We start from the raw sequence: 56,102 nt of genomic DNA, 5'->3' as shown, positions 1-56,102 counted from the left end.
GCAACGGCACCGCGATGCGCTTTTCGTGCTTGTACAGGCCCGGTGCGATGAAGCCCCAGATCTGGTGCAGAATCACCGGGATCGCCAGGAACAGCGAGACCATCATGGTCAGCTTCAGCGGCGTGAGGAACGGCGACGACACATCGGTGGCGATCATCGTCGCGCCCGCTGGCAGGTACTGGCGCAGCGGCGTCGAGACGAAGGTGTAGATCTGCTGGGTAAAGGCGAACAACCCGGCAAAGATGATGAAGATCGCCGCTACGCAACGCAGCAGGCGGGTACGCAACTCGGTAAGGTGCGAGACCAGCGGCATATGCTGGTCGTTTTCCGGTTTATCAGCGCTCATGGGGCTCGCGGCGGCAATGTAGGGTCATGGGGCGCGGGCGACGCAACGGGCGTCGGCGCAGGCTCGGTCGGTGCGGGTGCGGCGGGCTTCGCGTCGGCGATGGGCGCAGGGGCGATGCTCTGCTCGGCCACGGGCTCGACCGGTTTGGCGGGCTCCTGCACGGGCGATAGAATCTTCCGTGCTTCCTGCTCCAACGACAAAATGTGCTCGTTGTGCAGTTGCCGACGAATCTCGTCGGCGCCGATTTCCCGTTCAACTTCCTGTTTGATCGCATTGAAACTGCGTTTCAGGCGCCCGATCCACAGGCCGGCCGTGCGCGCGGCACCGGGCAGGCGTTCCGGCCCCAATACCAGCAAAGCCACGAGGCCGACGAGCAGCAGTTCAGAGAAGCTGATACCAAACATTAGTCAGTGCTCACGAGTCTTTGCGGGTCGGCTCTTCGACTTTCTCAGCCTGCACGTCGAAGGTACGACGCTCGGTGATCGGCTGGGCGGCCTGCGGGTGCACCGGCTGTGCGGGCGGCACTGGGTTGGCGGCCGGGTCGGCGGGCTTTTCGTCGTCATTCATGGCTTTGCGAAAGCCCTTGATCGACTCGCCGACATCGGTGCCCAGGTTCTTGAGTTTCTTGGTGCCGAACACCAGTACCACCACCACCAGAATGACGATCCAGTGTTTCCAGTCAAAAATACCCATGCTGCAAATCCTCGAGTCTTAGTTATTCAAGCGGACGGGCGTGATGCCTTCTCGGCATGCCCGGACAAGCCGAAGCGACGGTCCAGTTCATCGAGCACGGCCTGCGGATGCTGCCCCAGTTGAGCGAGCATGACCAGGCTGTGGAACCACAGGTCGGCGGTTTCGTAGATCACATCGCTGCAGTCGCCGCTGATTTGCGCGTCCTTGGCGGCGATGATGGTCTCGACGGATTCTTCGCCGAGTTTTTCCAGGATCTTGTTCAAGCCCTTGTGGTACAGGCTGGCGACGTAGGAGCTGTCGGCGTCCGCGCCTTTGCGGTCTTCCAGCACCTGGGCCACGCGGTTCAGGGTATCGCTCATGTCAGTGTCCTGCCGAATAGATGGCGTGCGGGTCTTTGAGCACCGGCTCCACGATCTTCCACTCGCCGTTCTCGAACACGCGATAGAAGCAGCTGTTACGGCCGGTGTGGCAAGCGATGCCGCCGATCTGTTCGACCATCAGGATCACCACGTCGGCGTCGCAGTCCAGGCGCATTTCGTGCAGGGTCTGCACATGCCCGGACTCTTCGCCCTTGCGCCACAGTTTGCCACGCGAACGTGACCAGTAAATGGCGCGCTGCTCAGTGGCGGTGAGGCTCAGGGCCTCGCGGTTCATCCAGGCCATCATCAGTACGCGCCCGGTCTTGTAGTCCTGGGCAATGGCCGGCACCAGGCCGTCACTGTCCCACTTGATCTCGTCCAGCCAGTCTTTCATGTTCGGCTCCGGCAATTTGCGACAGTGTATAACCGGATTGGCTATCGACGCACGATCAGATAAACACCCACGGCAACCATGGCGCCCGCCGGCCAGTGGCCCAGTTGGTTCAACGGGCCGCCGATGGCCAGCATCACCCCGCCCACCAGGTGCGCGGCGCCCAGCAGGCGCAGGAACCAGTCGTCCTTGCGTTTGCGCCACGGTGGCTCCGGGTCCTTGGCATGGGGCTGGGACATGCGCTCCAGCAAGTCGCGGGTCATGTTGGCCAGGTGCGGCAGCTGTTCCATCTGGCTGTGCAGGTTGCCCAGCATGGTTTTCGGGCTCATCCGTTCACGCATCCAACGTTCCAGGAACGGTTGGGCGGTGCTCCACAGGTCGAGGTCCGGGTACAACTGGCGACCCAGGCCCTCGATGTTCAGCAGGGTTTTTTGCAACAGCACCAACTGCGGCTGCACTTCCATGTTGAAACGCCGTGCGGTCTGGAACAGGCGCATCAGCACCTGGCCGAAGGAAATATCCTTTAACGGTTTTTCAAAGATCGGCTCGCACACCGTGCGGATCGCCGCTTCGAATTCGTTGAGCTTGGTTTCCGCCGGCACCCAGCCCGAATCGATGTGCAACTGCGCCACGCGGCGATAGTCACGCTTGAAGAAGGCGAACAGGTTGCGTGCCAGGTAGTCCTGGTCTTCCGGGGTCAGGCTGCCGACGATGCCGCAGTCGATCGCAATGTACTGCGGGCTCCACGGGTTGACGGTGCTGACGAAGATGTTGCCCGGGTGCATGTCGGCATGGAAGAAACTGTCACGGAACACTTGGGTGAAGAAGATCTCCACGCCACGCTCGGCCAGCATCTTCATGTTGGTGCGCTGGTCGGCGAGGGTCGCAAGGTCAGTGACCTGCACCCCATAGATGCGCTCCATCACCAGCACTTTGGGGCGGCACCAATCCCAATACACTTGCGGCACGTACAGCAGTTGCGAGCCTTCGAAGTTACGTTTGAGCTGGCTGGCATTGGCGGCCTCGCGCAGCAGGTCGAGTTCGTCGTAGATGGTTTTTTCGTAGTCGGCGACCACGTCCACCGGGTGCAGCAGGCGCGCATCGGCCGAGAAGCGCTCGGCGGCGCGGGCCAGGATGAACAACCACGCCAGGTCCTGGCCGATGATCGGCTTGAGGCCTGGGCGAATCACCTTCACCACCACTTCTTCGCCGGTCTTGAGCTGCGCCGCGTGCACCTGTGCGACTGAGGCCGAGGCCAGCGGCTCGACGTCGAAACGGCTGAATACGTCGCTGATCTTCTTGCCCAACTGCGCCTCGATGAGGTTCATCGATTGCTGGGAATCGAAAGGCGGCACGCGATCCTGCAGCAGCATCAGCTCATCGGCGATGTCTTCGGGCAACAGGTCGCGGCGGGTCGAGAGGATCTGCCCGAACTTGATGAAGATCGGCCCCAGATCCTGCAAGGCCAGGCGCAGGCGCGCACCACGGCTCAGCTCGAGCTTTTTGCGCGGCAGCCAGCGCCACGGCAGCACATAACGCACCGCCAGCAGGAACCACGGCAGGGGCAGGGCGAACAGCAAGTCATCGAGGCGGTAGCGGATTACGACGCGCTGGATACGAAACAAACGGCGGACGGCGAGCAGCTTCATGCGTTATCGCTTGGATCAAGGGAACGGCTCAGGCGCTCGAAGCGGGCCTCGAGGCGTTCCAGGTCGATTTTGGCCTTGTCGAGTTCACGAAAGCGCGCTTGCGCTTCCCGTTCTCCGACCAGGGTGCGCGATTCTTCGCTCAGGTATTCGGCGAGGTTCTGGCTGAGGCTGGCGAACCCTTGCTGGTACCAGCGCGATTGACTACGCAGATGCCCGCTGAGCAACTGGGTAGCCACCGGGCCGATCCAGCGCGACAGCTCGTATTCCCAGTCCAGTTCCAGGTCTTGCAGCACCGCGGCCAGGTCCATCAGCACCGCGCTGTCGCCCTCCAGCTCCACTTCGGCGCTGTGCAGGATGGCGGTTTTGTTGCGGCTCATGGCCAGGTGCACCAGGCTCGAGGCCGGCGCACGCAGGGTGCAGTCGGCGTCGGCGGCCCATTGGGTCGCCAGCGTCAGGCCTTCATCGCCGGGCAGGATAAACAGCTGCAACGCGGGGCTGCGACAGTCGACGGCAATGATTTTGCCGTTCAGGTGCGCCAGCCGCGCCAGGGCGGTGCTGTCCAGGCGCAGCACACGGTTGAGGCCGTGTTCCGCGCTTGCGAGAAGACCTTGAAGCAACATCAGGGCTTGATGCCGCGGTGCAGGGCGACGATACCCGAGGTCATGTTGTGGTAGGTCACGCGGTCGAAACCGGCCTCTACCATCATCGACTTGAGGGTTTCCTGGTCGGGGTGCATGCGGATCGATTCGGCCAGGTAGCGATAGCTTTCGGCATCATTGGTGATCAGCTTGCCCATCAGCGGCATGAAGGCGAACGAGTAGGTGTCGTAGACCTTGGACATCAGCGCGTTGGTCGGCTTGGAGAACTCCAGCACCAACAGGCGGCCGCCCGGCTTGAGCACACGCAGCATCGAGCGGATCGCGTCTTCCTTGTGGGTGACGTTGCGCAGGCCGAAGGCGATGGTCACGCAGTCGAAATGGTTGTCGGGGAACGGCAGTTTTTCCGCATCGGCCTGCACGAATTCAATATTGCCGGCCACGCCTTTATCCAGCAGGCGGTCGCGGCCGACCTTGAGCATCGAACCGTTGATGTCTGCCAGTACCACCTGGCCGGTCGGGCCCACGAGTTTGGAGAATTTGGCCGCCAGGTCGCCGGTGCCGCCGGCGATGTCCAGCACGCGGTTACCGGTGCGCACGCCGGACAGCTCGATAGTGAAGCGCTTCCACAGGCGGTGCATGCCGCCCGACAGCACGTCGTTCATCAGGTCGTACTTGGCGGCTACGGAGTGGAACACCTCAGCGACTTTTTCCGCTTTTTGGCTTTCCGGTACGTTCTTGAAGCCGAAGTGAGTGGTGGGTTCGGCATCGCTGCCTTTGCGCTGATCAGTCATATCGCTGTCACCAGAAGAGAATGCGGCACATGATAATCCCCAAGGCCTGCTTTGTCTTGGCAAGGCTGCAGGTAAGATAGGTCATCTCAGAGACCTTTTGCCGCACGGAAGGTTTTACCACTGGCTATAAAGAGGAGTCATGGCAATGGCCCGTATTACCGTTGAGCGCGCACATAACCTGGGTAAAGAAGCCGCACGGGCAAAGGCCGAACAGTTGGCAAGCAAACTTCAGGAGCGTTATGGCCTGGAGTCGTCGTGGTCCGGTGATACCTTGAGCCTCAGGCGTTCGGGGGTTAAGGGCACTGTGTTAGTCGCCGATGATTCGTTGCGCATCGATGTGGAACTGGGCCTGTTGATGTCGGCCGTGAGTGGCACGCTCAAATCCGAAATCGAGAAAGCCCTGGACAAGGCGTTGGCTTGATCAATTTGTTGTTAGGGTGCCGATTCTAATTATTCCTCCTACTTTGTGCCCAAGCCCGCAACTCCTGTGGGCCGTTCCTCCCCCCTATCCTGTGTGAGGCGAACCATGGCCAACGTTATCCTGAAGAAAAAAATCGACGCCCGGACCACTGCCCCAGGCGACGTCAAGTCCTACGCCCGCAGGATCTGGCTGGCGGGACTGGGTGCCTACGCCAAGGTTGGAAGTGAGGGCGCAGAGTACTTCAAGGAACTGGTTGAAACCGGTCAACATATTGAAAATAAAGGCAAAAAAGTTGCAGTTGAACAACTTGAGGCTGCCAACAGTCAGATGGACCAAGTAAAGAGTAATGTCTCAACCCTCAAAGGTCTGGTAGAAGTTCAGCTGGATAAAGTTGAAAAAGCTTTTGATACTCGTGTTGCAAGTGCCTTGAATCGAATCGGCATTGCGTCTAGACATGACGTTGAGACACTCTCTGCTAAGCTCGAAGAGCTGACGACATTGCTAGAACGTGTCGCGCGTAAACACTAAGGAGACATCCGGATGGCTGTTAAAAAGACTACTCAGAAAGAAGGCAGCTCGTGGGTCGGGGAAGTTGAAAAATATTCCCGTAAGATCTGGCTTGCTGGTTTAGGCGTGTACTCGAAGGTTAGCAGTGACGGTGGCAAATACTTCGAGACCTTGGTCAAGGACGGCGAAAAGGCCGAGAAGTTGACCAAAACCACGGTGGGTAAAAAAGTTGATGCGGCCAAGACAACTGCCGGTTCCGCCAAGTCGAGCATTTCCGACACGTGGAGCAAGTTGGAAGAAACCTTCGATAAGCGCCTCAACAGTGCTATTTCGCGACTGGGCGTGCCGAGCAAGGCAGAGCTGAAGACGCTGCACAGCAAGGTCGATACCCTGACCAAGCAAATCGAAAAACTGACCGGCGCGAAAGTAGCTCCCGTAAAAGCGGCCGCTGCCAAACCTGCAGCCAAGCCGGTGGCTAAAACCGCAGCGGCCAAACCCGCGGCGAAAGCTGCAACCAAGCCTGTGGTCAAAGCGGTTGCGAAACCCGCTGCCAAAGCTGCGGCCAAGGCGGCTGCGAAACCTGCCACGAAAACTGTAGCTGCCAAGCCGGCCGCCAAGCCGGCTGCAAAACCAGTTGCCGCTAAAGCGGCTGCCAAGCCTGCAGCCAAGGCCGTCGCTAAACCAGCCGCTAAAACCGCAGCTGCAAAGCCCGCAGCCAAGCCGACCGCCGCGAAACCTGCCGCAGCCAAGCCAGCGGCAAAACCAGCCGCCGCGAAGAAGCCAGCGGCAGCGAAAAAACCGGCAGCCGCCAAGCCTGCTCTTGCCGCGTCTACTGCGTCCGCAGCCAACTCAGTGTCCGCACCGACCCCCGCCGTTACCCCGACTGCAACGCCGGCAACTCCGACGCCATCCAGTCAGTCCTGATTTTCCCCAGGGCGCAAATAATGCCCGGCCTGCAAAGGTCGGGCATTTTTTATGTGTGAGAGCGGGCCACATTTTTAGTCCGTGACATCCAGGTACTTCAGTGCCAGGCGCTCGGTCGCCAATCTCGCCGGCGGCAAGAGGTGCGGCGCGACCAGCATCATTACCTGATAGACCACCACCTGCACCTCGCCCTTGCGGTCGAGGATGCGCTGGTAGTCCAGGGAAAACAGCAGCGTCATGGTGATCTGTTCCACCAGTTGGCCAAGCGCCTGTGTATCGCTGACCAACTGTCCCGTCGCCTTCAAACGCGCTAGCAAAGCCGCCAGGGTGCGCTTGAGCGCCGTCAGCAGGTTGCGAATGCCCTTGGCCAGCTTCGGCAGGCGTCCAGCGAGGTTCGACAGGTCCTGGAACAGGAAGCGGTAGTGGGCCATGCGCTCGACGATCAGGTGCAGGAACAGCCAGTAATCCTCAGGCTTTAGTTGCGCATCGGCCGGTGGGTCGAGCATCGGTGCCAGTTCAGCTTGAAAACGCTCGAACAGACCGAGTACCAACGGTTCCTTGCCATGAAAATGATAATAGAGATTGCCGGGGCTGATCCCCATTTCATTGGCCACCTCCATGGTCGAGACATTGGGTTCGCCCTTTTGGTTGAACAATTGCAAGGCACATTCAAGGATACGGTCGCGGGTCTTCATCCAGCCTTCTTAACGGTGTCGGTTGAACTCAACGCACGCGCACATAGGTGCCTGGCGCCGCTTCCATCGGTGGGTAATTCTGGTTGCCCAGGGCGGTGAGGGTTTCTCGTTGTACGCCCGAGCGTTGCTGGATCCATGTCAGCCACTGCGGCCACCAGCTGCCTTCGACGTGGCTGGCGTCGTAGTACCAGGCGCGCGGGTCGCTGCTCAGCTTTGGGTTCTCGACGTAGTTGGCCTTGGGGTTGCCCGGCGGGTTCAGGATGCTTTGGATATGCCCGCTGTTGGACAGCACGAAGCGCCGCTCGCCGCCCAGCAACTGGGTCGAGCGGTACACCGCGTCCCACGGCGTGATGTGGTCGTTGATGCCGGCTACGCTGAAGCTGTCCACGGTGACCTTCTGCAAATCGATCGGCGTGCCGCACACTTCCAGCCCACCGGGATGGCTGAGGGGGTTGTGCTTGAAAAAGTCCAGCAGGTCGCCGTGCAGCGCGGCGGGCAGACGCGTGTTGTCGTTGTTCCAGTACAGGATGTCGAAGGCCGGCGGCTCCTTGCCCAGCAGGTAATTGTTGATCCAGTAGTTCCAGATCAGGTCATTGGGGCGCATCCAGGCGAACACTTTGGCCATGTCGCGGCCGTCCAGCACGCCTTGCTGATAGGAACGGCGCTTGGCGGCCTCCAGGGTCTGCTCGTCGGCGAACAGTGTGGCGGGGCTGTCGATCTGGCTGTCCAGCAGGCTCACCAGGTAGCTCGCGCTGGAGATGCGGCGCAACTGGCGTTTGGCTTGCAGGTGGCCTTGCAGCGCGGCGATGGTCAAGCCACCGGCGCAGGCGCCCATCAGGTTGACCTCGCGGGCTTTGGTGATCGCCCTGCATGCGTTGAGCGCCTCCTCCAGCGCGGCGACGTAGGTGGAAAGCCCCCATTCGCGATGGCGCACATCCGGGTTGCGCCAGCTGACTATGAACGTCTGCAGGCCATTTTTTAACGCGTACTGCACAAAGCTGTTGGCCGGGCTCAGGTCGAAAATGTAGTACTTGTTGATTTGCGGCGGCACGATCAGCAGCGGCTTGGCGTACTGTTTTTCGCTCATGGGCTTGTACTGGATCAGCTCCAGCAGCTCATTGCGAAAGACCACCGAACCGGGTGTGGTGGCGACCGTCTTGCCCACCTCGAACGCATGCTTGCTCACCTGGCGCGGCAGGCCGTTGTTGTGCAGCAGGTCTTCGAACAGGTGGCTCGCGCCGCGCACCACGCTGTGACCGCCGGAGTTGAGCAGTTCCTTGATCGCCAGCGGGTTGAGCAGGGTGTTGGAAGGCGAGACCGCATCATTGAGCAGCGAGAAGGCGAAGTGCGCACGGGCTCGGTCATCGGCGCCCAGGGCGCTGTCATCGATCCAGTGGCGCGTCTGCTTCTGCCAGCTCAGGTAGGCCTGCAAGCTGCGCCGGTACAGAGGGTTGAGTGTCCAGGTGGGGTCGATGAAGCGGCTGTCATTGGGGTTGGGTTCGTGCACGGTTTCACCGAGCAGCACGCGGCCCAGTTGACCGCTCAACGCCAGGGCATGACGAGCCGTATGCAGCGGGTTGCGCAAGCCATGGGCAGCAACACTGCGCAGGGTCGACATCAGGTCGCGACCGCGCAGCCCGGTAATCGCACTTTGCGCATTGATGAACGCAGCGGGGGTGGGAGCCGGGTCCGTCATGGGTCTTTCTCGCATGAGCCAACACTCCTTCGTCAAGCCATCAAACAGGCACGCCAATCCAGAACCATAGTCGGTTCCTGGCAAGTTGCGCGGCGGTGTGGTCCTTACACTGCCGGTCGCGGATGAATCACTGCACGCATGCGCTCCTCTTGCAGGAATTTCATGATGATCGGCGCCACGGCCTCGGCCCGAGTGATCAGGAACAGGTGGCCATCATCGATGATGTGCAGTTGGGCATTGGGGATGCGCCAGGCCAGCATGCGCATGTTTATAAGCGGGATCAACGGGTCGTCGTCGCCCGCCAGCACCAGGGTGGGCTGGCGGATCTTGTGCAGCCAGTGGATGCTGGTCCAGCCCAGCCCGGCGAACAATTGCCAGTAATAGCCCAACTTGCCGGCCGAGCGCACTTTGCTTGCGTGTTCGGCGGCCAGTTTTGCATCGCGGCGGAACGAGCCGCCGTAGATCATCGGCGCGATGCGCACCACGTGAGACGGCTGGATATAACGGCGTGGGCTGGCCATCAGCCATAACACTTTGGGTTTGCCCGGTACCATCACCGCACCCGCTGCCGTGGCTGCCAGGATCAATTTTTTGCAACGCTCTGGGTAGTCATAGGCAAATTGCTGCGCCAGCGCCCCGCCCCAGGACACGCCCACCGCGTTCACCTGTCCGTAGTCGAGGTAATCGAGCATGCGCGCGGTGAGCTTGGCCAGGCCGGGAAAACGGTAGGGCCGGTTGGGCGTCGAAGAACCGCCCACGCCGGGGACATCGAAGGCGATCACTTCCAGGTCCGGGTCCAGCGCCTGGACGAACGGAAACACCAGCTCAAGGTTGGCGCCGATGCCGTTGAAGATCAGCAGCGGCGTCAAGTGAGGCTTGCCCGGGCGCACCGCCGTGCGGATGGCCTGGCCATCCAGGTCGATGGTGCGAAAGATGAACGGTTGCGGCATGCTCAAGCCCTGTGAAGTGTGACAGCCGGAATGCGATCTGAATGTGGGAGCGGGCTTGCTCGCGAATGCGGTGTGTCAGTACCAGATGTGTTGCCTGACACACCGCATTCGCGAGCAAGCCCGCTCCCACATTTGGATCTCATTTCAATCACAAAATGTGTGTGGATTAGCGTTCATGCACATAAGTACCCGGCGCAGCCTCGGCAGCGGCGTAGGTTTTATTACCCAAACTCGCCGGCGCTTTCTTCAACATACCCGCCCGCTCCGCCTGCCACGCTTGCCAATGCAGCCACCACGAATCCGTATGCTTGGTGGCATTTTCCTGCCATTCCAACGGTTTCGCCGCCAGGCTGTCGCTGGTCTGATACCGTGCCTTGGGGTTGCCTGGCGGGTTGAGAATGCTCTGAATATGCCCGCTGCTGGACAGCACGAACTCGACCTTGCCGCCAAACAGTTGCGCCGACTTGTAGCAGGACTGCCACGGTGTGATGTGATCGTTGGTGCCGGCCAGTGAATAGATATCGGCCGTGACTTGCTTGAGATCGATGGGCGTGCCGCACACTTCCAGCGCGTTGGCGCGTACCAGCGGGTTGTTCTTGAACAGTTCGATCAGGTCGCCGTGGAACGCCGCCGGCAGGCGCGTGGTGTCGTTGTTCCAGAACAGAATGTCGAACACCGGTGGCTCATTGCCCAGCAGGTAGTTGTTGACCCAGTAGTTCCAGATCAGGTCATTGGGGCGCATCCAGGCGAACACCTTGGCCATGTCGCGGCCTTCCAGCACGCCGGCCTGGTAGGAATGGCGTTTGGCGGCTTCCAGCGTCTGCTCGTCGACGAACAGCGCCACCTGGGTGTCCAGCGTTGTGTCCAGCACACTCACCAGCAAGGTCAGGGCGTTGACCTTCTTCTCCCCCAGCGCCGCATAGTGACCGAGCAGCGCGGTGCAGGTGATGCCACCGGAGCAGGCGCCGAGCATATTAATGTCCTCGCTGCCGGTAATCGCCGTGACCACATCGACCGCTTCCTTGAGCGCCTCGATATAGGTCGACAGCCCCCACTCGCGCTGGGCCTTGGTCGGGTTGCGCCAACTGACGATGAAGGTTTGCTGGTTATTACGCAGGCAGAAGCGCGCCAGGCTCTTTTCCGGGCTCAGGTCGAAGACATAGAATTTGTTGATCTGCGGCGGCACCACCAACAGCGGTCGCTCGTGCACCTGTTCTGTTATCGGCTTGTACTGGATCAGCTCCAGCACGTCGTTGCGAAACACCACCGCGCCTTCGGTGGTGCCCAGGCTCTTGCCCACTTCAAAGGCGCCCATGTTGACCTGGCTCGGCATGCCGCCGTTGTGCACCATGTCCTTGGCCAAGTGGGACAGGCCATCGAGCAGGCTTTTGCCGCCGGTTTCAAAGAAGCGCTTGACCGCCGCCGGGTTGGCCGTGCTGTTGGTGGGGGCCATGGCTTCGGTCATCAGGTTGATCACGAAATGGCCGCGGCTGATGTCCTGTTCGGACAGGTTGCTGTCGCCGATCCAGTCGTGCAGCTCCTTGCGCCACGCCAGGTAGGTCTGCAGATAACGTTTGTAGAGCGGGTTCTGGCTCCAGGCAGGGTCATGGAAACGACGGTCGTCGCTTTCGGGCACCAGCTGCGACTTGCCGAACATCACATTCTTGAGTTCCACGCCAAAATGCGCGACGTGCTTGACGCTGTGCAACGGTTGCTTGATGGCTTGGGTCAGCACCATCTTCGCCGAGGCGAGCAAGTCCTTTTTGCGTAACGCGATGATCGGGTTGAGCCCCAGGGTGTTTTCCGAGGCCTGGCGTTTCAAGTCATCGTTATTCTTGTTACTCATCTACGACGCTCCATTGTCCGAAAGACGAGTACCGGCGATGGCGATGCATCCAGATTGCGATCCACAACACACGCCAGGTACTGCGACTCGGGTGACCGTTGATACCGCATCGTCAAATGCAGGGAACTTGCCAGCTCCATTGGTTACCCGAGTTTAATTTTTTTCGCAAGCGGACCCATCATTGGTCCCGCGACAGGGCATTCAAGCAGATGAAATTAGAAAATGCCCTCTAAAGAGCAAGACGCCTGGGCTAGAGCATCAGCCGCACGACCGATTCACTCGGGTCGCGGGTTTTGCCGGCCGCTTTGAGTTCAGCGAGGTAGTCGGCCCACAGCGCGTCCTGACGCACGGCTAGCTGGTAGAGGTAGTCCCAGGTGAACAATCCGCTGTCATGCCCGTCGTCGAAGGTCAGCTTCAGTGCGTACTGGCCGGCCGGTTCGACCTTGGTCAACCGGACGTTGAGCTTGCCGAATTGCAGGATGGGTTTGCCGTGGCCCTGGACCTCGGCGGAAGGCGAGTGCACCCGCAGGAATTCGGCGGGCAACTGGTAGGTTTCGTCGGGGCCGTAGGTGAGGCCGAGGGTGTTTGAGGTTTTGTGCAGGTTTACAGCAGTGGGGAATTTGGCCATTGGTAATAATCCTGAAGAAACCGGCTCAAAAATGTGGGAGCGGGCTTGCTCGCGAAAGCGGAGTGTCAGTCAGTACATCTAGTACTGATACACCGATTTCGCGAGCAAGCCCGCTCCCACAGTAAAGCAAAGCGGTCCTGAGTGAGGCTTACAGGATATAACGAGACAAGTCTTCGTTCTGCGCCAATTCGCCCAGGTGGCTGTTGACGTACTCGGCATCGATCTTGATCGCTTCGCCATTCTGCGCACCGGCCATGTCGCCGGCGCTGAAGGACACTTCCTCAAGCAAACGCTCAAGCAAAGTGTGCAGGCGACGCGCACCGATGTTCTCGGTCTTCTCGTTGACCTGCCAGGCGATTTCCGCCAGGCGCTTGATGCCATCGGCCTGGAACTCGATCCCCAGGCCTTCGGTTTTCAGCAGCTCGCGGTACTGCTCGGTGAGCGACGCGTGCGGTTCGCTGAGAATGCGTTCGAAGTCGCCCGGGGTCAGTGCCTTGAGTTCCACGCGGATCGGCAGGCGGCCTTGCAGCTCGGGTACCAGGTCGCTTGGCTTGCTCAGGTGGAAGGCGCCGGAGGCAATAAACAGGATGTGGTCGGTCTTGACCATGCCCAGCTTGGTGTTCACGGTGCAGCCTTCGATCAGCGGCAGCAGGTCGCGCTGCACACCTTCGCGCGATACATCGACGCCGCCGGAATTGCCGCGCTTGGCCACTTTGTCGATTTCGTCGATAAACACGATCCCGTGTTGCTCGACCGCTTCGAGGGCCTTGGCCTTGAGCTCTTCCTCGTTGACCAGGCGTCCGGCTTCTTCATCGCGCACCAGTTTGAGCGCATCCTTGACCTTGAGCTTGCGGCTTTTCTTCTTGCCCTTGCCCATGTTGGCGAACAGGTTCTGCAACTGGTTGGTCATTTCTTCCATGCCAGGCGGCGCGGAGATGTCGACACCGGAGACTTCGGCGACTTCGATCTCGATTTCCTTGTCGTCCAGCTGGCCTTCACGCAGACGCTTGCGGAACAGCTGACGGGTATTGGAATCCGAAGACGGTGCGGCGTCTTCATTGAAGCCCATGCGTGCCGGTGGCAGCAAGGCATCGAGGATGCGCTCTTCGGCGGCATCTTCGGCGCGGTGGCTGACCTTGGTCACTTCCTGTTCGCGCAGCATTTTCAGGGCGGCGTCGGCCAGGTCGCGGATGATCGACTCGACGTCGCGGCCCACATAGCCCACTTCGGTGAACTTGGTGGCTTCAACCTTGATGAAAGGCGCATTGGCCAGTTTGGCCAGGCGACGGGCGATCTCGGTTTTACCCACGCCTGTCGGGCCAATCATCAGAATGTTCTTGGGCGTTACTTCAACGCGCAGTTCTTCGGGTAGCTGCATCCGGCGCCAGCGGTTACGCAGCGCGATGGCGACGGCGCGCTTGGCATCGTCCTGGCCGATGATATGGCGGTTGAGTTCATGGACGATTTCACGGGGAGTCATGGACATAGTGTTTGGCGGCCTCAAGCGGAATAAGCCTACGGCTTACTCGGCGAGGTCCTGCTCCTCAATGGTCTGGTTGTGGTTGGTGAACACGCAGATATCACCGGCGATGCCCAGGGCGGTCTCGACGATTTCGCGGGCCGACAGATCGGTTTTCTTCAGCAGTGCGCTGGCTGCCGCTTGGGCGTAGCCACCGCCGGAACCCATGGCAATCAGGCCATGTTCAGGCTCAACCACATCGCCGTTACCGGTGATGATCAGGGACGCATCTTTATTGGCGACGGCCAACATGGCTTCCAGGCGGCTGAGGGAGCGGTCGGTGCGCCATTCTTTGGCGAGTTCGACGGCGGCGCGCACCAAATGGCCCTGATGTTTCTCAAGCTGGCCTTCAAAACGCTCGAACAGGGTGAAGGCGTCGGCGGTAGCGCCGGCAAAGCCCGCGAGAACCTGGCCGTGGTACAGGCGACGCACTTTTTTGGCGTTGCCTTTCATCACGGTGTTGCCCAGGGAAACCTGGCCGTCGCCGCCCATGACAACTTTGCCGTGGCGACGTACTGAAACGATGGTGGTCAAGGGGAGAGTCTCCACGCAGCGGGGCGAAAATGCCCTGATGGAAACTGATATGGGGGTGGTGGGGGGGATTTCAACCGTAGGGCGTTGGGGCGGACGAGTGGTGTTTATATGTCGGACTCGATCTTCAGATCGATGAAAATCAAATGTGGGAGCGGGCTTGCTCGCGAAAGCGGTGTGTCAGTCGCCGGAAATAGTGACTGATCTACCGCATTCGCGAGCAAGCCCGCTCCCACATTTTGGACCGCTGCGTTTTCAGAATCAGCGGCTCTGGCGCTGTTGTAACAACAGGTTGCTAAAGCCCGCGCCAGCCAGTTGTTTCTGCGCCACGGTCAACTGTTCACGGTTGCTGAACGGCCCCACCAGCACACGGTACCAGGTCGCGTCCTTCACCGTGCCGGACTCCACCGTCACCGCCTGGCCCAGCAGTATGATCTGCGCGCGCACGCGATCGGCATCCGCCTGTTTCGGGAACGAGCCCGCTTGCAGGAAGAACTTGGTGACCGGCGCGGCCTTTGTCTCGGCAACCGGCGGTGCCGGCGGCGGCGTGATCCCGGCCAGCGCGGCCTGGGCGCGCGCCGTGTCGATTTTCGCCGCTTCCGCCGGGGTGACCGGGGTGGTCGGCACTTGCGGCGTCGGCAGGGTTTTCTCCGGCACGGCGTCGGGCGGCACGATCACTTCCGATTCCGGCAGCAGCGTGTAGAAGTCGTACTTGGGCTTCACGGGTGCGGTCGGGCTCGGCGCAGTCTTGTTGGCTTCGGCTATTTTCGTGGCCTTCTGCTGCTCCTGTTTGACGCGTTTGACGTCGTCGCCCTGGCCTGGGTCCAGCTTCATCAGGAACACGATAAACGCGCCGACGGTGAGGCCGATCGCCATCCACAGCCAGCCGGGGATCGGCTTCTTCGCCGGGGCCTGGTAGCGGCTGGCGCCGCGCTTGGGTGCAGGTTTTTTCTTGGCGGCCAACTTACATACGCTCCAGGGTTTCCAGGCCCAACAGTTCCAGGCCTTGCTTGAGGGTGCGTCCAGCCAGCGCGGCGAGGCGCAGGCGGCTTTGCTTCTGGGCTTCGTCGTCGGCGGTCAGGATCGGGCAGTTCTCGTAGAAACTGGAGAACAGCCCCGCGACTTCGTACAGGTAAGTGCACAGAATGTGCGGCGTGCCTTTGTCGCCGACGCTGTTCAGCACTTCGCCGAATTGCGCCAGTTTGGCGGCCAATTCCTGTTCGTGCGCCGCCTCCAGCACGATCCGGCCTTCGACTTCGCTGAAATCCTTGCCCAGCTTGCGGAACACACCGGCCACACGGGTGTAGGCGTACAGCAAGTACGGCGCGGTGTTGCCTTCGAAATTGAGCATCAGCTCGAAGTTGAAGCTGTAGTCGCTGGTGCGGTGCTTGGACAGGTCGGCGTATTTCACCGCGCCAATGCCCACCACGCGGGCGATGTTGCGCAGGTCGGCCTCGGCCAGCTCCGGGTTCTTTTCCTTCACCAGGGTGTAGGCACGTTCCTGGGCTTCGGTCAGCAGGTCGATCAGCTTCACGGTGCCGCCGTCGCGGGTCTTGAACGGACGGCCGTCGGCGCCGTTCATGGTGCCGAACCCCATGTGTTCCATGTGCATCGGGTGGGTGACGAAGCCCGCCTTGCGCGCCACCGCGAACACTTGCTGGAAGTGCAGGGCCTGGCGCTGGTCGACGAAGTACAGGGCGCGGTCGGCCTTGAGCGTGCCACTGCGATAACGGATGGCGGCCAGGTCGGTGGTGGCGTAGAGGTAGCCGCCATCGGCCTTGACGATAATCACCGGCAGCGGCTCGCCTTCGGCATTCTTGAATTCGTCGAGGAACACGCACTGCGCGCCGTTGCTCTCGACCAGCATGCCCGCGGCCTTCAGGTCGTTGACCACGTTGACCAGGTCATCGTTGTAGGCGCTTTCGCCCATCACGTCGGCCATGGTCAATTTGACGTTGAGCAGCTCGTAGATCTTCTGGCAGTGCGACAGCGAGATGTCCTTGAACTTGGTCCACAGCGCCAGGCATTCGGCATCACCGGCTTGCAGCTTGACCACCAGGCCACGGGCGCGGTCGGCGAATTCCGTGGATTCGTCAAAACGCTTCTTGGCCGCGCGGTAGAAATTTTCCAGGTCTGACAGTTCGTCGCTGGTGATCGGGTTTTCCTGCAGGTAGGCCATCAGCATGCCGAACTGGGTGCCCCAGTCGCCGACATGGTTCTGACGGATGACTTCATCACCCAGGAACTCCAGGACCCGCGCCACGCCGTCGCCGATGATGGTCGAGCGCAGGTGGCCGACGTGCATCTCCTTGGCCAGGTTAGGAGCCGACAGGTCGACCACGGTGCGCTGGGCCGGGCCGGCTTTGCGCGCGCCCACGTGAGCGTCGGCCAAGGCCGCGTCGAGCCGATTGGCCAGGGCCTGGGTGTTCTGGAAAAAGTTGATGAAGCCAGGGCCGGCGATTTCGGCCTTGGTGACACTCTCGTCGGCAGGTAGCGCGGCAATGATCTTCTCGGCCAGGTCGCGCGGCTTCATGCCGGCGGGCTTGGACAGCATCATCGCGATATTGCTGGCGAAGTCGCCGTGGGTCTTATCGCGGGTGTTCTCCACCTGGATCGCCGGCGACAGGCCTTCAGGCAACACACCTTCGTTGACGAGTTGGGTGATGGCTTGTTGGATCAGCTGGCGAATGGTGTCTTTCATGGTGTTCTCTTTCGACCGCAAGCGGCGGCGCGCGATGCGCAGGTGGAAAAACTGGGCATTATCCGTGGCGAGGGCGGGCTTGCCAACCGTTCAGAGTGAGTGGCGGACCTGCGGGCTCCAATCGCGGGCAAGCCCGCTCCCACATTTAACGGTATTCACATTTCAAAAATGGAAGCGCTGGCGATCCGTCGCTTAATACAAATCCACCGGGTCCACATCCAGCGACCATCGCACCTGCCGGCCGCCGGGCATTTGCTCCAGGGCAAGTAACCAGCTGCTTAATAGCCGATGCAGCGGCGCGCGGGAGGTGGCTTGCAAGAGCAGCTGGGCACGATAACGTCCGGCGCGGCGTTCCATGGGCGCGGGCACCGGGCCGAGCAGTTCGATGCCGGTCAGACCCAGTTCGCCGAGCAAACGTTCGGCGGCGCTGCACGCTTCATCCAGGAAACCTTCGGCCTGGCCCGGTTTGTGGGCTTCGGCGCGCAGCAGCGCCAAATGGGAAAACGGCGGCAGGCCGGCGGCGCGGCGTTCGCTCAGGGCCTGCTCGGCGAAGGCAAAGTAGCCTTGCTCTGTAAGCTGGATCAGCAGCGGGTGGTCGGCCAGGTGCGTCTGGATAATCACTCTGCCTGGCTCCTCGGCACGACCCGCGCGGCCGGCAACCTGCACGATCAACTGCGCCATGCGTTCGCTTGCGCGAAAGTCCCCGGAGAACAGCCCGCCGTCGGCATCCAGGATCGACACCAGGGTTACCCGTGGGAAGTGATGCCCTTTGGCGAGCATCTGCGTGCCGATCAAGATGCACGGCTGGCCTTTCTGGATGGTGGCGAACAACTGGTTCATCGCGTCCTTGCGCGAGGTGCTATCGCGGTCGACCCGTAGCACCGGGAAGTCCGGGAACAGAATGCCCAGGCGCTCTTCGGCCCGCTCGGTCCCTGCGCCGACCGGGCGCAGGTCGACCTTGCCGCACTGCGGGCAGTGCCGTGGTACGCGTTCCACATGGCCGCAGTGGTGGCAGCGCAGCTCGCCGTGGCGCTGATGCACGGTCATGCGCGCATCGCAGCGCTCGCACTCGGACATCCAGCCGCAGTCGTGGCACAGCAGGGTCGGCGCAAAGCCCCGGCGGTTGAGGAACACCAATACTTGCTGGCCGGCGGCCAGGGTTTGGCCGATGGCTTGCTGCATCGGGCCGGAAATACCGCTGTCCAGCGGCCGGCTTTTGACGTCCAGGCGCAGGAAGCGTGGCTGCTTGGCGCCGCCGGCGCGCTCGTTGAGGCGCAGCAGGCCGTAGCGGCCGGTGTAGGCGTTGTGCAAGCTCTCAAGGGACGGCGTGGCCGAGCCCAGCACTATCGGAATGTCTTCCTGGCGTGCGCGCACCAGCGCCAGGTCGCGGGCGTGGTAGCGCAGGCCTTCTTGCTGTTTATAGGACCCGTCGTGCTCCTCGTCGATGATGATCAGCCCGGGGTTTTTCATTGGCGTGAACAGCGCCGAGCGGGTGCCGATAATAATGTCGGCTTCGCCATCGCGCGCCGCCAGCCAGGATTCCAGGCGTTCACGGTCGTTGACCGCCGAGTGCACCAGCGCGATGCGCGCGTTGAAGCGTTGTTCGAAACGTGCCAGGGTTTGCGGGCCCAGGTTGATCTCGGGGATCAGCACCAGGGCCTGTTTGCCGGCCTGCAGGGTTTCGCGGATCAACTGCAAATAGACTTCGGTCTTGCCACTGCCGGTGACGCCGGCCAGCAGGAAGGCGTGGAAACTGTCGAAACCGGCGCGAATCGCTTCATACGCGGCGCGTTGTTCGGGGTTCAGCGGCAATTCCGGCTGGGCCAGCCAATGTTCGTGGCGCGGGTCGGGGGCGTGCTTGCGGATTTCCACCTGCACCAGGCCTTTGGCCAGCAGCAGGTCAAGGCTGTCTTTGCTCAGCATCAGCTTGCTCAAGAGCTGATGCGCCACGCCGTGCGGGTGTTGGGCCAGGGTTGCCAGGGCTTCACGCTGGCGCGGCGCACGGGCGATGCGTGGGTCATCGAGGCGCGCGCCGGGCACCGTCGACCAGAAGCGTTCCTGGCGCGCCTCGGCCAGCTCGCCCTGGCGCAACAGCACCGGCAGCGCCCAGCTCAAGGTGTCGCCCAGGCTGTGCTGATAATACTGCGCGGTCCACAGGCACAGCTTGAACAGTGCGGGCGGCAGCGGCGCGGTGGCATCGAGCATGGCCAGGGCGGGCTTGAGTTTGTCCGCGGGCACTTCGCTATGGTCGGCGACTTCCACCAGGATGCCGATCATTTCCCGGCGACCGAACGGCACGCGCACGCGCATGCCTGGCTGCAACTGCGCGCGCAGCACGCCAGCCGGGGCCCGGTAATCGAACAGGCGGCGCAGGGGCGAGGGCAGGGCTAGGCGCAAAATGGCGTCGGGCACACGAAGTCTCATCTATAAAGGCAGGCGGTGTTGCAGGGGCGCGAGCCTAGCAGACCGGCGGTGGGGGTGTCCTGTGTCTGGCATTGGAATCGGATTTTCAGATCACTGCAGTCCCCTTGTGGGAGCGGGCTTGCTCGCGAATGCGGTGGATCAGCTGCTACTTCCGGCGACTGACACACTGCATTCGCGAGCAAGCCCGCTCCCACAAGGGGGGTGTGGTAGTCGGGATTTTCTGATGAAAGGATGTCTTGGGCCATCCCCGCCGCTTGCGCGTTTAAAAAGGTCTGGTAGAATCCGCGGCCTAATTACGTGCGGTATTCGACAATAGTGTCGAGTGGCGGCACGCTAGCCCGAGGAAGTGCCATGAAAGCCGATATCCATCCAGCGTACGAAACCATCGAAGTCACCTGCAGCTGCGGTAACAAGTTCGAAACCCGTTCGAACCTGTGCAAGCCACTGGGTACTGACGTATGCAACGAGTGCCACCCGTTCTACACCGGTAAGCAGAAAACTCTGGACACCGGCGGCCGTGTACAGCGCTTCGCAGATCGCTTTGGTGCTTTCGGCAAGAAGCCTGCTACTCCAGCAGAGTAAGGCTCAAAAGCCTCATGGGCTTTTGCCAGCTGTTGAAAAAGGCGTCCCTTGCGGGCGCCTTTTTTGTGCCTGGGATTTGGCTGACGACCGCCTACGCCGAGGTATTTTGCCCGGCGCCGGCGTCTGTGGCCCGCGTCGAGGTTCAGCGCGTGGTGGATGGCGACACGCTGCGCCTCAAGGATGGCCGCAGCGTGCGGATGATCGGCCTCAACGCCCCGGAAACCGGCAAGCGAGGCCGTCCTGACGAGCCCTACGCCATCGCTGCCCGCCAGCGTTTGCAAGCGTTGGTGGAGGCCAATGACGGTCGCGTCGGCCTGGTGCAGGGGCGCGAGAGCAAGGACCGCTACGGCCGCACGCTGGCCCACCTCTACGCTGCCAACGGTGAGAACCTTGAAGCGCAACTGCTGGCCGAAGGCCTGGGCTATCAAGTGGGCGTTGCACCCAATGTCGACCTCGTCGTCTGCCAGCGGGCCGCTGAAAACAGCGCCCGGCAGGCGCGGTTGGGCCTCTGGCGGCAATCTGCGGTGCAGGACGTGGGGCAACTCAAGCAGTCCGGCTTCGCCCTGGTCAGCGGCCGCGTGAGCAAGATCGAACGCAACCGAGGTGGGGTCTGGATCCAATTGCAGGGCTCACTGGTATTGCGCATTGCGCCCGACCTTATCCGCCAATTCGACCCCGCACTGCTCAATGGTCTGCCCGGCAAGACGATCGAGGCGCGCGGCTGGGTGCAGGACCGTGCCCAGCGTGGCAGCCGGAAAAATGATCAGGCGCGCTGGTTGCTCCCATTGACCGACCCCAGCATGCTCAATTCGACTTTTTGATAAGAAATTGTAGACATTTTTTTAGTTGATTGTGAACAGTTGAGCCCTTGTATCCCGTGGCCTTAGACCAAAGTACGGCGCTTTGGGGCCTTGACACCCGTGACTGCCCAGTCTTGTGGGGACTTTACGACACGCGTATCCTCGGCGGTCCGTCGACCAACAGTAAAAGCGGAATGCCGATATGTCTGATTTGAAAACTGCCGCTCTCGAATATCATGCCCATCCTCGTCCAGGAAAGCTGAGTGTAGAGCTCACCAAGGCCACTGCCACCGCCCGCGACCTGTCGCTGGCCTACAGCCCTGGTGTTGCCGAGCCCGTCCGTGAAATCGCCCGCGACCCCGAACTGGCGTACAAGTACACCGGCAAAGGCAACCTGGTTGCAGTGATTTCCGATGGCACCGCGATTCTGGGCCTGGGTAACCTCGGCCCATTGGCTTCCAAGCCGGTCATGGAAGGTAAAGGCGTGCTGTTCAAGCGCTTCGCCGGCATCGACGTTTTTGACATCGAAGTCGACTCCGAAAGCCCGCAGGCCTTCATCGACACGGTCAAACGCATTTCCATCACCTTCGGTGGCATCAACCTGGAAGACATCAAGGCACCTGAGTGCTTCGAGATCGAAAAGGCCCTGATCGAACAGTGCGACATTCCGGTATTCCACGATGACCAGCATGGCACCGCGATCGTTACCGCGGCCGGCATGATCAACGCCCTGGAAATCGCCGGCAAGACCCTGGCTGACGCCAAGATCGTCTGCCTGGGCGCCGGTGCTGCGGCTATCTCCTGCATGAAGCTGATCGTGAGCATGGGCGCCAAGCTGGAAAACATCTACATGGTCGACAGCAAGGGCGTCATCCAGTCCGAGCGTACCGACCTGAACCAGTACAAGGCGATGTTTGCCCACCCGTCGTCCAAGCGCACCCTGGCTGATGCATTGGACGGTGCAGACGTATTCGTCGGCCTGTCCGGCCCGAATCTGCTGAGTGCCGAAGGCCTCAAGTCCATGGCTGCCAACCCGATCGTCTTCGCCTGCTCCAACCCGGACCCGGAGATCTCGCCGGAACTGGCGCACGCCACGCGCAACGACGTGATCATGGCCACTGGCCGTTCGGACTACCCGAACCAGGTCAACAACGTATTGGGCTTCCCGTTCATCTTCCGTGGCGCTCTGGACGTTCGCGCCAAGCGCATCAACGAAGAGATGAAAGTCGCTGCCGCCAACGCCTTGCGTGAACTGGCCAAGCTGCCGGTGCCACAGGACGTGTGCGACGCTTACGGTGGCGCCAAGCTGGAATTTGGTCGTGAGTACATCATTCCCAAGCCAATGGATAAGCGCCTCATCACTTTGATCTCTGATGCGGTGGCCAAAGCCGCCATCGAGACGGGCGTGGCGACCCTGCCGTATCCGAAGAACTACCCACTGCAAAGCGTGGATGATGTGTTCAACGGCTAAGCCTGCGTAGCGCACCAACAAAAAGCCCCGGCTCTCGCGAGTCGGGGCTTTTTGTTGTGTGGTGTTCGCCGATGGCCCTTGTAGTGAGCGGGCTTGTCGAATCGTCGCACCGCGACGATTCGACAAGCCCGCTCACTACAGGGTCAGAACAGATCGATCGGCGCCGCCTCATCCGCCGGCAGCGGACTGCCCGGCGCAACCCCATTGCCCAACTCGTTGACCGACGGCGGCGTGTCTTCGCTCTTGAACAGCTCGAAGTACGCATTCGGCGTGCTGGGCGATGCCGCGCGGCCACTGATTGGGTCGATGCGCAGGCTGAGGATACCTTCCGGCTCCGGTTGAGTGTGCAACGGCTTGTCCTTCAAGGCAGCGCCCATGTAGCTCATCCAGATCGGCAGTGCGACGGTGCCGCCGAACTCGCGGCGGCCCAGGCTTTCCGGCTGGTCGTAGCCGGTCCATACGGTTGTCACATAGTCGGCGTTGTAGCCGGAGAACCAGGCATCCTTGGATTCGTTGGTGGTACCGGTCTTGCCGGCGATATCCGCACGGCCAAGGGCCAGGGCGCGGCGTCCGGTGCCCTTCTTGATCACGTCTTCCAGGATGCTGTTGAGAATGTAGGTGGTACGGCCATCCACGATGCGCTCGGCCACGGCGGGTGCCTGTGGTTCGGTAGCGGCGGCGTTGGCGGCCGGCGCAGCGCCCGGGGTTGGCTCGATGGTGATACCGCCATTGCTCGGTGCCGCCAGGCCATCGGTTGCCGCCACGCCGTTGACCACGTCGCCCGGCACGCGTGGCGGGTTGGCGGTAAACAGGGTGTCGCCGTTGCGGCTTTCAATCTTGTCGATCAGGTACGGCGCGATCTTGTAGCCGCCGTTGGCAAAGGTGCTCCAGCCGGTGGCGATTTCCATCGGCGTGAGGGTCGCGGTGCCCAGCGCCAGGGACAGGTTTGGCGGCAGGTCCGATTTGGCAAAGCCAAAGCGCGTCATGTAATCGATGGTCTTGCCCACGCCCATCGCCTGCAGCAGGCGGATCGACACCAGGTTGCGCGACTTATAGAGCGCCTCGCGGATGCGGATCGGGCCGAGGAAGGTGTTGGTGTCGTTCTTCGGACGCCAGACCTTGTCCAGGTACTCGTCGACAAACACGATCGGTGCATCGTTGACCAGGCTGGCGGCGGTGTAGCCGTTATCCAGCGCGGCACTGTAGATGAACGGCTTGAAGCTCGAGCCGGGCTGGCGCTTGGCCTGGATGGCACGGTTGTAGTTGCTTTGCTCAAACGCGAAACCGCCGACCAGCGCGCGGATTGCACCGTTCTGCGGGTCCAGGGACACCAGCGCGCCCTGGGCCAGCGGTACCTGGCTGAACTTGAGGCTGTCATCCTTCTGGCGTTGCACGCGGATCAAGTCACCCACCTGCGCCACGTCCGCCGGCTGCTTGGGCATCGGGCCCATGCTGTTGGTGTTCAGGAAGGGGCGTGCCCATTTCATGCTGTCCCACGCCACATGGGCTTCGCCGGTGCGGGTCAGCACCTGCAGGCCATCTTTCTTCACCTGGGTAACGATGGCCGGCTCCAGGCCGCTGATCGTGCGTTGTTTTCCCAGCTCGGTGGTCCAGGCGCTCAGGGTCTTGCCCGGCAGGCGCGATTCAGGGCCGCGGTAGCCGTGGCGCTGGTCATAGGTGATCAGGCCGGAATGCACCGCTTCGTTGGCGATTTCCTGCAGGTCGCTGGGCACGGTGGTGGTGACACGAAAGCCCTCGGTGTAGGCCTCGCTGCCGTAGCGGCCGACCATCTCGGCGCGCGCCATTTCAGCAATGTAGGGGGCGTTCACTTCCGGCGTCGGCACGTGGTAGCTGGCGTTCAGCGGTTCGGCAACGGCGCTTTCGTAAGCGGCCTGGTCGATCTTGCCCAGCTTGTACATCCGCCCCAGGATCCAGTCGCGGCGTTCTTTACTGCGTGCCGGGTTGGCCAGCGGGTTGAAGCGTGAAGGGGCCTTGGGCAGGCCGGCAATCATGGCCATTTGCGCCAGGCTGGCGTCACGGATGGACTTGCCGTAGTAGACCTGTGACGCCGCTTCGATCCCGTAGGCGCGGTTGCCCAGGTAGATTTTGTTGACGTACAGCTCGAGGATTTCGTCTTTGGTCAGTTGGCGCTCGATCTGCAGTGCCAGGAGGATTTCGGTGGCCTTGCGTGAAAAACTGCGCTCGCTGGTGAGGAAGAAGTTCTTCGCCACTTGCATGGTGATGGTGCTGCCGCCGGACTGAATGTGTCCGCTTTTTACCAACTGCGTGGCCGCCCGCACCAGGCTGCTGGGGTCGACGCCATAGTGGTTGGCAAAATTATCGTCTTCCGCCGAAAGCAACGCACTGATGAAATTGGGTGGAATGTCGGCAAAACGGATCGGTGTGCGGCGCATTTCGCCGAACTCTGCGATCAGTTTTTCATCGCTGCTGTAGACCCGCAAAGGAATCTGCAACTGGATACTTCTAAGGGCCTCTACGGAGGGCAAACCCGGACTAAGGTAGAGGTAGGCCCCGCTGAACACGAGCAGCAGCCCGCAAACGATGGCGACAATGGAGTACCCGAAAAACTTCAGCAGACGAATCAAGGCTTTTGGATTTCCAGAGAAAAGAATGGGTTAGGCGTCGGGGCGTGCATGACAAACGATGGATCGACCCGAGCTGCAGATGAAAAGCGGGAAAAAACGCTGGGCATTAAAGCATTTTTCGACTTCGGGCGTCATGGGCGCCTGCTCAACAAGTCGACCGAATGCATGGCGCACAGCGGCAATCAGGCGGTATGACAGGCAAAGTTTTAGGGAGTTTTATGGGAAAGGGATTTTTCACCCGAAAAGTCGACAGCCTGCTGGGCGTCGACATCAATGACACCACAATCCGGATGGTCGAGCTCGGCTGTTCAGGCGGCGACTACACCATTGAGGGTTTCGTCACCCAGGCGCTGCCCAGCCACGCGGTGGTCGACGGCACGTTCTTCGATCTCGAAGGCGTAGGGCATGCGTTGCGCAGTGCCTTGGCGCGTTTTTCGACATCGGTCCGTGGCGCTGCCGCTGCAGTGGCCGGGCCGTCGGTGATCACGCGGATGATCGAGATGGAGGCGGGGCTCACTGATGATGAGATGACTTGGAGGATCCAGATGGAGGCAGACCAATATATTCCTTATCCGCTTGATGACGTGGCCATCGACTTTCAAGTGCGCGGGCCGACGGCGCTCGACCCCGGCCGTGTCGAGGTACTGCTCGCCGCGTGCCTGAAAGAACATGTGGAGGCCCGCGAGGCGGTTCTGGCGCTGGCCGGGCTGGTGCCGAAGGTAGTCGATGTCGAAGCGTTTGCATTGGCGCGCGCTTGCAGTCAGGATTTCGCCAGCTTCACGCCGAGCCATCGAGTCGATGGTGCACAATGGGCCGTGGATGCCCAGGGGATGGGAATTGCTTGCGGGTTGGCCCTGAGGAGTTTCGCTTGAAGACACGAATCAACCTATTGCCTTGGCGACAGGCCCTGGCAGAGCGGCGGCGCAAATACTTACTGGCGTGTTTGCTCGCATTCGTCAGCGCGGCGCTCGCGGCTGTGTGGCTGGCGGACCAGGTGATCGACAAGGCCATTGACCGGCAGGTGACCCGCAATGACCATCTGGGCAAGGATGTCAGCGGCCTTGATGCACGCATCAGGACCATCGACGACTTGCAGGAGCAAAGCCAGCAATTGGCGCAACGCATGAAAGTCGTGCAAGACCTGCACGATGCCCGCTCGTCCGGTGCGCAACTGTTGGATCAATTGGCGCGCGCGGTCCCCGACGGCGTCCACCTGCATGAAGTGGTCGCGAAGGGCGATACGGTGAGTATCAGTGGCAGCGCTGAATCCAGCCAGGATATCGCCCAGTTGATGCGCCGCCTGGAAGCCGCGCAAGGCCCCCATTCCACGCGGTTGCAACACGTGCAAACGGAGGGCGCGCGCGGCAACAATGAGTTCCAGTTGATGGTGCGTCAGGGAGAGTCTTCCGAGGCTCAACCATGAGCCTGTTGCCGAGGCTCAATTTTTCCGCGCTCACTCACAACGCTGCAAAATGGCCACTGCCTGGCAAAGTCCTGTTGGGCTGTGCGCTGGCTGGTCTGATGGGGGTGGTGGGTGAGCTTGTTTGCCTGGGCCCGTCGCGGCAGCGCTTGCACCAGGTCGAAGCGCAGGAAGTGGCCCTGCTGCAGCAAATCGCCCACAAGGCTGCTCTGGCGGCCGATCTTGAGGCGCGCAGCCGCCAGCTTGAGCTTATGCAGGCGAAGGCCGACGAGCTTTTACAGGCGTTGCCGGGCGAGTCCGAAATGCCTGGCTTGCTGGAAGACATTGCTCGCCTGGCTCTGGCCAATGGTCTGCTGGTCGAGAGCGTCACCCCGTTGGATGAACAACCCTTCGCGTTCTTCCACGAGCAGCCTGTGCGAGTTGGAGTCACAGGGGGTTATCACGACCTGGCGATGTTTCTCAGCAGTCTTGGCGGCCTGTCGCGAATCGCTACGGTGCATGATGTTGCCCTGCGGCGTGATGGCAAGCTGCAGCGCCTTGATCTGCTGGCCAAGACCTACTGGCATGCGCAGGGTGGCCGGCGGGGCGGACAGGTTGCGCAAGGGCAGCCTTTTGTCTACGACTCATCCGGGCTGCGTGATCCTTTTCAACTGCTTGCGGTTCAGGTCGACCACTTGCCGGGTCGCCCTGCCCGTGCGCCGGATCTCACTCGGCCGCGTGGAATCCTGGAAGGGCTTGCGCTGGATCAGTTCGAAATGGTCGGCACGCTGTCCCGCGGGCTGCAGGCGTTCGCCCTGCTGCGGGTCTCCTCCAGGGTGCATCGCCTGGCAATTGGCGATTACCTGGGGCCGGACCATGGCCGCATCACCGCCATCCATGAGCGCTCCATAGAACTGGTGGAGCTGTTTCCCGATGACCAGGGCGCGTGGCTGGAGCGTCCCCGCACACTGCTGTTAAACGTCAACTCATAACGGAATCAAACAATGAAAAGGACTTTTTCGTCCTTCGGTGTGGCGCTATGGATAGCGTTCACGGCACCGATGGCTGCTGCTGTGCCCAATCGTGTGGATCTGATCCAGTTGCCGCCCCCCGGCAACACCACGTTAAACGCCTACACGGGCGATAGGCTCAACCTCAACTTCCAAAGCATCGAGTTGCGCACCGCGTTGCAGCAAATTGCCGATGTGGCGGGCCTCAACCTGATCGCGAGCGACGATGTGCAGGGCTCGATCACCTTGCGCCTCAAGGATGTGCCCTGGGACCAGGCGCTGGACCTTGTGCTGCAGGCCAAGGGCCTGGATAAGCGCCTGAAGGCTGGCGTATTGCTGGTAGCCCCTGCCGAGGAACTGGCCGCACGCGAGCTGCTCACGCTGGAGTCGCGCAAGCAAATGGCGGAACTGGCGCCTTTGCGCCGGGAGCTGCTGCAGGTCAACTACGCCAAGGCGGCGGACCTGGCCAAGTTGTTCCAGTCGGTCACGGGCCTTGAAGGCGTAACCGATGAGCGTGGCTCGGTGGCAGTCGATGATCGCACCAACAACATCATTGCCTACCAGACCGGGGAGCGGCTGGAGGAGCTGCGTCGCATCGTGGCACAGCTGGATATTCCGGTGCGCCAGGTAATGATCGAGGCACGGATCGTCGAGGCCAATGTCGATTACGACAAAAGCCTGGGCGCACGCTGGGGTGGGCGCCTCAACCGGGGCAGCCGGGGCAACTGGGGCGCGGGCGGCATCGCGAAACCTCAGCCTGAAGGCGCTGAATCGCCGCAGAACCCACCCAGTTCACCCTTTGTGGACCTGGGCTCGTTGACCGGCACCTCGGGACTGGGTATCGCCTTTATTACCGACAACCTGCTGCTGGACCTGGAACTCACCGCCATGGAGAAAACCGGCAACGGTGAAATCGTCTCTCAACCCAAGGTGGTCACTTCCGACAAGGAAACCGCACGTATCCTCAAGGGCACCGAGATCCCCTACCAGGAATCCAGCTCCAGTGGCGCTACCTCGGTGTCGTTCAAGGAGGCCTCGTTGTCCCTGGAGGTCACCCCGCAAATCACACCTGACGACCGCGTGATCATGGAGGTCAAAGTGACCAAGGATGAGCCTGACTACCTGAACAAGCTCAACGATGTGCCGCCGATCAAGAAGAACGAGGTCAACGCCAAGGTATTGGTCAAGGACGGCGAGACCATCGTCATCGGCGGGGTTTTCTCCAATACCCAAAGCAAAGTGGTAGATAAAGTGCCATTTTTAGGCGATGTGCCGTATCTTGGCCGCCTTTTCCGGCGCGATGTGCTGGCGGAGAAAAAATCCGAGCTGCTGGTATTCCTGACTCCGCGTATTATGAATAACCAGGCGATTGCTGTGAGTCGTTGATTCTGTGCGAAATTTGATTCTTGTTGGACCGATGGGGGCTGGAAAAAGCACCATCGGCCGTTTGCTGGCCAAAGAGCTGCGCCTGCCATTCAAAGATTCCGACAAGGAAATTGAATTGCGCACGGGTGCCAATATCCCATGGATCTTCGATAAGGAAGGCGAACTGGGCTTTCGTGACCGCGAGCAGGCGATGATTGCCGAGCTGTGCGGCTGTGACGGCGTGGTATTGGCCACGGGCGGTGGCGCAGTGATGCGTGACGAGAACCGCCGCGCGCTGCATGCAGGTGGTCGCGTGGTCTACCTGCATGCGTCGGTCGAGCAGCAGGTGGGCCGCACCGCCCGCGATCGCAATCGCCCGTTGCTGCGCACGGCCAACCCGGAAAAAACCTTGCGGGATCTGCTTGCGCTGCGTGATCCGCTTTATCGTGAAATTGCCGATCTGGTGGTGGAAACCGATGAGCGGCCACCTCGGATGGTGGTTCTCGACATTCTAGAGCGCCTGCAGCGGCTGCAACCCCGTTAAAGCCTGGCCCAAAATGCGCTATTCTCGGCGGCGCGCTATTACCCTAAGGGGTATGGCGTAGAGCCATCAGGCAGCGTCGGAAGTCGACGTTACCGGTCGTCAATATATCTCTAACGCGGGGACACATGCAGACACTTAAGGTCGATCTAGGCGAGCGCAGCTACCCGATCCATATTGGCGAAGGTCTGCTGGACCAGCCGGAGTTGCTTGCCCCGCATATTGCCGGTCGGCAAGTGGCGATCATCTCCAACGAAACGGTCGCGCCGCTGTATCTGGAGCGTCTGAGCCGCAGCCTGGCGGCCTACTCGGTGATCTCGGTGATCCTGCCGGACGGCGAAGCTCATAAGAACTGGGAAACCCTGCAACTGATCTTTGATGGCCTGCTGACTGCGCGCCACGACCGCCGCACCACCGTGATCGCCCTGGGCGGCGGTGTGATCGGCGACATGGCCGGCTTCGCAGCCGCCTGCTACCAGCGCGGCGTGGATTTTATCCAGGTGCCGACCACCTTGCTGTCCCAGGTTGATTCGTCGGTGGGCGGCAAGACCGGTATCAACCACCCGCTGGGCAAGAACATGGTCGGTGCGTTCTACCAGCCTCAAGCCGTGCTGATCGACACCGCGACCCTCAACACCCTGCCACCGCGCGAGTTGTCGGCGGGCCTGGCGGAAGTCATCAAGTACGGGCTGATCTGCGACGAACCGTTCCTGGCCTGGCTCGAAGAACATGTGGACGCGCTGCGTAACCTTGACCAGGTGGCACTCACCGAAGCAATTTCGCGCTCCTGCGCCGCCAAGGCGCTGGTGGTGAATGCCGACGAACGGGAGTCCGGCGTGCGGGCTACCTTGAACCTGGGGCACACCTTCGGCCATGCGATCGAAACCCATATGGGCTATGGTGTGTGGTTGCATGGGGAGGCCGTAGCGGCTGGCACGGTGATGGCGTTGGAGATGTCGCAGCGCCTGGGCTGGATCAGTGCCCAGGAGCGAGATCGCGGCATCCGCCTGTTTCAGCGGGCCGGGTTGCCGGTCATCCCGCCGGAGGAGATGACTGAGGCGGACTTCCTCGAACATATGGCGATAGACAAGAAAGTGATCGACGGTCGACTGCGACTGGTACTGCTGCGCCACATGGGCGAAGCGGTGGTAACCGACGATTATCCGAAAGAGATTCTACAGGCCACGCTGGGAGCGGATTACCGCGCCCTGGCCCAGCTTAAAGGTTAACAAGACCCCAATGACTAGTTTGCATGCCGACGAGGCGTTCCTCGGCCATTACCAGTTAAGCCACGACCCCTTTGCTCCACGGGTGCCTGGTTTCAAATTTTTCCCGGCCCAGCGCAAGCCGGTGCTCGGCCAGTTGCACCACCTCGCGCGCTACAGCCAGTTGCTGCTGGTCGTGACCGGGCCGTTGGGCAGCGGCAAGACCCTGCTGCGCCAAGCGCTGGTGGCCAGTACCAACAAGCAGTCGGTGCAGAGCGTGGTGGTCTCGGCCCGTGGCGCCGGTGATGCGGCTGGCGTGTTGCGCCAGGTTGCGCAGGCGTTGGACGTGGCCACTGCCGAGCCGAATGCGATCCTCAAGCAGGTTGTGCAACTGGGCCTGACCGGCCAGGAAGTCTACCTGCTTGTGGATGACGCCGAGCAACTCGACGAGTCCGCCCTCGAAGCGCTGCTGGCGCTGGCGGCAGGCACTCCGGAAGGCCGTCCGCATGTATTCCTGTTTGGTGAGTCGTCGTTGATCGCCGAGCTGGAGCAAATCAGCGGTGACCAGGAGTTGTTCCACGTCATCGAGTTGCAGCCGTACGAAGAGGAAGAAACCCGCGAATACCTGGCTCAACGCCTGGAAGGCGCAGGGGCGGGTATCGAACTTTTCTCCGCTCAACAGATCTCTGATATTCACGAAAGCGCAGGCGGCTGGCCTGGCACCATCAATCAGGTTGCCCGCGATGCACTGATCGAAGCCATGATTGCCAGCCGCACCGCGGTCAAGCGTCCAAAGATGGGGTTCACCATGCCTAAGAAACACGTATTGGCCATTTCCGCCGTTGTGGTGGTGGCCGTCGCCGCTGCCTGGTTGATCCCCGGCCGCAGCAAGGCACCGACGACCGCCGGCGCGCCAACCGAACAGGCGCAGTTGCCACTGGGCAAGCCCACGCCAAACGTCGAATTCGCCAACTCCGGCCAGCCGACCAACCTGCCGATGGTCGGCCAGCCGGTCATGCGTGGCCCGCTCGCCGAAGAAGCCGGTGGTATCTCCGAAGGCGACGACGGCGTGCCAGTGGAAGGTTCCAGCGCTACACCGCCAACCGTGACCACTACCGCGCCGCCTGCTGGCGTCCCTGCGGGCACGCCAGCAGCACCCGTTGCGCCAGTCGCCAAGCCGACTCCGGCACCTACGGTCGCCACTGCCAAGCCTGCTGCACCCGTGGCAAAGCCAGCTCCAGCTCCGGCCGCCAAGGCTGCTGAAAAACCAGCCGCCACCGTTGCCAAGGCCGGCTCCGCTGGCAGCAGTTGGTACGCCAGCCAGCCAACCGGTAACTTCGTGGTGCAGATCCTTGGCACCAGCTCCGAAGCCAATGCCCAGGCGTTCGTGAAAGAGCAGGGCGGCGAGTACCGCTACTTCAAGAAAGTGCTCAACGGCAAGCCTCTCTACGTGATCACCTACGGCAACTTCGCAAGTCGTGCCGCAGCCGATTCCGCCATCAAGGCCTTGCCAGCGAAGGTTCAGGCTGGTAAACCTTGGCCTCGCACTGTTGCCAGCGTTCAACAAGAACTCGCAACTGCTCGCTGAAGATCCGGCGGCCTTACCCAGGCCGCCCTCCCGGCACCTCAAAAAAACTACAACAGCGTGCAGCCCTGAAGGCCGCGCGCTTTGTGGTGTCTGCGTCACGGTAGCTTTTGAGTCGTAGCGGTCAGAATTAAAAAAGTTTTGACTAGCACAGCATATCGCTTTAAACCTTTCATAAATGCGACATAGATTTGCGACATTTCGTCGCTAAATTTGTGAGCGTCTGTGTCGGTGTGTACAATGACCTCCCTTTTGCCCCCGCTAAGCCGGCGTACGTTCGGCGTGGAAGGTAACCGGTTGAATTGAAAAGAAATTTGCCTCGATATAAGAGGCAGCCTGGTGAGAAAGTGTCTATGAAAGCAGGTCTGTACCAACCCGATGAATTCAAGGATAACTGTGGTTTCGGCCTGATAGCCCACATGCAGGGCGAGCCCAGTCATACCCTTTTGCAAACGGCCATCGAAGCCCTGACCTGCATGACCCACCGCGGTGGGATCAACGCCGACGGCAAGACCGGCGACGGTTGCGGCTTGCTGATTCAAAAGCCCGACCAGTTCCTGCGCGCCATCGCCAAAGAGCATTTTGCGGTTGACCTGCCCAAGCAGTACGCCGTGGGTATGGTGTTTTTCAACCAGGACCCGGTCAAGGCAGAGGCCGCTCGCGAGCACATGAACCGCGAAATCCTGGCCGCCGGGCTGCAACTCGTCGGCTGGCGCAAAGTGCCCATCGACACCAGCGTACTCGGCCGCCTGGCCCTGGAGCGCCTGCCACAGATCGAACAAGTGTTCATCGCAGGCGACGGCCTGAGTGACCAGGACATGGCGATCAAGCTGTTCACCTCCCGCCGTCGTTCGTCGGTGTCCAATGCCGCCGACACCGAACACTACATCTGCAGCTTTTCCCATAAGACCATCATTTATAAAGGCCTGATGATGCCGGCGGACCTCACCGCCTTCTATCCGGACCTGAGCGATGAGCGCCTGCAAACCGCAATCTGCGTGTTCCACCAGCGCTTCTCCACCAACACCTTGCCGAAATGGCCGCTGGCCCAGCCATTCCGCTTCCTCGCCCACAACGGCGAGATCAACACCATTACCGGCAACCGCAACTGGGCCGTGGCCCGTCGCACCAAGTTCGCCAACGACCTGATGGACCTCGAAGAGCTCGGCCCGCTGGTCAACCGCGTCGGCTCCGACTCCTCGAGCATGGACAACATGCTCGAGCTGATGGTCACCGGCGGCATCGACCTGTTCCGTGGCGTGCGCATGATCATTCCGCCAGCGTGGCAGAACGTCGAAACCATGGACCCGGACCTGCGTGCGTTCTACGAGTACAACTCGATGCACATGGAACCCTGGGACGGCCCGGCCGGCGTGGTCATGACCGACGGTCGCTACGCCGTGTGCCTGCTCGACCGCAACGGCCTGCGCCCGGCGCGCTGGGTCACGACCACCAACGGTTTCATCACCCTGGCGTCGGAAATCGGTGTGTGGAACTACCAGCCTGAAGACGTCATCGCCAAAGGCCGCGTGGGCCCTGGGCAGATCCTCGCCGTGGACACCGAAACCGGGCAGATCCTCGACACCGACGCCATCGACAACCGCCTGAAGTCGCGTCACCCGTACAAGCAATGGCTGCGCAAGAACGCCCTGCGCATCCAGGCGACCATGGAAGACAACGACCACGGTTCGGCTTTCTACGACGTCGACCAGCTCAAGCAGTACATGAAGATGTACCAGGTCACGTTCGAAGAGCGCGACCAGGTGCTGCGTCCACTCGGCGAGCAAGGCTACGAGGCGGTCGGCTCCATGGGCGATGACACGCCCATGGCCGTGCTGTCCCAGCGCGTGCGCACGCCGTACGACTATTTCCGCCAGCAGTTCGCCCAGGTGACCAACCCGCCGATCGACCCGCTGCGCGAAGCCATCGTGATGTCGTTGGAAGTGTGCCTCGGTGCCGAGCGCAACATCTTCCAGGAATCGCCTGAGCACGCTTCTCGCGTGATCCTCAGCTCGCCGGTCATTTCCCCGGCCAAGTGGCGTTCGTTGATGACCCTGGAGCGTCCAGGTTTCGACCGGCAGATCATCGACCTGAACTACGACGAGAGCCTCGGCCTTGAAGCCGCTGTGCGCAACGTCGCCGACCAGGCCGAAGAAGCCGTGCGCGCCGGTCGTACCCAGATCGTGCTGACCGACCGCCACATTGCCCCCGGCAAGCTGCCGATCCATGCCTCGCTGGCGACCGGCGCGGTGCACCACCGCCTCACCGAAAAAGGCCTGCGTTGCGACTCCAACATCCTCGTGGAAACCGCCACGGCCCGCGACCCGCATCACTTCGCGGTGCTGATCGGTTTCGGCGCCTCGGCGGTCTATCCGTTCCTGGCCTACGAAGTGCTGGGTGACCTGATCCGTACCGGTGAAGTTCTGGGCGACCTCTACGAGGTGTTCAAAAACTACCGCAAGGGCATCACCAAGGGCTTGCTCAAGATCCTGTCGAAGATGGGCATCTCCACCGTTACGTCGTATCGCGGCGCTCAATTGTTCGAAGCCATCGGCCTGTCCGAAGAAGTTTGCGATTTGAGCTTTCGTGGCGTGCCAAGCCGCATCAAGGGCGCGCGTTTCGTCGACATCGAAGCCGAGCAGAAAGCCCTGGCGGCCGAAGCCTGGAGCGCGCGCAAGCCGATCCAGCAAGGCGGCCTGCTCAAGTTCGTGCACGGTGGCGAATACCACGCCTACAACCCGGACGTGGTCAGCACCCTGCAAGCCGCCGTGCAGCAGGGCGACTACGCCAAGTTCAAGCTCTACACCGCGCTGGTGGATAACCGCCCGGTGTCGATGATCCGCGACCTGTTCAAGGTGAAAACCCTGGACACACCGTTGGCGATCAGCGAAATCGAGCCGCTGGAGTCGATCCTCAAGCGCTTCGACTCTGCCGGTATCTCCCTGGGCGCCTTGTCGCCCGAGGCTCACGAAGCCCTGGCCGAAGCCATGAACCGCCTGGGTGCGCGTTCCAATTCCGGCGAAGGCGGCGAAGACCCGGCGCGCTACGGCACTATCAAGAGCTCGAAAATCAAGCAGGTCGCGACGGGCCGTTTCGGTGTGACCCCGGAATACCTGGTCAACGCCGAAGTACTGCAGATCAAGGTAGCCCAGGGCGCCAAGCCCGGTGAAGGCGGCCAGTTGCCAGGCGGCAAGGTCAACGGTCTGATCGCCAAGCTGCGTTATGCGGTGCCGGGCGTGACCCTGATTTCGCCGCCGCCGCACCACGACATTTATTCGATCGAAGACTTGTCGCAGCTGATTTTCGACCTCAAGCAAGTCAACCCGCAGGCCCTGGTCTCGGTGAAACTGGTGGCGGAAGCCGGCGTGGGCACCATCGCTGCCGGTGTGGCCAAGGCCTATGCCGACCTGATCACCATCTCCGGCTACGACGGCGGTACCGGCGCCTCGCCGCTGACCTCCATCAAATACGCCGGCGCACCGTGGGAACTGGGCCTGGCCGAAACTCACCAGACCCTGCGCGGCAACGACCTGCGCGGCAAGGTCCGGGTGCAGACCGACGGCGGCCTGAAAACCGGCCTCGACGTGATCAAGGCCGCGATCCTCGGCGCCGAAAGCTTCGGCTTCGGCACCGCGCCTATGATCGCCCTGGGCTGCAAATACTTGCGCATCTGCCACCTGAACAACTGCGCCACCGGCGTCGCCACTCAGAACGAAAAGCTGCGCAAGGATCACTACATCGGCACCGTCGACATGGTGGTGAACTTCTTCACCTACGTCGCCGAAGAGACCCGTGAGTGGCTGGCCAAGTTGGGGGTGCGTTCGTTGGAAGAGCTGATCGGCCGCACCGATCTGCTGGAAATCCTCGAGGGCCAGACCGCCAAGCAGCATCACCTGGACCTGACGCCGCTGTTGGGCAGCGATCACATCCCGGCCGACAAGCCGCAGTTCTGCCAGGTGGACCGCAACCCGCCGTTCGACAAAGGCTTGCTGGCCGAGAAGATGGTGGACATCGCAGGTTCGTCGATCAACGACGCCAGCGGTGGCGAATTCGCCCTGGATATCTGCAACTGCGACCGTTCCATCGGCGCCCGCGTCTCCGGCGAAATTGCGCGCAAGCACGGCAACCAGGGCATGGCGAAAGCACCGATCACCTTCCGCTTCAAGGGCACTGCGGGCCAGAGCTTTGGCGTGTGGAACGCCGGTGGCCTGCACATGTATCTCGAAGGCGACGCCAACGACTACGTGGGCAAAGGCATGACCGGCGGCAAGCTGGTGATCGTTCCGCCTAAAGGCAGCGTCTACAAGACCCAGGACAGCGCCATTATCGGCAACACCTGCTTGTACGGCGCCACCGGTGGCAAACTGTTCGCCGCCGGCACTGCCGGTGAGCGTTTCGCCGTGCGTAACTCCGGTGCCCACACCGTGGTGGAAGGCACTGGCGATCACTGCTGCGAGTACATGACCGGTGGTTTTGTCGCGGTACTGGGCAAGACCGGTTACAACTTCGGTTCGGGCATGACCGGCGGTTTCGCCTACGTGCTCGATCAGGACAACACCTTCGTCGACAAGGTCAACCACGAGTTGGTCGAGATCCAGCGGATCAGCGGCGAAGCCATGGAATCCTACCGCAACCACTTGCAGCATGTGCTGGACGAGTACGTCGAGGAAACCGGCAGCGAATGGGGGCGTAACCTCGCCGAGAACCTGGATGATTACCTGCGTCGTTTCTGGCTGGTCAAGCCCAAGGCGGCCAACCTGAAATCGTTGCTTTCCAGCATCCGTGCCAACCCGCAGTGATATGCGCCTGAAGAGTTTGATGAGGTTTTAACATGGCTGAACGTCTGAATAACGACTTCCAGTTCATCGATGTCGGGCGCAAAGATCCGAAGAAGAAACTGTTGCGTCAACGCAAGAAAGAGTTCGTGGAAATCTACGAACCCTTCAAACCCCAGCACTCGGCCGACCAGGCCCACCGCTGCCTGGGGTGCGGTAACCCGTATTGCGAATGGAAGTGCCCGGTGCACAACTTCATTCCCAACTGGCTGAAGCTGGTGGCCGAGGGCAACATCCTCGCCGCCGCCGAGCTGTCGCACCAGACCAACACCCTGCCGGAAGTCTGCGGCCGGGTGTGTCCGCAGGATCGCCTGTGCGAGGGTGCGTGCACCCTTAACGACGGCTTCGGCGCGGTGACCATCGGTTCGGTGGAGAAGTACATCACCGACACCGCGTTCGCCATGGGCTGGCGTCCGGACATGTCCAAGGTCAAGCCGACCGGCAAGCGCGTCGCCATCATCGGTGCGGGCCCTGCCGGCCTGGGCTGTGCCGATGTACTGGTGCGCGGCGGCGTGAACCCGGTGGTGTTCGACAAGAACCCGGAAATCGGTGGCCTGCTGACCTTCGGCATTCCTGAGTTCAAGCTGGAAAAAACCGTACTGAGCAACCGTCGCGAAGTGTTTACCGGCATGGGTATCGAGTTCCGCCTCAATACCGAAATCGGCAAAGACATCACCATGGAACAACTGCTCGCCGAATACGACGCTGTGTTCATGGGCATGGGTACCTACACGTATATGAAGGGCGGCTTTGCCGGTGAGGACCTGCCGGGTGTGTACGACGCTTTGGATTTCCTGATCGCCAACGTCAACCGCAACCTGGGCTTTGAAAAGTCGCCGGAAGATTTCGTCGACATGAAAGGCAAGAAAGTCGTGGTGCTCGGCGGTGGCGACACCGCGATGGACTGCAACCGCACGTCGATCCGCCAGGGCGCCAAGTCGGTGACCTGTGCGTACCGTCGTGACGAAGCCAACATGCCCGGCTCGCGCAAAGAGGTGAAGAACGCCAAGGAAGAAGGCGTGAAATTCCTCTACAACCGCCAGCCGATCGCCATTGTCGGTGAAGACCGCGTCGAAGGCGTGAAGGTGGTCGAGACCCGTCTCGGCGAACCGGACGCCCGCGGCCGTCGCAGCCCCGAGCCGATCCCGGGCTCCGAAGAGATCATCCCGGCCGACGCCGTGGTCATCGCCTTCGGTTTCCGTCCAAGCCCGGCGCCGTGGTTCGAGCAGTTCCAGATCCAGACCGACAGCCAGGGCCGCGTCGTCGCCCCGGAACAAGGCCAGTACAAGCACCAGACCAGCAACCCGAAGATCTTCGCCGGTGGCGATATGGTGCGCGGTTCTGACCTGGTGGTAACGGCGATCTTCGAAGGCCGCAATGCCGCCGAAGGGATCCTGGACTACCTGCAAGTCTGACCACCCCGATCCCGACCTGAAATGGGATCAAAATGTGGGAGCGGGCTTGCTCGCGAAGGCGGTATATCAGTCACTAGATGCGTTGACTGACCCACCGCCTTCGCGAGCAAGCCCGCTCCCACATTTGTATTGCACTGCTTTCAAAGCCGCGACAAATTGACCCGATAGACAAAAGGCACGGCTCACTCCGTGCCTTTTGCGTCGCGCTCTGAGAAAATGCCCGCACTTTTTTTGCGGATGCCGACATGACTGCCCTCAAGAACGACCGTTTCCTGCGTGCCCTGCTCAAGCAACCCGTGGACGTCACCCCCGTGTGGATGATGCGCCAGGCCGGTCGCTACCTGCCGGAATACCGCGCCAGCCGCGCCCACGCCGGCGACTTCATGAGCCTGTGCATGAACCCGGAGTTCGCCTGCGAAGTCACCCTGCAGCCGCTGGACCGCTACCCGCAACTGGACGCGGCCATCCTCTTCTCCGATATCCTCACCATCCCTGATGCCATGGGCCAAGGCCTGTACTTCGAAACCGGCGAAGGCCCGCGTTTCAAGAAAGTCGTCAGCACCCTGGCCGACATCGAAGCCCTGCCTATCCCGGACCCGCACAAAGACCTCGGTTACGTGATGGACGCCGTGAGCACCATCCGCCGTGAACTCAATGGCCGCGTACCGCTGATCGGTTTCTCCGGCAGCCCCTGGACCCTGGCCACCTACATGGTTGAAGGCGGTTCGTCGAAAGACTTCCGCAAGACCAAGGCCATGCTCTACGACAATCCGCAAGCCATGCACCTGCTGCTGGATAAGCTGGCGCAGTCGGTCACCTCGTACCTCAATGGCCAGATCATGGCCGGCGCGCAAGCGGTGCAGATCTTCGACACCTGGGGCGGCAACCTCTCGGCGGCGGCGTACCAGGAATTCTCCCTGGCCTACATGCGCAAGATCGTCAGCGGCCTGATCCGTGAACACGAAGGCCGCAAGGTCCCGGTGATCCTGTTTACCAAGGGCGGCGGCCTGTGGCTGGAAAGCATCGCCGACGCCGGTGCTGACGCACTGGGCCTGGACTGGACCTGCGACATCGGCCAAGCCCGCCAGCGCGTCGGCAACCGCGTTGCACTGCAGGGCAACATGGACCCGACCGTGCTGTACGCCAAGCCGGAAGCGATCCGCACCGAAGTCGGGCGCATCCTCGCCAGCTACGGCAAGGGCACCGGGCACGTGTTCAACCTCGGCCATGGCATCACCCCGGAAGTGAACCCGGAACACGCCGGCGCGTTCCTGCGCGCGGTGCATGAGTTGTCGGCGCAGTATCACGAGTGATCGGCGCGCAATAGAAAACGCTCGGGTTATACCGGGCGTTTTTGTTTGGTACCGACGGACATAAGGCATTCGCAATGTCCGTTATTACGGACATACTGGCGTTTTTAATCATTAAAGTCCGTTATGGGTGACATTATGTTGCTGGCCAATCCACCCGAGTTGGGTGACAGAATACGACAGCTGCGTCGCGCCAAAGGCTATAGCCAGGCGCAACTGGCGGAGCGGGCCAAGTGCAACCGCAAGACCATAATGGATCTTGAAGCAGGTGAAAACGTCGCGATGTACACCGTGTTCCGGGTAATTTCTGCGCTGGGAATGGCCCTGGACGTTGTCGATAAACGCATCGATCTCAAGTCCCTGGCCGATCTGGTGGAGCATGATGAGTAGAGTCAAATTACTCAACGTCGTCACCCCCCATGGACATTCAGGCGAACTGTCCAAGGGCTCGCAGCCCAATGCGGGGCAAGCCCTAATGCCGTTCAGTTAAGGCCTTTGTAGGAGCGAGCTTGCTCGCGAAGAACTCACAGGCGCCGCATTTATCCAGGACGCACGCGTTATCGTTGACGTTTTTCGCGAGCAAGCTCGCTCCTACAGAGGGCGATGTTTCCCTTAACTGACTGGCATTAGGGCAAGCCCAATGACTCGGTCGTCACTGGAATGAAGCGAAAGCCGGTTGCAAAAAAACCGCTGTAAAGCGGTTTTTCCTGGGCGGTACTGGTACCTCAAGTCGCTGCTTGCCCCAACGGCGGCAACTTCGCCAACCTCAACGCCACCAGCAACGCGCCAATCAACAACGCCACGATAAACGCCCCAATCCCGTTCCACCCGCCGAAGTGCCAGAAGAACCCGCCCGCCGTCCCGGCAATGCTCGATCCTGCGTAATAGCAGAACAGGTACAACGACGACGCCTGCCCCTTGGCTTTCACCGCGCGGCGGCCGATCCAGCTGCTGGCCACCGAATGGGCGCCGAAGAAGCCGAAGGTGAAGACCAGCATGCCCGGCACCACCAGCCAAAGCGGGGTGAACAGGGTCAGGGCCATGCCGGCGAGCATCAGCGCGATAGTGGCCCAGAGCACGCGGCGGCGGCCCAGGCGGTCGGCCAGGGCGCCGATCTTCGCCGAGCTGTAGATGCCCGAGAGGTACACCAGCGACAGCAGGCCAACCACGGCTTGGCTGAGGTCATAAGGATCGGCCAGCAGGCGGTAGCCGATGTAGTTGAACAGGGTCACGAACGCGCCCATCAGCAGGAAGGCTTCGAGGAACAACCACGGCAGGCCCGCGTCCTTGAAGTGCATGACAAAGCCGTCCAGCAGGCTGCGCGGCTTGAGGCTGGTGGCGCGGAAGTTGCGCGACTGGGGCAGGATTTTCCAGAACACCGTGGCGGCGACCAGCGCCAGGGCGCCGATGATCAGCATTGCGGTGTGCCAGCTGACGAAGTCGATCAGCACGCCGATGATCAGGCGTCCACTCATGCCGCCAATCGCGTTGCCTCCTATGTAGAGGCCCATGGCCAGGCCGATGTGCTGCGGGTGAATCTCTTCGCTCAAGTAGGTCATGGCCACGGCGGCCAGCCCGCTCAGCGACAGGCCCACCAGCGCACGCATCAGCAGGATGCCTTCCCAATTGGGCATCAAGCCGCTGGCGATGGTCGCCAGTGCCGCGCAGAACAGTGCGCAGACCATCACCGGCTTGCGTCCCAGCCGGTCGGAAATCGGCCCGGTGATCAGCAAGCCGAACGCGAGCATCGCGGTAGCCACAGACAGGATCAGGCTGCTCTGCGCCGCATTGATGGAAAATTCATGGGACAAGGCCGGCATCATCGGCTGTACGCAATACAGCAGGGCGAAGGTGGCAAAACCGCCGCAGAACAGCGCCAGCACCGTGCGCATGAACATCGGCGTGCCTTTTTCGATGTACGCGTCATTGAGCTGGGCCACCACTTCATCCAGAGCGGTGGGTGGGCGTTCTTGAGCGAGTGGAGCGACAGCAACTTTCACGGGGACCTCGGGGCGCACGAGCGTGCCAGGAGCGGCAATGAGAAAAAGAATATAGCTGGCTAATGATTCTTTCCAATATATTGTTCGACCTGTTTGATAGCTTTGACGACCTAATGAGGTGGGTATGGAACTGCGTCACTTGCGTTACTTCATCGCCGTTGCCGAAGAACTGCATTTCGGCCGCGCCGCGCAGGTGCTGGGCATCTCGCAGCCGCCGCTGAGCCAGCAGATCCAGGCGCTGGAACATCAAGTGGGTGCGCGGTTATTTGAACGTACCAATCGTCGGGTCGAGCTGAGCGAAGCGGGCCGGTTGTTCCTGCACGAGGCACGGCTGGTGCTGGCCCAGGTCGACAAGGCGGCGGATGTGGCGCGTCGTGCACAGCTGGGTGAGCTGGGCGAGTTGAAGATCGGCTTCACCTCGTCGGCACCGTTCAATGCCAGCATTCCCCAGGCGATCTTCGCGTTTCGCCAGGCTTTCCCGGCGGTGCACCTCAACCTTCAGGAGATGAGCAGCACGGAAGTGGCCGAGTCGCTGGTGGATGAGTCGATCCAGGTGGGGCTGATGCGACCGCTGCCGTTGCCGGACTCGCTGAGCGTGGTCGAGCTGATGCGCGAGCCGCTGGTGGCGGTGTTGAATGCCGGCCACCCGCTGGCGGAGGGGAGCGAGCGTGGCGTGCACCTGACGCAACTGGCGCAGGAGCCGTTCGTGTTTTTCCCGCGCGCCTACGGCAGCGGCCTGTATGCGCAGTTGCTCAGCCTGTGCCGTGACGCCGGCTTCAGCCCCCACATCGCCCAGGAGGCGGGGGAGGCGATGACCATCATCGGTCTGGTGGCGGCGGGATTGGGCGTATCGGTGTTGCCGGCGTCATACCAACGCATCCGGATCGACGGCGTGGTGTATCGCACGTTGCTCGACCCCGAGGCGGTGACGGCGGTGTGGCTGGTGCAACGCAAGGGCGCGCAGACGCCCATGGCGAAGGCGTTTGTGGAGTTGTTGACGCGTAAGGCAGTGCTGTAGCGCGGACACATATCAGGTAACGCAACCGGCTTAGTTATTCGCCGAAAAGTTACGCAGAATCGCTTTTTCTCAAGCGAGTGATATGGATGGCACTTCTCTATCAGCCCAAGGAGGGCAGCGTGTTGATGTGTGATTTTCGAGGCTATGAGGTCCCGGAAATCATAAAGATCCGACCGGTCATCGTGGTACGCAAGCACCGAACCAATAAGTTGCTGGTGACGGTTGTGCCACTGAGCACCACTGCGCCGCAGACGGTCTTGGAGCACCACTTGCAGCTCGATAGTCATCTTCAAGGAGCAAGCCCTGTCTGCTGGGCAAAATGTGACATTGTGGCGACTGTCAGCCTGGGCAGGCTCGACCGGATCAAAAGCAAGGATCGTCACGGCAAACGAACTTACAAAATCGCTGAACTCACCTATGATCAATTCTTAGCAATAAAGGCGGCGGTGCGCAGTGCGCTGGGGCTGCATTGAGGGATGAACGGCATTTTGCCACGGGTTGCCGTTAAGCTGTTTTCAGGCATACTGCCCAAGTTCCCGAAAGGGGCTTGTGAGACTCTGAGGATCCTGGGCAACCAGCCATCGCAGAGCCAGGCAGGACGAGGCGATGACAAGCCAACCTGTTTGTGAAGAGGGCGCCGAGAGGCGCCCTTTGTCGTTTCTGAATCTTGAGCGTCTCAGTTCTACTTGGTAGTCCCGGTCTGCTCAAACAACTGCGCCGCCGACCCCGCCTCCCCACTCACACCATTGCTGCGCAAGCCCGCCATGATGTCGCTGTCCAGGTTGTTCACCCAGCGGTTGTAGTTGCGATGGATCTTGCCGTCCTTGTAGCCCAGCTGTCGGCTGTCGCGGTAGGTGATGGCGTAGCTGTTGCGGGTATAGCGGATGTCGATGGCCGCGTAATACTGATTACGCACGGTGATCTCGGCCTGCACCAGTTGCGGGCTCAGGCGCTGTACCGTCCATTCGCGTTTTTGCAGGGCGTTGACGATCACCTGTTTCATTTTTTCTTCAGTGACCTGAGCGTTGGCCGGCAGGTCGTGCTGGGTATTGAGGATCGGTTTGCTGGTGCAGCCGGCTGTCGTCAGCAGGGCCAGAGTGATCAGGGTCGCGCGTAGCAAGGAAGACATTCCGTATTCTCCAATCGATTAAAAAGTCAGGACCAGCGGCGGAAGATCAGCGAAGTGTTGACGCCGCCGAAGGCAAAGTTGTTGTTCATCACGTAGTCGTGGTGCATCTCGCGGAATTCACCTTGCACGTAGTCCAGTTCGCCGCATTGCGGGTCGACCGCATCCAGGTTGAAGGTGTGCACGTACTGGTTGCGGTTCATCATCTCGATGCTGAACCAGGACTCCAGCGCACCGCAGGCGCCCAAGGTATGGCCCAGAAAGCTCTTCTGCGAACTGATCGGCATGCGGCTGCCGAACAGGCTGCTGGTGGCCAGCGTTTCGGCGATATCGCCCTGGTCGGTAGCGGTGCCATGACCATTCACGTAGCCGATTGCGCCAGGCTCAAGCCCGGCATCTTCCAGGGCCAGCTCCATCGCGCGGCGCATGGTTTTCTGTTCCGGACGCGTGGTGTGCTGGCCGTCGGCGTTGCTGCCGAAGCCGACCAGCTCGGCGTGGATATGCGCACCGCGAGCCAGGGCATGTTCCAGTTCTTCGAGCACCAGCATGCCGCCGCCTTCGCCGATCACCAGGCCATCGCGGCCGCTGTCATAGGGGCGTGGACTGGTTTGCGGGGCATCGTTCTTCAGGCTGGTGGCGTAGAGCGCGTCGAACACCATGGCTTCGGTAGGGCACAGCTCTTCGGCGCCACCGGCCAGCATCAACGGCAGGCGGCCGAACTTGATCGCTTCATACGCATAGCCGATGCCTTGGCTGCCGCTGGTGCAGGCGCTGGACGTGGGAATCAGCCGCCCGGTGAGGCCGAAAAAGATGCTGATATTCGCCGCCGTGGTGTGCGGCATCATGCGCACATAAGAATTGGCATTCAGCCCCTCGGCCACCGAATTGAGCAACATGTTTCCGAACGCCTTGATCTCGTCGGTGCTGCCGGTGGACGAGCCGCAGGCCACGCCCATGCGTCCGTCCTTGATCGACTCGTCGCCGAGCAGGCCGGCGTCCTGCAACGCCTGTTCAGCCGCCCACACCGCCAGGCGCGAGACGCGGCCCATGCTGCGCAGTTGTTTGCGCGTCCAATGGGCAGGCACGACAAAGTCGTCGATCGGCCCGGCCAGGCGCGTGTTCAATTCGGTAAAACGGTCCCACTCGTCCATGCGCCGGATGCCGCTGCGGTTGGCGCGGAAGTTGGCGCAAATGGTGTCCCAATCACCCCCCAGGGAGGTCATGCCGGCCATGCCGGTGACGACGACGCGCTTCATCAGCACAATCCCCCATTCACCGCCAGGACCTGGCGCGTGATATAGCCCGCCTCGGCCGACATCAGGAAGTTCACCGCGCCCGCCACTTCTTCCGGGGTGCCCATGCGTTGTGCCGGGATCATTTTCATCAACTCTTCGACCGGCACGTTTTCATCCAGCATGGCGGTGTCGATCAGGCCGGGGGCGACGCAGTTGACGGTGATCTTGCGCTTGCCCAGCTCGATGGCCAGGGCCTTGGCCGCGCCGATCAGGCCGGCTTTCGAGGCGCTGTAATTGACCTGGCCGCGATTGCCGATCAACCCGGACACCGAGGTGATGCACACGATGCGCCCGGCCGCCTTGCGACGAATCATCGGCATCATCACCGGGTGCAGCACGTTATAGAAACCGTCGAGATTGGTGCGCATCACCACGTCCCAGTCATCTTCGGACAAGGCCGGGAAGGCACCGTCACGGGTCAGGCCGGCATTGAGCACCACGCCATAATAGGCGCCATGTTGCTCCACATCGGCCTCAAGAATCTGCCTGCAAAGCGCGCGATCCGCCACGTCGAATTGCAGCACTCGCGCCTGGCGGCCCAGCGCTTGGACCTCGGCCTGCACTGCGTTGGCTTCGGCACGGCCACTGCGGCAGTGCAGCACGATGTCATGCCCGGCCTGGGCCAGGCGCAGCGCGATGGCGCGGCCGATGCCACGGCTGGAGCCGGTGACCAGTACGGATTCAGTCATGACGTTTCGTCCTTCGATTCAGCTAAATAGTTGGCCGCCTGGGGCGGTCGAAATACATTCAAGCGGGCGCTGGCCTGGATGCCGTTGCCGGTCAGGTGGCATTCGAACACACCCATGCCGTTGTCGTCTTCCAGGGAACGCAGGCCGTGGATCGTCAGTTCGGCGCCAGCGGGAAAGTGCTCCACGTTGCACTCGAATTTACGTGTACCGAGCAGGAAGCCCAGTTCCACGGCTTCGCCTTTCTGGCGCGCGCGGCAACCGGCATAGGCGGCGACGCTCTGCGCCATCAATTCGATGCCGACCCAGGCCGGCAGGCTGCCGTCCGCGCGGTTGAACAGGCCGCCGGGCTGGACGGTGGTTCGGGTATGAATCTGCTCTTCGTCAAACGACAGCACCTGGTCGATCAGGATCATGTCGCCGGCATGGGGCAGCAGTTCGGCGAGTGGCCAATTGATCATGGGGCCTCTGCGATAATCAGGCTGACATTGTTGCCGCCGAAGGCAAACGAGTTGCTCATCAGGCAGCGTTTTTCCAGGCCGGCTCCGGCCTGCGCCCACTGCAAGGCAGGCAGCAGCGGGTCGGCCTGGCCGTCCCAGACATGCGGCGGCAGGCGGTTGTGAACCAGGCTCAACCAGCAGAACGCCGCTTCCAGCGCGCCGGCTGCGCCCAGGGTATGGCCGCTCATGGGTTTGGTCGACGAGCAAGCCACGCCTTGCGGGAACAGGCTGGCGACGGCCAGGCTTTCCATGGCGTCGTTATGCTGGGTGGCGGTGCCGTGCAGGTTCAGGTAGCCGATCGCTTCGGGCTGCAGCCTGGCACTGGCGAGCGCCTTGCGCATCGCCTGCAACGCACCTTTGCCGGTGGGTTCAGGCGCGGAGATATGGTGCGCATCGCAGCTGGCGCCGCTGCCCAGCAGGACGATGGGCGCGGGCTCCTTGGTCATCAGGAACAGCACGGCCGCCTCGCCGATGTTAATGCCGTTGCGGTTCACTGAAAACGGGTTGCAGCGCTGGTTCGACACGGCTTCCAATGCGCTGAAGCCATTGAGGGTGAGCTTGCACAGGCTGTCGACGCCGCCGCAAATAACCGCATCGCACAGGCCCAGGTCCAACAGGCGTTGGGCGCTCATCAGCGCGCGGGCGCTGGAGGTGCAGGCCGTGGAGATCACATAGGCCGGGCCGCTCAGTTGCAGCCAGTCAGCCAGGAAGTTGGCCGGGGCGCTGAGTTCCTGTTGCTGATAGTCGTAGTCGCCCGGGAACTGGTGTTCCCGCAGGTACTGGGCCATCCCGCGACTGGCTTCGTCGATGCCCGACGTGCTGGTACCGAGCACGACGCCGACCCGTGAGGCGCCGTAAGTCTGGATGGCGCGGCGGATCTCACCCTCGATCTGCAACGCCGCTTCCAGCAGCAGTTGGTTATTGCGGCTGCGTTGCTGGCCCAATTGCGCCGGGATGGCCGCCAAGTCGCCGTGCACACCGGCTACCGGCAATTCGCGCTCCGGCACCCAGCCGCTCTCGGCGCGCATGCCCGAGCAGTCACCGGCAAACAGGCGGCGGCTGACTTCAACCTGGCCACGGCCAAGGGCGCAGATGACGCCCAGGGCGTTGAGGTAGGCGGTCATCGGTCAACTCCGAGTGGCGTGACGCGGTAGCTCAACGGCTGCCCGCTCATGTTCACGCTAAAGACTTCGGAAGACTGATACACGATCTGCCAATGGCCCGGCAGGGTCCGCGTCAGGTCCCTGGCCTGGGTGCCGGGATACAGCGCACGCACATCATCGGCCGAGGTCAACGCAAACAGCAACGCGGCAAACAGCTCGCGCGCCTGGGGGTTGGGCGGCAGCAGGCCATCGGCCTGCCACTGGCCATCGATCAGTTTTTGCCGGGCCTGGGGGATGCCCAGCGGGTCCATCATCGACCAGCGAATGCCGCCGCCTTCGCGCTGGATCACCAGCAACCAATCCTGGCTCTGGCCGTCGGCCAGGCGTTGCACGTGCAGTTGCAGCGGCAACGCCAGGGTTGGGGGGTTCCCGGGCAGCGGTGGCTGGCTGGCGCAGGCGCCCAGCAGCATCAGGCAGCCGATCAACAGCATGCGCATCATGGCGCGGCACTCGCCAACGGTTTGCGTGCCACGCAGTTGACCAGGGTTTCTTCGCGCTGGCCCACCGGTGGCGCCTTGCGCAGGCCCCAGCGCTCCAACAGGCCGAAGTCGCTGGAGCGGCTCCACCACAGGTACGGGTACGAGACGTTCTGCGGGCCGAATTCAAAACCCTGCTCGCGGAGCATCTGCAGGTATTGCTCGGCGCTTTTCTGCACGTGCATCGGGTGGCGGAACAGCCAACGGATCACCCAGGTATCGATATAGGCTTCGGTGGACTCGGCAAACAGCAAGTAACCCCCCGGCTTGAGCACGCGGTAAAACTCCTTGAGTGCACGATGCTGTTCAACCAGATGGTGGAAGGTCTGGTGGCAGAACAGGATATCGACGCTGGCGTCCGGCACTTGCAACGTGGCGCAGTCGCTGCCGATCAGCTCGACGGCCAGGCCCTGGCGCGTCGCTTCTTCACGGCTCAACTCGAGGCTGTGAAGATCGGCGTCCAGGCCGATCAGCCGCCCAGGCGCGAACACTTGGTGCAGCAGCGTGAAGGATTTGCCCTGGCCGCAACCGGCGTCGAGCAGCACCGGCGCCTGGGGCAGCGGCTCGGTAAACAGGTTGCGCAGGTCGTTGATCGCTACGCGCAACACGCGGTGCTGCCAGGTGTGGCTGCGCAGGAACCAGAAGCCGAACCGGGTTTCTTCGACGTAGTTGCCGCTCAAGCAGGTTTTTTCCAGCGGTGCGCTGCTCATACCGGCTCACTCGCACAGATTTCCGACAACATCCGCAACCGTCGCTTGGGCTCGCTCACGAACGGGTTGCGCTCATCCCATGCGTACCCGGCAAGGATCGCGCTGATCATGCGCCGAATCTCCGGCGAGCTGCCGGGATGAAAAATCACATCTTGGAAGGTTCCGGCGTACCAGCCCTCGACGTAGCATCGGAAGGTTTCGACGCCGCGCTTCAAGGGCTCGGCGAACTCGGTTTGCCAGTCCACGGTTTCGCCTTTGAGCTGACGATGCAGCACGCCGGCCGCCATGCTCGCCGAGCGCATGGCAATGGTCACGCCGGACGAAAACACCGGGTCGAGAAATTCCGCGGCGTTGCCCAGCAGCGCAAAACCCGGACCGTGCAAGGTTTTGACATTGGCCGCGTAGCCGCCGATGGTCCGCGCCGGCGTATCCCACACGGCGTTGTCCAGCACGCCGGACAGGCTCGGGGTTTCGTCGATAAAGCCGCGCAGGCAGGCGTCGAGGTCAGTGTCACGGCCTTCGAAATGCGCCTTGGCCGCGACCACGCCGACCGAGCAGCGGCCGTTACTGAACGGAATGGTCCAGAACCAGATATCGCGCTGGGTCGGGTGAGTCGTGACCAGGATCTTGGTGCGGTCGAAGCCTGGGTGTTCGATCCGGTCTTCAACGTGGGTGAACACCGCCTGGCGCACCGGGAAGTCCGACGGCACGTCCAGGTCGAGCAGGCGCGGCAGCACACGGCCGTAGCCGCTGGCGTCGAGCACGAATTTGGCCTTGAGATGGTACTCGCTGCCGTTCTCACGGCGAACGTGCAGGTAGCGGCACTCGCCCTTGAAATCGACGCCGACGATGGTTTCGCCGTAGCGGATCTCCACGCCCTGCAGCGCGGCCTGATCGGCCAGCAACTTGTCGAACTCGCCACGCTGCACCTGGAAGGTGGTGGGCTTGCCGTGGCTGAAGGTGTCGCCGAAGTCAAACGCGCTGTAGCGCTCGCCCCAGGCGAACGCGGCGCCGGTTTTCAGTTGGAAACCCGCGGCCTGCACGGCCTCGAGCATGCCGGCTTCTTCGATAAAGTCGATGCAGTGGGACAGCAGGCTTTCGCCAATCGAGAACCGTGGGAAATGCTGGCGCTCGATGATCAATACATCATGCCCATTGCGCTTGAGCAGCGCGGCGGCGATGGCCCCGGATGGACCGGCACCGATCACCACCACCTGGCGACGTTCCATTTCAACTGTGGGCACGAGGGCTCCTTGCCGTTCTGGCGATAATCACATTCATAAGGCGTGTTTCTGTTGTCCGGCCCAGGGCGCCAGCATAAAGCTGAATGCCAGGCCCAGGCTGACCGATAGGCCGAAATTACTCACCGCCGGCGTGCTGGACACCGCCAGCAGGCCAAACGATAACCAGGTCGTCAGCGCCGCCAGCAAGGTTCCCAACAGGCTGACCGCGGGGCCGCCGATCTGCTCGCGCATCAGGATCGCATAATCGACGCTGATAGCCGTGACCAGCAGCAAGCCGAACAGGCTGAACAGCGTCAGCGGCTGGCCCAGCCAGCCGAGGCTGGCCAGGCTGCACAGCGCCGCCAGCAGCGGCAGGGCGACGATGCGCAAGGCCCCGCCAAAACCGAACGGCAGGATCAGCAGCAGTACGATCAAAACACAGGACATCAGTTTCAACTCGGCGGCGCTGATTTGCGTGTCGGCGAACACCCGGTTCAAATCGCCCAGACGGTCCACCAACTGCACACCCGGTAAGTCCAATGCTTGCACCCGTAGCAGCGCCGGGTTGTTCAAGCCTTGCAGGCTGACCATGGCCGCCACGCCACCTTCAATCGGGCCAAGCCACAGGGTGCGCCAAGGTTCGGCCAGCGGGCCTATCAGCGCGGCGTCGATGTCTTCGGTGGGCAGAGCCTGCAACCTTGCAACTTCGGCGTGCAGCGCGCTGGCAGGCACGCCCAGGTCAAGCAGCGGCTGCCAGTGTTGCGGCAGTTGGTCCAGCGCATCGCGCAATTGTTGTTGCTCTGCGGGCAGGCTGACCAATTGATTGAGCGCCAGGTAACCCTTGAGTTTGTCCATGTTCACCAGTGGGTCCAGGCGCTGCGCCAACGCAGCCTGGCGCTCCAGCAACTGCTGCTGGGTGTCTGCGCGCACCAGAAAGAACTGGCTGGTGGGCTGGAACCCGGTAATGCGCGCCACGGCCTGGGCTTCCTGCAGCAATTGCGGCGGTGCGCCGATCCATTGGCGGATATCGTTTTTGCTGTTCAAGTGCCATAAGCCACCTGCGCAAAACAGCAGCAGCGCCCCCAGCAATACCGGGCTCGGCACGCGCTTGAGCAAGGATGCACGCGCGCGCCACATTCCTTCGGCGATGCGCAGCGGCCATTGCGCCGGGCGCAGCTCCACGCCCTTGAGCAATGCCGGCAGCAGGCACACGGCGCACAGGTAGGCGCCGACCAACCCAGCGGCAGAGAACACCGCTATTTGCGTCAAGGCCGGGAACGGCGTCCAGGCCAGCGCCAGATACCCGATGCAACTGGTCGCCAGGCTCAGGCTCAAGCCTGGCAGCGTGAGGCGCAACGCCGGCCAACTGCGCCATGGCCGTAGGCTCCAGCTTTTCGACAGGTAATGCAGCGGGTAGTCCACCGCCACGCCGATCAGGCTGGAGCCCAGCACCAGTGTCATTACGTGCATGTGATCAAACAACGCCACGCAGGCCACCGCGCCAAACAGCATGCCCACCAGCACCGGCACAAAGGCCAGCAGTACGCGCCAGCGCCGGAACGCCAGCAACAACAGCAAAAGGATACCGATGGTCGCGCCGCCGCCGACCCAGGTGATTTCCCGGGTGGCCTGCTGCTGACCATTGGCGGCGTAGAGCAAGCCGCTGGCGGCGAGCAATTGGGCGCCGTGCCCGGCGGCCTGCTCGCGGCTGGCCTGGAGCAGGTCCGCCACCTGCAGCGGCAGTTTCATATCGAAGGCATTGCCGGTGGTGCGCGCGCGCAGCAACACCCAGTTTTTGCCGTCGGCATCGGCGATCAACGCGCCGCTGCCGATATCCAGCTGCACGGCGCCGCGCTGCGGCTGGCTGTTCTGGATGCGCCCGGTCAGGCCCAGCCAGTCGTCCTGGCTGGGCACCAGGCTGAAACCGGTAAAGGGGTCGTACAACGCCTGTACGCGCTGTTGGATAAACGCGTCAGGGTGCTCGATCAGCTGCTCGCGATCCTTGGCCGAGAGCATGGCCAGGCGTCCGCGCAGCAATTGCTCGCGCAGTGCCGGCAAGTCGGCTTGCAGGTTCCATTGCACCTTTTCAAACAACCCGCTGGCCTGCCAGCGCTCGCCCAATTGTTGGGCCACGGCCACGGCTTGCTGGCGGTCGGCATGCCCGACCAGCACCAGCATTTCGCGGTTCAGCGGTTCTTGCATGCGTTGTTCGGCTTGCTGTTCCAGCGCATCCGGCGTGCTGCCCGGCACCAGTTCCATCAGGTTGGCCGACAACGGCGCACCGTGACGCCACTGCCAGCCGGCCAGGGCCAGCATGGCGACCAGCAGGATCAGGAACAGGCGCGGCAGCAGGCGCTCACTGGGCAAAGTCGTGTTGCTCCGCGTCAGTCAAGGGTTGGCTCGCCGTGCTGTCCAGCATGCGCAGTAGGGTGCTGTCGCCCTGGGTTTCCAGCAGTTCGATTTTCTGCACCAGTTCGCCGCCGTCGATATTGATCTGGGTGAAGACTTGCTTGAGCAGCAGCGAGCGCGGCACCAGGGTCAATGTCCACTGTTTGGCCTCGCCTTGCAGTTGCAGGTCGAAGTCACGCTGCAAGCCGCTGCTGTCGCCCTGGAGCACGGCGAGGAACAGGCGGTTCTGTTCGGCGCCGGCGCTCTTGTTCGGCAGCAATTGCCAGCCATTGGCGTCACGCCGGGCAATGCCCTGGGCGCTGATGCGGTAGTCCTGCTGCAGCGGGGTTTTGAGCAGCCACAGCAGGCCATGGTCTTTAGCCAGGACGAAGGTGCCTTTGCTGACGAGGGGCTGGGGCAGAGCGCGCAGGTGTTTTTCTTGGGTGAAGTTGCCGTGGATGACGGTGGGTTTTGCGAGTTGGTCGCTGAGTTGCTGCAGGTCGAAAGCATGGGCCAGGCCTGTATTAGTCAACAACAGAATTAACGCGATCAATGTGGGAGCGGCGGTGCGACGATTCGACTTGCTCGCGAAGGACTTGAGAGCGCCGCAGTGTGTCAGGTACCCAGTGATATCGTTGACGATCTTCGCGAGCAAGCCCGCTCCCACAGGGGATCTCATTTCAAGGCTCTCTCTACGGCGTTTGTGAATACGGTTGGGGAGGCAAGCTGCATCTCGCGGGTCGCGACTTCCACCGCCACCTGCACGGTGCTGGCACGGGTCAACCGCTCGCCGCTGGCCACATCGGTAATCAGGTAATTGACCTTCAAGCGGTTCTCCCATTCCACCAGGCTTGCGCGTACGTTGATGGTCTGGCCGAACACCGCGCCGCGCACATAGCGCAGCTGCATGTCGATCACCGGCCAGGCATAGCCGGACTCGAGCATCGCTGTGTAGTTGTGGCCGATCTTGTCCAGCAGCGCGCAGCGCGCCACTTCCAGGTATTTCACGTAATGCCCGTGCCAGACGACGTTCATGGTGTCGACGTCAAAAAACGGCACGAGGATTTCAGTGTCGCAATGCAGCACGCCCTGGCTACGCATGCAGCCTCCAGTGTTGCTCAGCGATGCGTTGCAGGCACAGGCGCAGTTCGCCTTCCAGGGCGCGGTCTTCGATGACCGGCGGGAAGTCTTTGGCGAGTGCTTCGTGCATCGTCGCCAGCGCCGGCGGCAGTGGCCGCGCATCCTCGGCCTGGGCGCGCAGCCACACGCCCTGGTTGGCGGCGAGTAACGTCGCGGCGGCGACTTGCTCGGTCAGTTCCAGCACGCGGATCGCATCGCGGGCGGCGATGGTGCCCATGCTGACCTTGTCCTGGTTATGGCACTCGGTGGAGCGCGAGAACACGCTGGCCGGCATGGTGTTTTTCAGCGCTTCGGCGGTCCAGGCGCTGGTGCCGATCTGCACGGCCTTGAAGCCATGGTTGATCATTGCGCGGTCGGCCGGGGCACCGGACAGGTTGCTCGGCAGGCCATGGTTGTAGCGCACGTCCACCAGCAGTGCGAGCTGGCGGTCGAGCAGGTCGGCAACGTTGGCAACCAGGGTCTTGAGGCTGTCCATGGCAAAGGCGATGTGCCCGCCGTAAAAATGCCCACCGTGGAGCACGCGTTCTTCTTCGGCGTCGATGATCGGGTTGTCGTTGGCGCTGTTCAGCTCGATCTCGATGAAGGAACGCAGCCAGTTCAGGCTGTCGGCCAGCACGCCGAGCACATGGGGTGCGCAACGCAGCGAGTAACGGTCCTGCAGGCGATGCAGCGGCGCGGTCGGCGCGTCGATCGCCAGGTCCTTGCGCAGCCATGCGGCAACTTGCATCTGCCCCGGGTGCGGCTTGGCGGCGAACAGGCGCTCATCGAAATGTTCCGGGTTGCCTTGCAGCGCCACCACGTTCAACGCGGTGATGCGCGTGGCCAGTTGCAGCAGGTAGTCGGCGCGGGCGAAGGCCAGGCAGGCCAGGCCGGTCATCACTGCGGTGCCGTTCATCAGCGCCAGGGCTTCCTTGGGGCGCAGCACCAGCGGTTCCCAGCCCAGTTCGCGATGCACATCGGCGGCCTGGCGGCGTTCGCCACGGAACATCACCTCACGCTCGCCGGAGAGCGTCGCGGCTACGTAGGACAGCGGCGTCAAGTCACCGCTGGCGCCTACCGAACCCTCTTCCGGAATCAGCGGCAACACGTCGTGTTCGAGGAATGCATGCAGGCGCTCGAGCAACTCCACGCGTACGCCGGACACGCCGTGACACAGCGACTGCAACCGCGCGGCCAGCACCGCCCGGGTGGCTTGGGCATCGAGCAGCTTGCCCAGGCCGCACCCATGGAAGGTATACAGATGACGCGGCAAGGCCTCGACATGCTGCAACGGCACGGCCACCACGCAGGAGTCGCCATAGCCGGTGGTCACGCCATAAATCACGCCTTCCTTGTCCAGCAGCGAATCGAGAAACTGCGCGCCCTTGGCGATGCGCTGGCGATACGCGGCATCGCCCTGCAATTGGGTCGGCGCCTGACGGTTGGCCAAAGCCAGCACGTCTTCGATGCGCAATGCGCGTTCGCCAAAGGTTACCGGCTCAAGATGCGTGGTCATCGGTCTTCCAGAAAGGGTAAAAGTTGAACCATTGTTGGGGCGCTTCCAGGCAGAACTGGCCCAGGCGTGCGGCATAGCGCGCGGTCCACAGGGCAATGACCTGCTCGCGGGTGCTGCGTTTCCATTCGATCGACTCGGCGAAAGGCTCGATGCTCAGGCGATAGCGCCGCCCGTGCTTGAGGCACATCAGCAGGTTCACCGGGCATTTGAGCAGGCCGGCCAGCAGCCACGGCCCCTGCGGGAAGGCGGCGTCATGGCCGAGGAAGTCTACGCGCACCGTGCGCCCGCCGTGCAGCGGCACGCGGTCGCCGGCAATCGCCAGCCACTCACCGTCGTCCAGGCGCTGGCTGAGCTGCAGCATGGTGGCCGGATCCAGTTCGCTGACCTGGATCAGGCGCAAGTGGGTTGCCCCGGCTTCGCCCAGCAGGCGGTTGAATTGTTCGGCGTGTTTGGTGTGCACCAGTACGTTCATGGTGACTTGCTCACCGATCTCGGCGAGGGCGCGGCACACTTCCAGGTTGCCCAGGTGCGCGCCCACCAGCATCTGCCCGCGGTCACCACGCAGTTGCCCGCGCAATTGCGCCGGGTCGTTGATCTCGATCTGTTCCAGGCGCAGCTTGCCGTTCCACACGTCGAGCTTGTCGAGCAGCGAGTCGGCAAAGGCCATGAACTGACCGAAGACCTTCCAATGAGTGGGGCGCAACGCGTCACGCCCGCTCCAGTCGGCCAGGCGCTGTTGGTACTGCCAGGCGCTGCGGCGCGCGGTGCGGCCGAACAGGAAAAAGTACAACACGATGCCGTACAGCACCGGGCTCAGGACTCGGCGGCCGCAGACCTTGGCGGCGAACGCGGTGAATTTCATCAGCCAGTAGCTGCCGCGTTCCTCGCGGTCGGCCCAGTGTTTGGTGCTGTCGCTCATGCCTGCCACCGTCGCCACAGGATCATCGGCGCACGCACCAGCATGCCGAAGAACAGACGGGTGTGCATCGCCGAGATGCGCACGTTGTCGTGGAACAGGCGAAAGTGCGACAGGCCGTCGGCGGGGTAGTGCACCTGAGTCGGCAGCCAGCGCATCGGCTGGTTGCGCC

Annotated in this window: 53 protein-coding genes and 1 pseudogene (2 of these 54 cut by a window edge); 20 read left to right on the top strand and 34 right to left on the bottom strand. The window is 61.9% G+C overall.

Annotated features, from left to right (window positions below; genetic code table 11):
* The 8 genes in view from tatC to ubiE are tightly spaced (at most 41 nt apart) and all read right to left on the bottom strand, a layout consistent with a single transcriptional unit that may run on beyond the window.
* On the bottom strand, nucleotides 1-346 hold the start of the coding sequence (gene tatC, locus ACLH0H_RS07070) for a twin-arginine translocase subunit TatC (RefSeq protein WP_411381490.1). The gene continues 446 nt to the left of window position 1, outside the view; 346 of the gene's 792 nt are visible here — the first part of the coding sequence; it begins with the start codon at nucleotides 344-346; the stop codon falls past the left edge of the window.
* Nucleotides 343-750 carry a Sec-independent protein translocase protein TatB gene (gene tatB, locus ACLH0H_RS07065; RefSeq protein WP_411381489.1) on the bottom strand — a complete coding sequence of 136 codons (408 nt, stop codon included), beginning with the start codon at nucleotides 748-750 and terminating at the stop codon, nucleotides 343-345. Before tatB ends, tatC begins: the two co-directional genes overlap by 4 nt.
* Nucleotides 751-760: 10 nt before the next feature.
* The gene (locus ACLH0H_RS07060) at nucleotides 761-1,039 is read right to left on the bottom strand and encodes a twin-arginine translocase TatA/TatE family subunit (protein WP_017738835.1); all 279 of its coding nucleotides are present in this window, start codon (nucleotides 1,037-1,039) and stop codon (nucleotides 761-763) included.
* A 26-nt stretch (nucleotides 1,040-1,065) separates the two neighbouring features.
* Entirely contained in the window at nucleotides 1,066-1,398 is a 333-nt protein-coding gene (locus ACLH0H_RS07055) for a phosphoribosyl-ATP diphosphatase (protein WP_003209299.1), read from the bottom strand.
* 1 nt (nucleotide 1,399) lies between these two features.
* On the bottom strand, nucleotides 1,400-1,792 hold the full coding sequence (hisI, locus tag ACLH0H_RS07050) for a phosphoribosyl-AMP cyclohydrolase (protein WP_411381488.1): 393 nt from the start codon (nucleotides 1,790-1,792) through the stop codon (nucleotides 1,400-1,402).
* Nucleotides 1,793-1,833: 41 nt separating this feature from the next.
* Nucleotides 1,834-3,438 (bottom strand): ubiquinone biosynthesis regulatory protein kinase UbiB, encoded by a 1,605-nt coding sequence (gene ubiB / locus ACLH0H_RS07045; protein ID WP_411381487.1) that lies wholly within the window; start codon nucleotides 3,436-3,438, stop codon nucleotides 1,834-1,836.
* Nucleotides 3,435-4,058 carry an SCP2 domain-containing protein gene (locus tag ACLH0H_RS07040; protein ID WP_411381486.1) on the bottom strand — a complete coding sequence of 208 codons (624 nt, stop codon included), beginning with the start codon at nucleotides 4,056-4,058 and terminating at the stop codon, nucleotides 3,435-3,437. Before ACLH0H_RS07040 ends, ubiB begins: the two co-directional genes overlap by 4 nt.
* Nucleotides 4,058-4,828, bottom strand: coding sequence for a bifunctional demethylmenaquinone methyltransferase/2-methoxy-6-polyprenyl-1,4-benzoquinol methylase UbiE (gene ubiE / locus ACLH0H_RS07035; protein ID WP_003171186.1), 771 nt, complete (start codon nucleotides 4,826-4,828; stop codon nucleotides 4,058-4,060). Before ubiE ends, ACLH0H_RS07040 begins: the two co-directional genes overlap by 1 nt.
* Before the next feature lie 145 nt (nucleotides 4,829-4,973).
* Here ubiE and ACLH0H_RS07030 point away from each other — a divergent pair, with 145 nt between their 5' ends.
* The 3 genes from ACLH0H_RS07030 to ACLH0H_RS07020 all read left to right on the top strand — a co-directional run bounded on the left by ACLH0H_RS07030 (nucleotide 4,974) and on the right by ACLH0H_RS07020 (nucleotide 6,680).
* Nucleotides 4,974-5,249 carry a polyhydroxyalkanoic acid system family protein gene (locus ACLH0H_RS07030; protein ID WP_411381485.1) on the top strand — a complete coding sequence of 92 codons (276 nt, stop codon included), beginning with the start codon at nucleotides 4,974-4,976 and terminating at the stop codon, nucleotides 5,247-5,249.
* 105 nt (nucleotides 5,250-5,354) lie between these two features.
* Nucleotides 5,355-5,777, top strand: a complete 423-nt coding sequence (locus tag ACLH0H_RS07025) for a phasin family protein (RefSeq protein ID WP_411381484.1) — start codon at nucleotides 5,355-5,357, stop codon at nucleotides 5,775-5,777.
* 12 nt (nucleotides 5,778-5,789) lie between these two features.
* Complete coding sequence (locus ACLH0H_RS07020) at nucleotides 5,790-6,680, top strand: phasin family protein (protein WP_411381483.1); 891 nt, start codon at nucleotides 5,790-5,792, stop codon at nucleotides 6,678-6,680.
* Nucleotides 6,681-6,754: 74 nt separating this feature from the next.
* Here ACLH0H_RS07020 and ACLH0H_RS07015 read toward each other — a convergent pair whose 3' ends face one another.
* From ACLH0H_RS07015 to ACLH0H_RS06970, 10 genes are all read right to left on the bottom strand, one after another.
* On the bottom strand, nucleotides 6,755-7,375 hold the full coding sequence (locus tag ACLH0H_RS07015) for a TetR/AcrR family transcriptional regulator (protein WP_411381482.1): 621 nt from the start codon (nucleotides 7,373-7,375) through the stop codon (nucleotides 6,755-6,757).
* Between the two features lie 28 nt (nucleotides 7,376-7,403).
* Nucleotides 7,404-9,086: a class II poly(R)-hydroxyalkanoic acid synthase gene (phaC, locus tag ACLH0H_RS07010; RefSeq protein WP_411381481.1), complete on the bottom strand. Its 1,683-nt coding sequence runs from the start codon at nucleotides 9,084-9,086 to the stop codon at nucleotides 7,404-7,406.
* 89 nt (nucleotides 9,087-9,175) lie between these two features.
* On the bottom strand, nucleotides 9,176-10,021 hold the full coding sequence (gene phaZ, locus ACLH0H_RS07005) for a poly(3-hydroxyalkanoate) depolymerase (RefSeq protein WP_186687638.1): 846 nt from the start codon (nucleotides 10,019-10,021) through the stop codon (nucleotides 9,176-9,178).
* 166 nt (nucleotides 10,022-10,187) lie between these two features.
* The gene (gene phaC, locus ACLH0H_RS07000; protein ID WP_411381480.1) at nucleotides 10,188-11,867 is read right to left on the bottom strand and encodes a class II poly(R)-hydroxyalkanoic acid synthase; all 1,680 of its coding nucleotides are present in this window, start codon (nucleotides 11,865-11,867) and stop codon (nucleotides 10,188-10,190) included.
* Between the two features lie 250 nt (nucleotides 11,868-12,117).
* Nucleotides 12,118-12,495, bottom strand: a complete 378-nt coding sequence (locus tag ACLH0H_RS06995) for a gamma-butyrobetaine hydroxylase-like domain-containing protein (RefSeq protein ID WP_411381479.1) — start codon at nucleotides 12,493-12,495, stop codon at nucleotides 12,118-12,120.
* 148 nt (nucleotides 12,496-12,643) lie between these two features.
* Nucleotides 12,644-13,981: an ATP-dependent protease ATPase subunit HslU gene (hslU, locus tag ACLH0H_RS06990; RefSeq protein ID WP_411381478.1), complete on the bottom strand. Its 1,338-nt coding sequence runs from the start codon at nucleotides 13,979-13,981 to the stop codon at nucleotides 12,644-12,646.
* A gap of 36 nt (nucleotides 13,982-14,017) precedes the next feature.
* Nucleotides 14,018-14,548: an ATP-dependent protease subunit HslV gene (gene hslV / locus ACLH0H_RS06985; RefSeq protein ID WP_003171209.1), complete on the bottom strand. Its 531-nt coding sequence runs from the start codon at nucleotides 14,546-14,548 to the stop codon at nucleotides 14,018-14,020.
* A gap of 258 nt (nucleotides 14,549-14,806) precedes the next feature.
* Nucleotides 14,807-15,508, bottom strand: coding sequence for an SPOR domain-containing protein (locus ACLH0H_RS06980; protein ID WP_411381477.1), 702 nt, complete (start codon nucleotides 15,506-15,508; stop codon nucleotides 14,807-14,809).
* A 1-nt stretch (nucleotide 15,509) separates the two neighbouring features.
* The gene (gene argS, locus ACLH0H_RS06975; protein WP_411381476.1) at nucleotides 15,510-17,246 is read right to left on the bottom strand and encodes an arginine--tRNA ligase; all 1,737 of its coding nucleotides are present in this window, start codon (nucleotides 17,244-17,246) and stop codon (nucleotides 15,510-15,512) included.
* Between the two features lie 192 nt (nucleotides 17,247-17,438).
* A complete protein-coding gene (locus ACLH0H_RS06970) occupies nucleotides 17,439-19,658 on the bottom strand; it encodes a primosomal protein N' (protein ID WP_411381475.1) in 2,220 nt (739 codons plus the stop codon).
* Between the two features lie 363 nt (nucleotides 19,659-20,021).
* Between ACLH0H_RS06970 and rpmE the strand changes: the two genes are divergently transcribed.
* From rpmE to ACLH0H_RS06955, 3 genes are all read left to right on the top strand, one after another.
* The gene (gene rpmE, locus ACLH0H_RS06965; protein WP_049710411.1) at nucleotides 20,022-20,252 is read left to right on the top strand and encodes a 50S ribosomal protein L31; all 231 of its coding nucleotides are present in this window, start codon (nucleotides 20,022-20,024) and stop codon (nucleotides 20,250-20,252) included.
* A 14-nt stretch (nucleotides 20,253-20,266) separates the two neighbouring features.
* The gene (locus ACLH0H_RS06960) at nucleotides 20,267-21,073 is read left to right on the top strand and encodes a thermonuclease family protein (RefSeq protein WP_411381474.1); all 807 of its coding nucleotides are present in this window, start codon (nucleotides 20,267-20,269) and stop codon (nucleotides 21,071-21,073) included.
* A 181-nt stretch (nucleotides 21,074-21,254) separates the two neighbouring features.
* The gene (locus tag ACLH0H_RS06955) at nucleotides 21,255-22,523 is read left to right on the top strand and encodes a malic enzyme-like NAD(P)-binding protein (RefSeq protein ID WP_049710409.1); all 1,269 of its coding nucleotides are present in this window, start codon (nucleotides 21,255-21,257) and stop codon (nucleotides 22,521-22,523) included.
* A 143-nt stretch (nucleotides 22,524-22,666) separates the two neighbouring features.
* Here the strand turns inward: ACLH0H_RS06955 and ACLH0H_RS06950 are convergent, their stop codons facing one another.
* Complete coding sequence (locus ACLH0H_RS06950) at nucleotides 22,667-25,126, bottom strand: penicillin-binding protein 1A (protein WP_411382380.1); 2,460 nt, start codon at nucleotides 25,124-25,126, stop codon at nucleotides 22,667-22,669.
* Nucleotides 25,127-25,177: 51 nt separating this feature from the next.
* Here ACLH0H_RS06950 and ACLH0H_RS06945 point away from each other — a divergent pair, with 51 nt between their 5' ends.
* From ACLH0H_RS06945 to ACLH0H_RS06890, 12 genes and pseudogenes are all read left to right on the top strand, one after another.
* Nucleotides 25,178-25,324, top strand: coding sequence for a hypothetical protein (locus ACLH0H_RS06945; RefSeq protein WP_411381473.1), 147 nt, complete (start codon nucleotides 25,178-25,180; stop codon nucleotides 25,322-25,324).
* 23 nt (nucleotides 25,325-25,347) lie between these two features.
* Entirely contained in the window at nucleotides 25,348-26,001 is a 654-nt protein-coding gene (pilM, locus tag ACLH0H_RS06940) for a type IV pilus assembly protein PilM (protein ID WP_411382379.1), read from the top strand.
* The gene (locus tag ACLH0H_RS06935) at nucleotides 25,998-26,552 is read left to right on the top strand and encodes a PilN domain-containing protein (protein WP_411381472.1); all 555 of its coding nucleotides are present in this window, start codon (nucleotides 25,998-26,000) and stop codon (nucleotides 26,550-26,552) included. The genes pilM and ACLH0H_RS06935 overlap by 4 nt, the downstream gene beginning before the upstream one ends.
* A complete protein-coding gene (locus ACLH0H_RS06930) occupies nucleotides 26,549-27,520 on the top strand; it encodes a pilus assembly protein PilP (protein WP_411381471.1) in 972 nt (323 codons plus the stop codon). The genes ACLH0H_RS06935 and ACLH0H_RS06930 overlap by 4 nt, the downstream gene beginning before the upstream one ends.
* Before the next feature lie 138 nt (nucleotides 27,521-27,658).
* A pseudogene (locus ACLH0H_RS06925) lies at nucleotides 27,659-28,924 on the top strand (type IV pilus secretin PilQ); the annotation flags it as partial.
* 4 nt (nucleotides 28,925-28,928) lie between these two features.
* Entirely contained in the window at nucleotides 28,929-29,447 is a 519-nt protein-coding gene (gene aroK / locus ACLH0H_RS06920) for a shikimate kinase AroK (protein ID WP_076951749.1), read from the top strand.
* Nucleotides 29,448-29,572: 125 nt separating this feature from the next.
* Nucleotides 29,573-30,673 (top strand): 3-dehydroquinate synthase, encoded by a 1,101-nt coding sequence (gene aroB / locus ACLH0H_RS06915; RefSeq protein WP_017738869.1) that lies wholly within the window; start codon nucleotides 29,573-29,575, stop codon nucleotides 30,671-30,673.
* A gap of 10 nt (nucleotides 30,674-30,683) precedes the next feature.
* Nucleotides 30,684-32,237 (top strand): SPOR domain-containing protein, encoded by a 1,554-nt coding sequence (locus ACLH0H_RS06910; protein WP_411381470.1) that lies wholly within the window; start codon nucleotides 30,684-30,686, stop codon nucleotides 32,235-32,237.
* Nucleotides 32,238-32,587: 350 nt separating this feature from the next.
* Nucleotides 32,588-37,033, top strand: coding sequence for a glutamate synthase large subunit (gltB, locus tag ACLH0H_RS06905; protein ID WP_411381469.1), 4,446 nt, complete (start codon nucleotides 32,588-32,590; stop codon nucleotides 37,031-37,033).
* Between the two features lie 32 nt (nucleotides 37,034-37,065).
* Nucleotides 37,066-38,484, top strand: a complete 1,419-nt coding sequence (locus tag ACLH0H_RS06900; protein ID WP_411381468.1) for an FAD-dependent oxidoreductase — start codon at nucleotides 37,066-37,068, stop codon at nucleotides 38,482-38,484.
* 245 nt (nucleotides 38,485-38,729) lie between these two features.
* Nucleotides 38,730-39,797: a uroporphyrinogen decarboxylase gene (gene hemE / locus ACLH0H_RS06895; RefSeq protein WP_411381467.1), complete on the top strand. Its 1,068-nt coding sequence runs from the start codon at nucleotides 38,730-38,732 to the stop codon at nucleotides 39,795-39,797.
* A gap of 135 nt (nucleotides 39,798-39,932) precedes the next feature.
* Complete coding sequence (locus tag ACLH0H_RS06890; RefSeq protein ID WP_169375921.1) at nucleotides 39,933-40,184, top strand: helix-turn-helix transcriptional regulator; 252 nt, start codon at nucleotides 39,933-39,935, stop codon at nucleotides 40,182-40,184.
* Nucleotides 40,185-40,519: 335 nt separating this feature from the next.
* On the opposite strand, the gene ACLH0H_RS06885 is transcribed toward ACLH0H_RS06890, so the two are convergent.
* Nucleotides 40,520-41,746, bottom strand: a complete 1,227-nt coding sequence (locus ACLH0H_RS06885) for an MFS transporter (RefSeq protein ID WP_411382378.1) — start codon at nucleotides 41,744-41,746, stop codon at nucleotides 40,520-40,522.
* Nucleotides 41,747-41,918: 172 nt separating this feature from the next.
* On the opposite strand from ACLH0H_RS06885, the gene ACLH0H_RS06880 reads away from it, so the two are divergent.
* Together ACLH0H_RS06880 and ACLH0H_RS06875 are read left to right on the top strand one after the other, a co-directional pair.
* Complete coding sequence (locus tag ACLH0H_RS06880; RefSeq protein WP_411381466.1) at nucleotides 41,919-42,812, top strand: LysR substrate-binding domain-containing protein; 894 nt, start codon at nucleotides 41,919-41,921, stop codon at nucleotides 42,810-42,812.
* Between the two features lie 86 nt (nucleotides 42,813-42,898).
* Complete coding sequence (locus tag ACLH0H_RS06875) at nucleotides 42,899-43,285, top strand: type II toxin-antitoxin system PemK/MazF family toxin (protein WP_186687680.1); 387 nt, start codon at nucleotides 42,899-42,901, stop codon at nucleotides 43,283-43,285.
* Between the two features lie 209 nt (nucleotides 43,286-43,494).
* Here ACLH0H_RS06875 and ACLH0H_RS06870 read toward each other — a convergent pair whose 3' ends face one another.
* The 14 genes in view from ACLH0H_RS06870 to ACLH0H_RS06805 are tightly spaced (at most 33 nt apart) and all read right to left on the bottom strand, a layout consistent with a single transcriptional unit that may run on beyond the window.
* A complete protein-coding gene (locus ACLH0H_RS06870) occupies nucleotides 43,495-43,941 on the bottom strand; it encodes a hypothetical protein (protein ID WP_411381465.1) in 447 nt (148 codons plus the stop codon).
* A gap of 26 nt (nucleotides 43,942-43,967) precedes the next feature.
* On the bottom strand, nucleotides 43,968-45,194 hold the full coding sequence (locus ACLH0H_RS06865; RefSeq protein ID WP_411381464.1) for a beta-ketoacyl-ACP synthase: 1,227 nt from the start codon (nucleotides 45,192-45,194) through the stop codon (nucleotides 43,968-43,970).
* A complete protein-coding gene (locus tag ACLH0H_RS06860) occupies nucleotides 45,194-45,922 on the bottom strand; it encodes a 3-ketoacyl-ACP reductase FabG2 (RefSeq protein ID WP_411381463.1) in 729 nt (242 codons plus the stop codon). The genes ACLH0H_RS06865 and ACLH0H_RS06860 overlap by 1 nt, the downstream gene beginning before the upstream one ends.
* Entirely contained in the window at nucleotides 45,919-46,380 is a 462-nt protein-coding gene (locus ACLH0H_RS06855) for a hotdog family protein (RefSeq protein ID WP_076951762.1), read from the bottom strand. Before ACLH0H_RS06855 ends, ACLH0H_RS06860 begins: the two co-directional genes overlap by 4 nt.
* The gene (locus tag ACLH0H_RS06850; protein ID WP_411381462.1) at nucleotides 46,377-47,543 is read right to left on the bottom strand and encodes a beta-ketoacyl-[acyl-carrier-protein] synthase family protein; all 1,167 of its coding nucleotides are present in this window, start codon (nucleotides 47,541-47,543) and stop codon (nucleotides 46,377-46,379) included. Before ACLH0H_RS06850 ends, ACLH0H_RS06855 begins: the two co-directional genes overlap by 4 nt.
* Nucleotides 47,540-48,022: a hypothetical protein gene (locus ACLH0H_RS06845; protein WP_411381461.1), complete on the bottom strand. Its 483-nt coding sequence runs from the start codon at nucleotides 48,020-48,022 to the stop codon at nucleotides 47,540-47,542. Before ACLH0H_RS06845 ends, ACLH0H_RS06850 begins: the two co-directional genes overlap by 4 nt.
* Nucleotides 48,019-48,768 (bottom strand): class I SAM-dependent methyltransferase, encoded by a 750-nt coding sequence (locus ACLH0H_RS06840; RefSeq protein ID WP_411381460.1) that lies wholly within the window; start codon nucleotides 48,766-48,768, stop codon nucleotides 48,019-48,021. Before ACLH0H_RS06840 ends, ACLH0H_RS06845 begins: the two co-directional genes overlap by 4 nt.
* Complete coding sequence (locus ACLH0H_RS06835; RefSeq protein ID WP_411381459.1) at nucleotides 48,765-50,012, bottom strand: NAD(P)/FAD-dependent oxidoreductase; 1,248 nt, start codon at nucleotides 50,010-50,012, stop codon at nucleotides 48,765-48,767. Before ACLH0H_RS06835 ends, ACLH0H_RS06840 begins: the two co-directional genes overlap by 4 nt.
* A gap of 33 nt (nucleotides 50,013-50,045) precedes the next feature.
* Complete coding sequence (locus ACLH0H_RS06830; protein ID WP_411381458.1) at nucleotides 50,046-52,358, bottom strand: MMPL family transporter; 2,313 nt, start codon at nucleotides 52,356-52,358, stop codon at nucleotides 50,046-50,048.
* On the bottom strand, nucleotides 52,348-53,058 hold the full coding sequence (locus ACLH0H_RS06825) for an outer membrane lipoprotein carrier protein LolA (protein ID WP_411381457.1): 711 nt from the start codon (nucleotides 53,056-53,058) through the stop codon (nucleotides 52,348-52,350). The genes ACLH0H_RS06830 and ACLH0H_RS06825 overlap by 11 nt, the downstream gene beginning before the upstream one ends.
* Nucleotides 53,055-53,480, bottom strand: a complete 426-nt coding sequence (locus ACLH0H_RS06820) for an acyl-CoA thioesterase (protein WP_307387528.1) — start codon at nucleotides 53,478-53,480, stop codon at nucleotides 53,055-53,057. Before ACLH0H_RS06820 ends, ACLH0H_RS06825 begins: the two co-directional genes overlap by 4 nt.
* Nucleotides 53,473-55,014: an HAL/PAL/TAL family ammonia-lyase gene (gene hutH / locus ACLH0H_RS06815; protein WP_411381456.1), complete on the bottom strand. Its 1,542-nt coding sequence runs from the start codon at nucleotides 55,012-55,014 to the stop codon at nucleotides 53,473-53,475. The genes ACLH0H_RS06820 and hutH overlap by 8 nt, the downstream gene beginning before the upstream one ends.
* Nucleotides 54,998-55,933 (bottom strand): glycosyl transferase, encoded by a 936-nt coding sequence (locus ACLH0H_RS06810; RefSeq protein ID WP_411381455.1) that lies wholly within the window; start codon nucleotides 55,931-55,933, stop codon nucleotides 54,998-55,000. The genes hutH and ACLH0H_RS06810 overlap by 17 nt, the downstream gene beginning before the upstream one ends.
* Nucleotides 55,930-56,102, bottom strand: partial view of a glycosyltransferase family 2 protein gene (locus ACLH0H_RS06805; protein WP_411381454.1) — the 3' portion only. The gene runs 562 nt beyond the window's last position; only the last 173 of its 735 coding nucleotides appear in the window; the start codon falls outside the window, past its right edge — the gene reads right to left on this strand; it ends in the stop codon at nucleotides 55,930-55,932. The genes ACLH0H_RS06810 and ACLH0H_RS06805 overlap by 4 nt, the downstream gene beginning before the upstream one ends.

The sequence above is a fragment of the Pseudomonas sp. MPB26 genome, from assembly GCF_046605355.1.
GTDB classification, from domain to species: domain Bacteria; phylum Pseudomonadota; class Gammaproteobacteria; order Pseudomonadales; family Pseudomonadaceae; genus Aquipseudomonas; species Aquipseudomonas cedrina.
The sequence above is the reverse complement of the archived record's forward strand: the minus strand, read 5'-3'. Positions and strand labels throughout refer to the sequence as shown.

Excerpts from the sequence above, each read along its gene's own strand:
- tatB (WP_411381489.1), bottom strand. The coding sequence starts at position 750 with ATGTTTGGTATCAGCTTCTCTGAACTGCTGCTCGTCGGCCTCGTGGCT.
- ACLH0H_RS07060 (WP_017738835.1), bottom strand. The coding sequence starts at position 1,039 with ATGGGTATTTTTGACTGGAAACACTGGATCGTCATTCTGGTGGTGGTG.
- ACLH0H_RS07055 (WP_003209299.1), bottom strand. The coding sequence starts at position 1,398 with ATGAGCGATACCCTGAACCGCGTGGCCCAGGTGCTGGAAGACCGCAAA.
- hisI (WP_411381488.1), bottom strand. The coding sequence starts at position 1,792 with ATGAAAGACTGGCTGGACGAGATCAAGTGGGACAGTGACGGCCTGGTG.
- ubiB (WP_411381487.1), bottom strand. The coding sequence starts at position 3,438 with ATGAAGCTGCTCGCCGTCCGCCGTTTGTTTCGTATCCAGCGCGTCGTA.
- ACLH0H_RS07040 (WP_411381486.1), bottom strand. The coding sequence starts at position 4,058 with ATGTTGCTTCAAGGTCTTCTCGCAAGCGCGGAACACGGCCTCAACCGT.
- ubiE (WP_003171186.1), bottom strand. The coding sequence starts at position 4,828 with ATGACTGATCAGCGCAAAGGCAGCGATGCCGAACCCACCACTCACTTC.
- ACLH0H_RS07030 (WP_411381485.1), top strand. The coding sequence starts at position 4,974 with ATGGCCCGTATTACCGTTGAGCGCGCACATAACCTGGGTAAAGAAGCC.
- ACLH0H_RS07025 (WP_411381484.1), top strand. The coding sequence starts at position 5,355 with ATGGCCAACGTTATCCTGAAGAAAAAAATCGACGCCCGGACCACTGCC.
- ACLH0H_RS07020 (WP_411381483.1), top strand. The coding sequence starts at position 5,790 with ATGGCTGTTAAAAAGACTACTCAGAAAGAAGGCAGCTCGTGGGTCGGG.
- ACLH0H_RS07015 (WP_411381482.1), bottom strand. The coding sequence starts at position 7,375 with ATGAAGACCCGCGACCGTATCCTTGAATGTGCCTTGCAATTGTTCAAC.
- phaC (WP_411381481.1), bottom strand. The coding sequence starts at position 9,086 with ATGCGAGAAAGACCCATGACGGACCCGGCTCCCACCCCCGCTGCGTTC.
- phaZ (WP_186687638.1), bottom strand. The coding sequence starts at position 10,021 with ATGCCGCAACCGTTCATCTTTCGCACCATCGACCTGGATGGCCAGGCC.
- phaC (WP_411381480.1), bottom strand. The coding sequence starts at position 11,867 with ATGAGTAACAAGAATAACGATGACTTGAAACGCCAGGCCTCGGAAAAC.
- ACLH0H_RS06995 (WP_411381479.1), bottom strand. The coding sequence starts at position 12,495 with ATGGCCAAATTCCCCACTGCTGTAAACCTGCACAAAACCTCAAACACC.
- hslU (WP_411381478.1), bottom strand. The coding sequence starts at position 13,981 with ATGTCCATGACTCCCCGTGAAATCGTCCATGAACTCAACCGCCATATC.
- argS (WP_411381476.1), bottom strand. The coding sequence starts at position 17,246 with ATGAAAGACACCATTCGCCAGCTGATCCAACAAGCCATCACCCAACTC.
- rpmE (WP_049710411.1), top strand. The coding sequence starts at position 20,022 with ATGAAAGCCGATATCCATCCAGCGTACGAAACCATCGAAGTCACCTGC.
- ACLH0H_RS06960 (WP_411381474.1), top strand. The coding sequence starts at position 20,267 with ATGGGCTTTTGCCAGCTGTTGAAAAAGGCGTCCCTTGCGGGCGCCTTT.
- ACLH0H_RS06955 (WP_049710409.1), top strand. The coding sequence starts at position 21,255 with ATGTCTGATTTGAAAACTGCCGCTCTCGAATATCATGCCCATCCTCGT.
- ACLH0H_RS06945 (WP_411381473.1), top strand. The coding sequence starts at position 25,178 with ATGACAAACGATGGATCGACCCGAGCTGCAGATGAAAAGCGGGAAAAA.
- pilM (WP_411382379.1), top strand. The coding sequence starts at position 25,348 with ATGGGAAAGGGATTTTTCACCCGAAAAGTCGACAGCCTGCTGGGCGTC.
- ACLH0H_RS06930 (WP_411381471.1), top strand. The coding sequence starts at position 26,549 with ATGAGCCTGTTGCCGAGGCTCAATTTTTCCGCGCTCACTCACAACGCT.
- aroB (WP_017738869.1), top strand. The coding sequence starts at position 29,573 with ATGCAGACACTTAAGGTCGATCTAGGCGAGCGCAGCTACCCGATCCAT.
- ACLH0H_RS06910 (WP_411381470.1), top strand. The coding sequence starts at position 30,684 with ATGACTAGTTTGCATGCCGACGAGGCGTTCCTCGGCCATTACCAGTTA.
- gltB (WP_411381469.1), top strand. The coding sequence starts at position 32,588 with ATGAAAGCAGGTCTGTACCAACCCGATGAATTCAAGGATAACTGTGGT.
- ACLH0H_RS06900 (WP_411381468.1), top strand. The coding sequence starts at position 37,066 with ATGGCTGAACGTCTGAATAACGACTTCCAGTTCATCGATGTCGGGCGC.
- hemE (WP_411381467.1), top strand. The coding sequence starts at position 38,730 with ATGACTGCCCTCAAGAACGACCGTTTCCTGCGTGCCCTGCTCAAGCAA.
- ACLH0H_RS06890 (WP_169375921.1), top strand. The coding sequence starts at position 39,933 with ATGTTGCTGGCCAATCCACCCGAGTTGGGTGACAGAATACGACAGCTG.
- ACLH0H_RS06880 (WP_411381466.1), top strand. The coding sequence starts at position 41,919 with ATGGAACTGCGTCACTTGCGTTACTTCATCGCCGTTGCCGAAGAACTG.
- ACLH0H_RS06875 (WP_186687680.1), top strand. The coding sequence starts at position 42,899 with ATGGCACTTCTCTATCAGCCCAAGGAGGGCAGCGTGTTGATGTGTGAT.
- ACLH0H_RS06870 (WP_411381465.1), bottom strand. The coding sequence starts at position 43,941 with ATGTCTTCCTTGCTACGCGCGACCCTGATCACTCTGGCCCTGCTGACG.
- ACLH0H_RS06865 (WP_411381464.1), bottom strand. The coding sequence starts at position 45,194 with ATGAAGCGCGTCGTCGTCACCGGCATGGCCGGCATGACCTCCCTGGGG.
- ACLH0H_RS06860 (WP_411381463.1), bottom strand. The coding sequence starts at position 45,922 with ATGACTGAATCCGTACTGGTCACCGGCTCCAGCCGTGGCATCGGCCGC.
- ACLH0H_RS06855 (WP_076951762.1), bottom strand. The coding sequence starts at position 46,380 with ATGATCAATTGGCCACTCGCCGAACTGCTGCCCCATGCCGGCGACATG.
- ACLH0H_RS06850 (WP_411381462.1), bottom strand. The coding sequence starts at position 47,543 with ATGACCGCCTACCTCAACGCCCTGGGCGTCATCTGCGCCCTTGGCCGT.
- ACLH0H_RS06845 (WP_411381461.1), bottom strand. The coding sequence starts at position 48,022 with ATGATGCGCATGCTGTTGATCGGCTGCCTGATGCTGCTGGGCGCCTGC.
- ACLH0H_RS06840 (WP_411381460.1), bottom strand. The coding sequence starts at position 48,768 with ATGAGCAGCGCACCGCTGGAAAAAACCTGCTTGAGCGGCAACTACGTC.
- ACLH0H_RS06825 (WP_411381457.1), bottom strand. The coding sequence starts at position 53,058 with ATGAGATCCCCTGTGGGAGCGGGCTTGCTCGCGAAGATCGTCAACGAT.
- ACLH0H_RS06820 (WP_307387528.1), bottom strand. The coding sequence starts at position 53,480 with ATGCGTAGCCAGGGCGTGCTGCATTGCGACACTGAAATCCTCGTGCCG.
- hutH (WP_411381456.1), bottom strand. The coding sequence starts at position 55,014 with ATGACCACGCATCTTGAGCCGGTAACCTTTGGCGAACGCGCATTGCGC.
- ACLH0H_RS06810 (WP_411381455.1), bottom strand. The coding sequence starts at position 55,933 with ATGAGCGACAGCACCAAACACTGGGCCGACCGCGAGGAACGCGGCAGC.